Origin of the sequence: uncultured Paraglaciecola sp., from assembly GCF_937123705.1 — a bacterium.
In the GTDB taxonomy this organism is placed as follows: Bacteria; Pseudomonadota; Gammaproteobacteria; order Enterobacterales; family Alteromonadaceae; genus Paraglaciecola.
In genome coordinates this window covers 1-57,671 of the sequence record NZ_CAKZKO010000118.1, presented here as the reverse complement: position 1 = coordinate 57,671, position 57,671 = coordinate 1, and the positions used below count along the sequence as shown (strand labels likewise).

The window sequence follows — 57,671 nt, the reverse complement described above, 5'->3', positions numbered from 1 at the left end:
ACCTATCCTTGATCCTGCCTATCAGTCTTTTGTGGGTATGCATCCTATTCCCGTGTTGCACGGTATGACGGTGGCCGAGCTTGCTCGTATGATTAAAGGTGAAAGCTGGTTTAAAAATGCTGATTCACTTGACCTTATCACTATTGCAAACACTCACTACAATCGTAATATGAGCTATGTGCTACCCGTGGCCCCTAGCCCCAATTTACCTAATCACCAAGCAGTACAGTTGTACCCATCGCTGTGCTTTTTTGAAGCTACTCCTGTCAGTGTTGGCCGCGGCACAGACTTCCCGTTTCAGGTCATTGGCCACAACCAAGTACCTTTAGGTGATTTTGCCTTTACCCCAGAGTCGCGGACTGGAGCGGCCTTGCATCCAAAATTACAAGATAAGGCACTATTAGGGATAGATCTGCGCACAAGTTCCCAACAAGGGCTGGATTTACAACTATTGATTAGCACCTACCAGCAATTTAAGGCGGCTAACCTGAACTTCTTTGAACGTGCAGATTTTATGGATAAATTGGCAGGTACTAAGGAATTACGCTTAGCTATTGAACAGGGTAAAAGTGCAAAGCAGATAAAACAAAGTTGGCAATCTGAACTTCAAGCCTTTAAACAGCAACGTCAACCTTACTTGCTTTATTAACCCGAATTCGGGTTATATTAAGCTAAAAAAAGCCCAATAGCCGCTAATGATGGCGCCTGAAATCACTCACCACGGCATTGGTTTTTTCCAATATTTGCCGGCCTTGTCGAGAAGATTGAGTAATAGCGATAAATAAAATATCGATAATAAATTCTTGCGCGGTTCTCGCCAAAATTGATGACAACCTAGCCGATTCGTCATCTGCTACCGAATAGAGTTTCACATCGGCCATCTCAGAGATAGGTGTACTTCCAAAGCGTGTCAAAGATATGATTTTGGCTTGATTACTTTTAGCCTCAGACACGACATTGATAATTTCGTTAGTATTGCCCGACTCACTAATAGCAAACACTAAATCATTGTCGGCTAAGGTTGCGGCAAAAGCTAACTGGGCATGGGTGTCGGCTTCTTCTACTGCCAACATACCTAGCTTTTGCAACTTATAAGAGAAATCTTTACCCACTAGTGCAGAGCCACCCAAGCCACAAATTAAAATCCGCTTAGAAGATTTAAGTAACTCCACAGCCGCCACAAAGGCTTTTTCATCATTCAATTTTTGAGTTTCGTTTAACACCGAGACCTTACTGCTTAGCAACTTATCTGACATTCGGGCGAAACTATCATTAATACCAATTTTGCCGTGCAAATTACTGTTTACACTGGAGATGTTTAAAGCGTCTATGATCCCCATCTTAAATGCAGGATAGCCTTTATAACCCAACTTCTGTGAAAACTTCACCACACTTGACTGACTAACTCCCACTACATTAGCCAGCTCTTGGGACGATAACTCTCGAATAGCGTTAGAAGACTCTAAGGCAAACTTCGCCAACTTCTTTTCACTTGCTGATAAGGAGTCTTTTACCGCTTTGATTTTTGTAAATGTTGACATGGACGCTCACAAATATTTTATTTGCAGATTAAGAATAATTATACCCCATAGATCTGCATTTAATTCAGTTATATTGCAAAAAAAAGTAAAGTTATACAGATAGTTAAGGCAAAAAATGGGCCGATTATTACTAATTGATATTTTATTCTCACAATGATGTTAACCCTAGATTATTTTGGCGGCGCATCGGTAGTACTCATTCACTACAGATTGACTACACCTTCCAAAAAATTTGTCTACGGTACATCGCGAACATCACTAAATATGACAACACCAAAAAGCTAAGGGCATAAGCCAAAGAGCCATTTAGATTGCCAAAAACAGGTTGATATAGATGTTGGAATAACCAGGCTTTCATACTCATGTCGCCGACATAAAACATGATCACTAAACGCCCTACGACACCGGCAAACATAAAAAATGCAATGCTGTTGGCACCAAACACCAAAAATGGGGCACTCCACAGGCGCAATTTATAAATATCCAATATATAGATCAAAGCGGCCAAGGTTAAAGACGCCCACCCCGAACTAAGCAGCACATAACTTGGGGTCCACAACGCTTTATTGATGGGCAGCCATTGACTCCAAGTCAAACCTAACAACAACAGCCCCCCTCCAAAAAGGGCTAAAAACTTGGCCTTATATTCCATAGAATATTTTTCAATGCACAACCACTGCCCGACCAAAACACCGCTCAAGCCACTGACGATTGCTGGCAAGGTACTCAACACTCCTTCAGGATCAAATGCGAAGGGTTGTGCGGAAGAATAATAGAGGTGTGTCTTTGCAAACAACTGACTATCTAACCAAGCACTAAGATTGTTACCGTAATCCAACAACCCAATATACTGGTTGCCTAAATTATCTTGATAGGGAATAGCAGCCATGGCCACCCAATATCCCAGTAAAATAAACAAACCCACTACCAGCAATGGTAATCGTGGCAAAAAGAGCCATAACAACACACAGGCAAAATACACCAATGCAATACGTTGTAACACGCCCATAAAACGGATCTGTAACAGGCGTTCGTTAAACCAGTTGTAATCAACAGCCTTAAAATTGTAATAAAACAGTGCCAAAAAGCAGCCCAGAAAAAACAGTTTAAGCATTCGCACTAAGGCATGTTGCACAATATCCCCGCGGGATTTTCCCTGTTCAAGCTGACGTTGCCCAGAAAGAGTAATAGACACTCCGACAATGAAAATAAAAAACGGAAAGATTAAATCGGTCAATGTCCAACCATGCCATTTAGCATGAAGCAAAGGCCCATAAACATGTTGCCAACTACCTGGATTATTCACCAAAATCATGGCAGTGATGGTCATGCCTCGAAACACATCTAATGCCAGTAATCGATTATCTGGCAAAGCACCGAAGATTGACTGGCAATGAGCTTTAATTGCAAACATATGTTTCCCTCTAATGGATGGTCACAGGTAAATGGCCTGTAGGCTGAATATCGCCGCTTAGCACCTGTGCTAATGCTTTAAAAATAGGCCCTTGGTATTGAGTTATTAAGCGGCCGTAGTCATCCATATACTCCCATCTAGTTAACCGATACGAAAAACTGGCCAATATAGCGTCAGAAAAAGGTGCAACAACATGGCTATTGTAAGGCGTCCGTAAACTGATAAATACCGTGTGCTTACCCAAGTCTTTTGCCGTGCTTAGCAGATTCAGCAGTTGGATATTTTGCTGTTGTTTAGTGCTGCGTTCACTACTGCCTTGAATATCGTCCATGCCCCCTAATTCTGCCAAGCTTTGATCTGGAGTAATATCGGCCGCGATAATAAGATCGACCCCCTGCAAAGCCTGAAGTTCGAGTCTATCGCTGTGACTAGCTAAACCCTGACATTGGATATTTAAGCGCGATAATTGGCGCTTTAATGCAAGATGTAATCCCATACACTTAGTGGTATCTGGCATCACCAACAACACATTTCTCACACTTTCATTAATAGGGAATACTCCGTTATTTTTAATCTTAACGATAGAGTGGTTGGCAAGTTGTTGCTCTAACTGTTTATGCTCTAAGGCCCCTAAAACAGTCTGGGCATTGGCCACAGATTTTTCTATGGGCACAGCCAGTTGCTGGGACAGTCTATAAGTGCTTTTTAGGTTCGCAATCCGCTGAGCCGATGCCTGCATTTCTATGGCGTTTAATTGGCCTGTTTGTACCGCATTAGCCACATTGCTGATCAGTTGTTTTAACTTAGGAATGTCCGATGGACGTCTTATAGATAAAGGCATCAAAGCAATATCGGTACCAGCACTAAATGTCTGAATAACTGCCTCAGTTTGCTTATAATAGTGGGCAATTCCCGCCATGTTTAACGCATCGCTAACAATAATGCCTTTAAAGCCCATTTTGCCTCTAAGAATATTGGTCAAGATTTGACGTGACATTGTGGCCGGCAAAATTACTTTACTACCATCTTTCGCGGTAAATTTGCTGTTATCTAATTGAGGATATTGAATATGCGCCGTCATTATCATGCCAGGATCTGCATTATCGATAACATGTTGAAATGGTTTTAGGTCAACCCTTTCGATTTGTGCTAAGTCGTGCTCAACTCTTGGTAAACCCGTATGGCTATCCACACTGGTATCACCGTGCCCAGGAAAATGTTTTAGTGTCGCAATCATGCCTTGAGCTTGCATCGCAACCAATTGCGCCGTGCCAAGTTGTGCCACTATATTGGGATCTTCGCCAAAAGAGCGCACATTGATCACTGGATTTTGCGGATTAACATTTACATCCACAGTAGGGGCAAAATTAAGGTTAAAGCCTAGTGACAGCAGCTCTTTCGCCATAATGTTGCCCGTTATGCGGGCATATTTATCGCCATGTTGTGCAAAAGTGGCACCAATAGCCATATTACCGGCAAACGAAGTGCCAAGGTTTTGCGGTAAACGCACCACTCGCCCACCTTCTTGGTCAATGGCGATAAACACGGGTCCATGCCCCCCTTTTATAGCCGCCCGTTGAATACTTTGATTTAATGTCAAAATTTGTGCGGTATCTTGCAAATTTTCAGCAAACAAAATAACCCCTCCAATACCCGTATCGGCAATCATATTTATCAATGATTGGGGCAAAGTGGTAACAGGCGTGCGGCAAGGCTTTTGTACCTGATTATCGGCGCAAAAATAACGTAAATCTAGCATCAGTTTTTGTGCAATTATGGCGTTAGTAGCGGGATCCTCAGGCGTTTTAACCGCACAAGAAACACTCATCAGTAAACCTAAAAAGATGAAAACTCTACACAAAGCATGGGGTGTTCTTATTAACATGTTTTACTACTTATTAAATTGAGTATTCATTAATATAAAAAATCCCCGCTATATAGCGAGGATTTTGGATGTTATCGAATCAATAACTACATGCTCAGTTTTAATAAGCCAAACTCACCGACAATTGCACTCTACGTGGATTGATGAGATCGCGTGCTTCACCAAATGTATCGTTACTTACATATGGGTCATAGTTATAACCAGTTTGATTATCAAATAGGTTATATATTTCAGCATCTAAACTTAGCTCTAAATCATCCGTTAACTGGAAGTTTTGTGTATAGGTTAAGTCAAGCTGCCAATGGCTAGCTTCTCGGCGGCTACCCGCAGGCTCAGCATATCGAATGGTTGAACTAGAATAACCATAAAGTGAACCATCCCATGCTTCCCATACATCACCCGATTGATACACAAAGTTGAAACCAATATCGGCATTCCAATCTGTGGTGTAATAACCTAAGGCTTTTAATACATGAGGCTTATCACCATTTAAGTTACCGTACTTACCATCCCAAAGTTGACGACCTTTACCATCACCTAAATTAGACGAACCAATAAACAAGTTACCGTCTGACGAGCCACTGGTAATATCTTGGTCATAATTACCGTAGTAGTGACTCCATACATAAGACACATTTAAGTAAGTATTGTCACCCTTATATTCACCTTCGATACTCCACTCATAATAGGTATTTTTTGAACCATCTAATTCGGCGATAACATAAGACGAACCACCTACTTCGTCGCGGTAAGACTGCAGCTCTTCAATATACAAACCTTTAGCCGCTATATCATCTGGAACAGGACCAAAGGGGCTTTCATAATCGCCGTATAAACGTGCGTTATTCGGTACATCTTCCCAAGGGTGTAAAGCTTTACGCTTACGCACATGGGTGCGGATTAATAATTCATTCGACACAGCTTTTGTCATACCTATAGTAATTTCATCGGTACGGCGTGGCTTTAAGTTTTCTTGAAAGAATTTACCTGATGATCCACTAGCAGGTTGGTCAGCTATATAATCACCAGCCTGATCAAAAAACACCTTCATTTCTTTTTGGCTATTACGGGCCCAAGAAGCGGCGCGCGCTAAAGAAGACGCCTCAGGGTTATAACTTGCAAAGTTAGCGAATAAAGTGGTGTCTGCTGAAAAGTCCCAAGAAATACCTAATCGAGGCTGGATCATATCGGCAAAACCCACATTATACATTTCGTATTTGTGACCTGCTGCCACTTCATACCCAGACACATTGCTGGAGTTTTCTTTCAAGCCTTGACCATATAACACATCATTGCTGAACAAAATCCCGACATTATAGGTAAAATCACCGTGAACAATCTCATCATTCAATTCCAAGTTGAAATTTTCAGAAGAAGAGTTAATCGCCGGAACCACATTGCCAGAGTCGGTTTGTAAACTCATTTGTTGAACGCGTGCTTGATAATAAACCGGTATATCGCCTTCGTAATCGTCAGGTCTCTCGCCGCCTAAAAAGCTAATACTGCCCCAACCATTTGACAATCTAGAGAGAATTTCTACGTTTTCTTTCCATTGGAAACCAATATGCATCTTGTGGCTGCTATCACCGATTTCCATATCGTGATCTAAGCTAATTTCAAAGCTAGTACGCTTGAAGTCTTGATTATCAATCGTTGAGCCGACCCCCACCGAGCCACCAGCAATTAAGTCGCCGTTTGCATCTATGTATCCATATTGATTAATAAGAGGCAATGCCGCCGCGCTGTCGTAGTCTGGATTTTCCAAATCCAATTTAGGAACGTTAAACAAACCTAATGAATCAAGCCTAGACAGATCCAACGAATCGCCAATTCGAGGTGAAACACTTGGGATCAAGTTATCAGGCCCGCCAGCGGTTTCTAGTTTAAATGAGTTATATTGAAAGGTTAAAACCGTGTCGTCACTGATTAAGTAAGAGCCATCAAAAGTAAAAATGTCCTGATCGGCTCTACCACCAACAGAAGTAGAATCCGCGTCATAGGCGCCGACAGATTTGCCTTTTTCTATCCTTTCTGAAGTCCGGTAACTGGTGTTTAATAATAGATCATCGGTCGGTGCCCAAGTTAACTTCCCAAAATATTCGTCTCGAATATTACTGTAATCTTTCACAGGGCCTCGTCCGTTTTCCTTATTCGGTTTTTCATCTTCAGGGCGAAAATAAGACGCATAGAAAAACAATTGATCTTCAATAAGTGGGCCACTGACACTAGTCGTAATCCAGGTTTTGTTCAGATCATATGTTTCGCCATCGGTATCGTCTCTATCTGCTACCAAACTTTGAGGTTGGGTTTGGTATTTTATGTCGGCATGAAATTCGTTGGTACCCGATTTAGACAAGGTATTTATCGACAAACCACCCGCACGATTAAAGCCCACAGCTTTGGCACCACCTCTGTCTACTGTGACACTACCAATATCGTGACTTGAAGGTTCGGAAGCCAAATTACCAAACATAGGTAAAGAGATATCCACCCCATCAAAACCATACTTATTATCACGACCAGAACCACCCGCCGATGGACCCAATGTCGTATATTCTGAATATTGCACCCCAGGCACTATGGCCAAGATATCTCGATAGTTCTGACCAGTAGGTATTTTTTCAATCACGTCTTTACCTAAAGAATTGGTTAAAGACGAATTACCTTCGCGGATAATTTTTGATGCCGTGACATAAATAACTTCTGTGTTGTCGGCGTTTACTTGTTGCAGCGCAATGCTAACGTTAGATGTTTGATCTAAAAACACCTCAGCAGCTGTTTCGCGAACCGTGCCATCAGCCGAAGTAAAGGTAATTTTGTACTTGCCGGGTAATAAAGCGGGCAATGTATAGCTACCGTTTTCTCTAGTAACAGTAGTACGCGCCTTAGGCATAACACTGCTAGTTGCAGTCACTGTTACGCCTGCAACAGACGCGCCAGCCACTTCACTACTCACAGTACCCTTTATACTACCGGCTTGTTGTGCCATAACAGGTGAACTCATTAATGCACCTGTTAGCATAAGGGCCGAAATAGATGTAGCCGGTGCCCTTAATGTATGACGAATAACCTGATGCAGGCGTCGTTTCATAAAATGATTATGTTGTGTTGACATGTGTTTCACCTGTTATTTTTATAAAAATTAAAAATAAGTGATATCGCTATCACAAATTTGGGTATTAAACACTCTTGTTACCACTTAAAACTTCGGACAGAGTAACTTTATTTAACAAATAATAACCAATCACGTCAAGAATAATATTTTCCAATGCTGGCAATATATAGTAATAATTTATATTTAGTTGAGTTACATCAATCTGCAAATGAATGATTCATAAGTGTTTGGGTTCACTTAAAATGGCTATGTCTTCTAGGCATTTTCTATTTTACAATTTGTAGATAGAATCCCTTATTATTGAGCGATAAATATGTGTAGAATAATTATTCCTTATTATTTACATGTTAATAATTATTTATTCTAAAGGTGAAATTGTGATGCTGCACGTGGCTAATTATCCACCAAGATGGAAAAGAACGCGCTTGTCAGGGCGAATGGGCATTATCTATGGGCTACTCATGTTTATCTGTAGCTGCAGCTCTCTACCGCTATCTCATATGCAATCTAAAAACTATAGCCATAGAATTAAGTTTTTAGTGATGCATTATACCGCTATTGATTATCAAAAATCTGTGAAGGCCCTTGTGGACGAAGGAGGCTTGAGTTCACATTACCTGATCCCAGAACGCAACGATCCTAGTTATCAAGACGACAAACTAAAGGTGATCCAACTGGTGGATGAGGCTGGACGGGCTTGGCATGCTGGCCGCAGCGAATGGCAAGGAAGACGGGATTTAAATGATCAATCTATTGGTATAGAAATAGTCAATGTACCTGAATGTATGCGCAGTCACACCAAGGTTGATATACAAAAACACGAGCACGATCCCTCTAGACTGTGTATTTTTCCTGATTACGATCCTAAACAAATAGAACTATTGATCACTTTATCAAAGGATATTCTCGCTCGTAATCCTGATATTTCACCCACAGCTGTCATTGGTCACTCCGACATCGCTCCAACTCGTAAGAATGACCCCGGCCCGCGTTTTCCTTGGTATCAACTGTACCAACAAGGCATTGGCGCATGGTACGACAATAACACTCTCAAAAAATACTGGGAAATGTTTAACGACTACCCACCCACTATTGGCTTAATACAACAGGCATTAGGCGTATATGGGTATGGTATTGTGGAAACAGGCGTTGCCGATAGCCACACCTTAGATACCCTCTCAGCTTTTCAAATGCATTTTTTACCTTGGTCGGTCAATGGCAAACTCGACAGTAAAACCGCTGGCGCGTTGTTTGCCTTAATTGACAAGTATTTTCCCCAGCGAGTAGCGGGTCTTCTAGAACGTTATACTAAAGAACAACAACCCAGTGTGCAGTCCATTGACTTAGGTTACTACCAAGTCAACGACGTGTTTCCTAATACCCAGCGCAGTACGCGGGAATGGGTCAACGACCGCGATACCTTCAAAGGCTACGCCAATGAAGGGCAAATTATAATCGATAATACCGATGCCCACAGTGCCGACATTTACGTAAACGGAGAAAAGCTCAACATAGACTCGCCACTACAACCCTATCATCGCTTTCAATATTCCTTATCACGGCGCACAAAAGACGGTGAAAACACCTTAAGGGTAGAGAATGTTGTACCCGAAGGTAGCAGTATTAGGGTGATGATCCCCTACCCTAGCATTCAACCGCAAAAAACGGGCAATTCAAGCAAGTTTGCTAAAGTTGACGCGCTAATCAACAGTGACATAGAAGCGGGCTTTCCTGGTGCAGTACTTTTGGTTTTAAAAGATCGCAAGATTATCAAGCGCAGTGCCTACGGCTTCGCCCGAAAATATGCCGATGGCGGCCAAGCACTGGCACAGCCTATCGCCATGGAAAGTACTCAATTATTTGATTTAGCGTCCAATACCAAAATGTTTGCCACTAATTTTGCGTTAATGAAACTGGTTTCAGAGGGTAAGCTAGATGTCACACGGCCCATTACTGATTATTTACCCGAATACCAAGGACAAGGCCGCGAAAGTCGGCTAGTGCGGGACTTATTAACTCACACGGCAGGCTACGCTCCACAAGTGCGTTTTTTCACCAAAGACAATAAACTGGGTCCACAGTTTTTTTCTCAAAACAAGCAAAAAACCGAACATCTACTGCTCACAAAAGTCCCCTTTGAAATGGGCCGACAAACCAAAGCCATATACAGTGACACCGACTACATGTTGCTCAGTTTGATAGTGGAACGCATCACCCACAAGCCACTGGATATGTATGTTGAACAAAATATCTATCACGCCCTTGGCCTAAATAACACGCTGTTTAATCCTCTACAAAAAGGGTTTACTAAAAGTCAGTTTGCTGCCACTGAAATTATGGGTAACACCCGAGGTGGAACCGTTGATTTTGATAATGTACGAGCTTACGTATTACAAGGCGAAGTACACGACGAAAAAGCGTTTCATTCACTTGGCGGGGTTGCGGGCCACGCAGGATTATTTTCAACTGTTGATGACTTGGCGGTATTAAGCCAAACCTTATTAAATGGCGGAGGCTACGGTAAAACCAAAATTTTTGATCAGCAAATCTTAGATGAATTTATAAAACCGGAAGAAGGTAATAGTACCTTTGGTTTAGGCTGGCGCCGCGCAGGAAGAGGTCAACGTAAATGGCACTTTGGTCCTTATGCCAGTCCTTATGCCTTTGGTCATACAGGCTGGACAGGCACGGTAACCGTTATCGATCCTAAGTATGACTTAGCGATCATACTACTCACCAATGCCCGTCACAGTGAAATTATTGAGCAAGAAAATGGTAAAGGCCGACAATTTAACGGCAAACTGTTTGAAACAGGCAAATATGGCAGTATTGTGAGTTTGGTTTATGAAGCTGTTTTAGACAATTAGCCAATAGGAAGCGCCTAAATGCCCAGACTATCTGCAACCATTTTACCATTAGCTTACTGCTTATTGATCAGCAGCTTAAGTTTAATCAGCCATGCAAAATCCCCTTCCTTAGATCACAAAAAGATTCAACAAATAATGCACAAGCTGCAGATCCCAGGTGCGGCTATTGGCATAATTAAAAATGGCCAGGTGCATGCTGCCCAAGGGTATGGCGTAAAAACCATAGGGAAAAATTCTGCAGTCGACAGCAATAGCATCTTCAAAATCGCCTCAAACTCGAAGGCTTTTACGGCGGCGGCCTTGGCTATTTTGGTGGACCAAGGCAAGATCAGTTGGCATGGCAAAGTTCAAGATTATTTAACCGATTTTACCTTACACGACCCTTGGGTAAGCAAAGAATTTAACCTAATAGACCTGCTGACTCATAGGAGTGGTTTAGGCTTAGGCGCGGGCGACTTAATGTTGTGGCCAGAGCCTTCCAGCTTTAGCCGACAAGAGGTTTTGCACAACTTACGTTACCTCAAACCCACAGGCGAGTTTCGTAGTGATTATGCCTACGACAATTTATTGTATATCGTTGCCGGTGAGGTGATCCCGGCAGTAACAGGAATTAGTTGGGAGGCTTTTGTAGAGAGGCGTATCATGCAACCTTTAGGCATGAAACACTGTTTTGCCGGTAAGGTAAGTCCTCAAAAGCAAGCTAATGTTGCCACCCCACATGGTATTGTTGATGGCAAACTACAGACCATTATTCGCCCTATTGATGTAAATAAACCCAGTGTCTCTGCTCCAGCAGGTGGCATACAGTGTAGCCTTAACGACATGCTAACTTGGGTAAAGGTTCAGCTTAATCAAGGGCAAACATCTGAAGGTCAACCACTTTTTTCTAAAGCTCAACACAAGATGATGTGGACACCCCATACCATTATGCCCGTGTCGTCACGCAGCAAGCGATTAGACAATACTCATCTAAGTGCCTACGGGTTGGGTTGGCGCATAAATGATATGGACGGTTATTTACAAGTGCACCACACCGGCAGCTTAGCTGGCATGTATTCTTTCGTTAGCTTGTTTCCTGAATTAGACCTAGGCTTTGTGGTACTGACCAACCAACAATCGAGTGCCGCACGCAGCGCTCTGATGTATACCGCAATGAAACCTTTCTTAGGTGACACCACTAGTGATTGGCTAACAACATTTAGCCCGTTGAAAAAACCTTCAGGTGCCACTAGCCGCTCAAATAAGCCAACCAACAAGTTTGTTTTAGCCAATAAAGATAACACCGACTTTGATGCTTTTATTGGCACCTACCAAGATCCATGGTTGGGTAAGTTTTTCATTGAGCAAGTTAAAAATAGCAGCACTGATAAACATGTAATGGCGCTGAAAATCAGCTCGCAGCGGGTCAAAAAATTCGTCGGCACCTTGTATCAACAAGATAATAAAGACAGCTTATTAATCCGCTGGCACGACCGCAGTCTAGAGGCAGATGCCATTATTTATTTAGATCGCGACCACAAGGCTAACGTCAAGGGCATGCACCTAAGACCTGCATCCAAAGACATTGATTTTAGCTACGACTTTCAAGATCTAAACTTTACCAAACTCAGCGCTACAGCACTGAGTGGCCCTTAGCAAAAGGCCTAAAGTGAAATAACATTTATTCACTATAAGATCGCCTTGTTGAAATAATTATTCCCGTGGTAACCTTACTTAAGGAATATAATATTAACTGAGAAACCTTGATGATTGACAACACAACTTTGTATATTGGCATTGATGGCGGTGGCACTAAATGTAGTGCCCACCTTTTCAACGCTGAATTACAGGTACTAGGCCGTGGCATAAGCGGGCCTGCCAATGCATCAAGAGATATAAAACAAACCTTTGTTTCCATGCTTGAATCTGTCCAGCTGGCATTAATCGATGCCAAGCTAAGCCCAGCCACTATCGGACAACTTCATGTAGCAGCCGGATTAGCCGGGGCATTTGTTCCTAGCGCAAAAGCCCAACTCACAGCTTGGCAACATCCCTTTGCCAGTTTTACTGCAAGCACAGATCTAACAGCGGCCGGTTATGGTGCCCACGGCGCCAAAGATGGGGCCTTGCTAATAATTGGCACCGGATCTTCTGCCGCGTGTATTCAAGCAGGTGTCGTCACACAATTCGGTGGACATGGATTTCTGTTAGGTGACAAAGGTGGAGGTGCATGGTTAGGGCGCAGCGCTGTTATCTCAACTCTTGAAGCCATGGACAATGTGATTACTACCACCGAATTACATCATAAGGTGTTACAGCAACTGTCGTTAACCACAACCGATTCCCTAGTACAAAAAATGCTGAATGCCACATCGAGTGAATTTGCCGCATTGGCACCTGTGGTGATTGAATTGGCCAAACAAAATGATGCCAATGCTGTGGATTTAATTACACAGGCTAGCGATTATCTCGAAAAATTATCATTTAGAGCCTTACGCAATAGCACTTTCGATCTCGTCTTAACGGGCGGACTCGCCGCCTATTTTGAAAATAAATTTAGCCCTGCCCTGAGATCTAGGATAAAGCAGGCTAAAAACACCCCAGAGCGCGGCGCATTGCACATGCTGCCTGCTAAGCTACAACCCCGTTATTTACTCGATGAGTCTTTGCCATGTTGAATTTATCTCGCGTTTCCAACAATTGCTTTCAAAAGTTCCAGCGTTTTTATGTTTTTGCGCTGTTTTTGGTTTTATACACAACGAGTAGCCTCGGGCAAAGTAGTAGCAATGTGCCGGATATTACCCAGCAGCAATTAAACCCAAAGTACTGGCAAACCAAGCTCGGTAATAACAAGGGGATATCGATGAAAAGTCAGGAAATTAATAAATTCAATCAACAGCTCGTTGCCACTAATCCCCACATGGTTGACCCATTGGCGACCCCAACAACACTGAGTAAAAAGGGGCTACTAAAGAAGATAAATAGTATTAGCTCAGTGCCTAAAAGTGCGCGTTTTTATGCTGATGGCACTCAGGTCAGCGCAGAAAAGTTTAAGGAGTACACCAAGGCTTTAAATCTAAATGGCGTAAAACAGCAAAATACTGTGGCCTATGGATTAGTAACAGCTAGGTCATCTCTTAGAACCTTCCCTACTTTAGACAGAGTCTTTAATAGAGCAATGGACTTGGATTTAGACCGCTTTCAAGAAACCGCCGTTTTTCCGGGAGAAGCAGTGGCTATTTTGCATAGCAGCAGTGATGGTAAATGGTTGTTGGTACAAAACTATCATTATGTAGCTTGGATGCTAGAAGAAGATCTAGCCTTTGGCAGCAAACAACAAATTCAAAGCTATATCCAGCAGCAAGATTTTTTACTGATAAGCGGCGCTAAAGTGCAAACCAGCTTTGTACCAAATCAAGATGATATTTCTCAAGTCCAACTAGACATGGGGATCACACTCCCCCTCTTACGTCGTGATGAAGAACAAGGGGAGCTCTATGGTCAAAGTACTGCCGGCAGTTACCAGGTCAAATTACCCACCCGCGACAGTGATGGACGCTTACACATTAAAACCGCACTAATTGGGCGTACCCAAGATGTGCATATAGGCTACCTTGAATACACCGCAGAAAACCTCATTGCCCAAGGTTTTAAATTTTTAGGAGAACGCTACGGTTGGGGCCATGACTATAACGGCCGAGATTGCACTGGCTTTGTGGGCGAAATCTATAAGTCTTTTGGTATTTTGATGCCACGTAATTCAGGCCAACAAGGTAAAGGCGAATACGGGACTAATTTTCGTTTTGACAAAAATACTGAGCTTGCCACTAAATTGGCTGTCATTGACAACTTACAAATTGGCGACCTGATTTATATTCCCGGTCACGTGATGATGTATTTAGGTGAAGAAAACGGCCAACCTAGAGTGATCCATGATGTGAAAGGATTAGCCTACTGGACCCCAGACGGAGAGTTTTATAAAGGTGTTTTGAATGCGGTATCGGTTACCCCGCTAATCAAATTGCAATTAAACAAAACCACAAGCTACCTAGATAAAATCTACAATATAAAACGCATCACATTAGATAGTATTCAACAACAATAACAGCTCAAAGAAGCGGAGTTTATATGTTCAATTCAACAGCCATTATTACCCTAACCTTAGCGCTATGTGTCACTCTTTTCAGCGCTTGTAGCTCGAGAAATGCAGCAAATCTTACTCTACTTCAAAGTCTAAACACGCAACAATTAGTCATAGTTGTGTCGAATGATTGGGACGCAACCACAGCCACTTTGCAAAAATTTGAACTAAGCCAAGGAAAGTGGCAAAAGATAGACTCAGCATTCCCAGTGAATTTAGGCCGAACTGGCTTGGCTTGGGGCTTAGGACTTCACCCTCAACAGTCAGGTTATTACAAAAATGAAGGGGATGGCAAAGCAACGGCTGGAATATTTAATCTACACACCACTTTTGGCTATCTTCCAAAAGTTAAAACCCAGATGCCTTACTACGCAATGAGCGCCAACCACTATTGTATGGATGTAAATGGTTCGCCGCTTTACAATCAAATTGTTGATGAAAACCTTGTTGGTACAGAGGCAGTACAAGGCTCTACCGAGCCCATGCGCCGTGATATTCACAATAATAATCAGAGCATTTATAAGAAAGGCATAGTGATCAACCACAATATGGATAACATTAGTGGCAAAGGTAGCTGTATTTTTATGCACTTATGGTTTGGACCAGAGGTGCCAACTGCGGGTTGTACTTCAATGGACGAGTCCAAAATGGATAAACTCTTAGCTTGGCTTAGACCACAGAAAAACCCACTCTATATTGCCTTACCCAAAGCAGAATATATGAAGCAGCTGCAAAGCTGGGGTTTACCCCCACTCTAGCCATTCAAAGTGCTGTGGTAACAAAACTAATATTTTGCCCAATTTGCTGGTTTTGGGCATAAACGTCTAAATTTAAACCCAATATGGGTTATCAGCCTTTACCTCTATTGCGCTTTATCGCTATAGTCAGGGCTCTTCTACTTTGATAAACCCAATAGGACACCATGACCACCCTGTACGGCATTAAAAACTGCGATACCATCAAAAAAGCGCGCGCTTGGTTAGCAACAAATGATATCGAATTTAATTTTCATGATTACCGAAAAGATGGCCTAGCTTCAAATTGGCTCGAACAAACAGAGCAAGCCTTGGGTTGGGAAGTAATGCTGAATAAAAGAGGCACGACTTTTCGCCAACTTTCTGAAGAGCAAAAGCAAGGATTAGATAAAACCAGCGCTTTAGCCCTTTTGCTTGAATACCCAGCCATGATCAAGCGCCCCATTTTAATTCACAACAATCAGTATTATATAGGTTTTAAAGCCGCACAATACGTCGAGATATTCTCATGAGTCGCACCATAGCGCTCACCAAAGGGTTGATCAACAGAAAGTCTGTAACCCCTGAAGACGCGGGGTGTCAGGAGATGATGGCGGCTATCCTTGCGCCATTAGGCTTTGAAATTGAAGACCTCACCTTTGCCGATACCAAAAACATTTGGGCACGAAAAGGCAAAGAGGGACCGTTATTTTGTTTTGCAGGGCACACCGATGTTGTGCCTACAGGCCCAGAAGAAAACTGGAAAACACCGCCTTTTGAGGCCACTGAACAAAACGGCTTTATTCATGGGCGCGGTGCGGCAGATATGAAAGGCAGTTTAGCGGCCATGTTAGTTGCCACCGAAAACTTTGTAAAAGCCAATCCCGACCACAAAGGCTCCATTGCGTTTTTAATTACCAGTGATGAAGAAGGGCCTTTTATCAACGGCACGACTAAGGTGATTGACACCCTAGAAGCCCGTAATGAAAAAATTACTTGGTGTTTGGTAGGCGAACCTTCGAGCACAGCTGAAGTGGGTGATATTGTTAAAAATGGCCGTAGAGGCTCTTTAACAGGCGACTTAGTGGTTAAAGGCACTCAAGGACATGTAGCCTACCCTCACTTGGCGAGAAACCCCATTCACGAGTCAACGCTAGCATTGGCTGAATTGGCCAATACCCGTTGGGATAGCGGCAATGACTCCTTTCCTCCAACCAGTTTTCAAATTTCCAATATCAATGGTGGTACAGGAGCGGGCAATGTGATTCCTGGTGAATTACACATTTGTTTTAATTTTAGATTTTCAACCGAAGTTACCGACCAACACTTGATCACCAGAGTCACCCAAGTATTAGATGCCCATAAACTCAATTACCACATAGATTGGACCTTTAACGGGCAACCATTCTTAACCGATTCAGGCGACTTAGTAGATGCCACGCAACAAGCCATTAAACACTGCACCGGTCGTGAAACACAATTATCTACAGCAGGTGGCACCTCTGATGGGCGTTTTATTGCCCCAACAGGCGCACAGGTGATTGAACTTGGCCCAGTGAATGCCACTATTCATAAAATTGACGAATGCGTGAAAATGGCTGATCTCGATACCCTTGCCGATATTTATCAAGATATTTTACAAAGGCTATTGGGGTGATCACCCAAGCGCAGGTTTTAGGCAAAGACTCAAGTCAACTAGTCGAATGCCAACAGGGCTTTCGGCTTTTGCCCGAAGTGTGTAGCGCCTTTACCAAAATGCAAAAGGCGGCGGCAAAGGATAATGTGGATTTACAAATTGTCAGCAGTTATCGCAGCTTCGAACGACAACGGCTGATTTGGCAAAATAAGTGGTCTGGCAAATCAACTCTATTAGATGCAAATGAACGAACTTTAGACGCTACAACTCTTACTGATGAAAAAAAGCTCCATGCCATATTAACTTGGTCGGCGCTGCCAGGCGCCAGTCGGCATCACTGGGGTAGCGATTTAGATGTGTACGACAAAAAATCGGTCGAACAAAGTCAACACAACTTTCAATTGGTATGTAGCGAATACGATCAAGGGCCATGTTCTAAGCTCAACCTTTGGCTAAATGAGCACGCCAATAAATTTGGTTTTGAACGTCCTTATGCAAAATATCAAGGTGGCATCGCCCGTGAACCTTGGCATCTTAGTTTTCAAGCCAGCGCCGACAAAATGTTGCATCACTTAGACGAACACATGCTGTTAGAAAACCTTAAACACTCCAATATTAAAGGGTTTGAATGCATAGAGGCCAATATGCCAAAGATTTATCAGCAATATATATTAAACCGAGGTGTGTAATGGATATTTGGATAGTAGTTGTGATTATTGGACTGGTTTTGGGGCTGATAATTGGCAACATACTATTATTAAAACAAAGTGCTAATCAAAAACTACCTAAGGTTAATAAAGACAATAATGCTTCTTACGATCGTTTTGAAGACAAAGACGATTAACAGTAAAGATCACCACCCTCTAGGCATTTAATGAAAATATTAGTTCTAGCAAACCGAGATATTGCCAGTAATGTGGCATTGAATGAGTTGTTTCAAAGCTGTTTAGACAAATACCAATTTCAAGTTTTATTATCTTCAAGTGTGGGTAAGAAAAGTCAAAACAAACCTCAAAGCCTAAAAGACTTAGCCTTTTTTGAGCAAGACTTATTTAATCAGATACTGTTTCCTGCATTAGAAAACCCAAAAAACACTGCCCCCAAAAAACTCAGAAGTTTTGGTGGGTTTCGAGAGTTAGGGATTAAGGTAACAGATGTCCACTCCATAAACTGTCAGGCAGGGATTGCTACTGTCCAAAACTTTGCTCCCGATCTTATTGTATCAATACGTTTTGGTTTGATTTTGCAATCCGCGGTGATTGCTATTCCAAAGTTTGGAGTCATCAATTTACACTCAGGTGAATTACCTACTTATCGCGGGGTAATGGCGACTTTCAGAGCCATGCAAAGTCAAGACACGCATTGCGGCACTACGCTGCATTATATTAACGATAGTGGCATTGATAGCGGTGAAATAATAAAAATCAGCAAACAAACTGTGGATTATCAGCGTTCTTATTTATTCAATACACTAGCGGTCTATAAGCAAGGGATCAAAGACGTAATTGAGGCTATAAATACCATAGAGCAAACAGGAAAGTGTGAAACGCTTGCAGCGAAGCTCACAGGCAATCTTGAAGCAAGCTACTATTCATTTCCCTCAGAACAAGAACTTGCAACCTTCCATGCAGAAGGTCATAAACTCTATGAATATCAAGATGTTATTGCTATCTCCAAGGGATTCACTAAGGGCGATTAAATAACCTGAACTCTGGATAAGGAATGTCGAAGAACATAAATTTATAACTATATTTCAATTGGTTATACATTAACTGATTGAATGTAATCACTAAAATTAGGGTAAGTGGTGCTATTTTTGTTCATATCGAGGCGTTCATTATGTTGTTTAGTCACTCTAAACTCATGATGAATAACGAAGATAGGGGCAAAAATAGCATGACATACAGTCGTTGCTTATCCAGAATTCAGGTTAAATTGCCTGTTATTTATCGACATACCTAATGGCAGTACCACTAATGCTTACCATTAACATGCTGCCACCCTTGCCTACTACTTCATAATCAATATCCACGCCTATCACCGCATTGGCACCAATAGAACGAGCTTCTTGTTCAAGCTCTTGAAAACCTATTTTGCGGGCTTTAGTGAGTTCATCTTCATAGGCTCCAGAGCGGCCACCCACAATATCGCGAATTTGCGCGAAAATATCTTTAAACAAGTTGGCGCCCATCACGGCTTCGCCCACTACTATGCCTAAATAAGATTCGATTTTTTTACCTTCTAATTGATTGGTTGTGGTGATAATCATGGGTTTTTCCTTAATTCAATTTCGGTTCTTATACGATTGATCAAAGTGATCTTGTCTGCATCAATATACGCCTTAGCAGGCACTTGCCCCCATATAGGTTTGGGCCAGCTGATATCATGTTTAAAACGGACAATATGATGCAAATGCAACTGAGGTACCATATTCCCAAGGGCAGCAATATTCAACTTATCAGCTGTAAACAAATGTTTAAGTGCGCGGCTAACCAATGCGGACTCTTGCCAAAGCGTTTGTTGTTGAACTTCGCTTAAATCAATCACATCTTGGATATCAGCCACCTTAGGTACCAAAATTAACCAAGGGTAATGGGCATCATTGATAAGACGCACTTCACATAGAGTGAGTTCGATCACTAGCTCACTGTCTTGTTGCAATTGTGGATGTAAAACAAAGTGACTCATATAACACCTTAAATGTGTGTAGGAATAACAGTTAACAATGCACGTTGCCCTATTTCAACATCGGCATTTGGGAAAACTATAGCTTCGCCTGCAAATTCCGCTCGATATTCACCGCCGGTTTCAGACGCTAGAAGATGGCCTTTTGGGAAGTCGCTAAAGTTTGGTGCATCAGCTGCAAAATTAAGAGTAAAGTCGTCCTGAGCCTTATTGATCACTTGGTTTACCTCATAAATCAAAAAATCATCAGCGGAGAATGGTTTAAGATTCAATGGTTTATCACAAATTAAATGGGTTAATGTGGTTTTAACCGCACTAAAATTATCCATATCATTTTGCCCAAATGGTTTCACCTTTCCCAGTTCAACAGTAAAGGCTTGGGCATTAAATTGCTTGACTGAAAAATAACTAAAAGTAGTGGTTGGGCTACCGGACAATAAAATGGTATTTACTCCGCAAGCTAACAAGATCTGCAATTGATACTTGTCCCACTGTTTTCCATTTTGAAATGGATACACCGCAAACTTATCATTTTTTGAGGCGCGAATAGCGGTATGGAGATCATAGTGCAGGCGCTCTCTGCCGGCGTCTTGTTCAACAGATAAGTAAAAGCGTTCAACGGCTTGTTCTAATTGTTTGGCCCTGCGTCTTTCATGGTTCATTTTCTGGCCGGCAGCTAGGTTTTGATGCTCGCCGCTAAACAAGCGATTCATGTTTTCTTCCACAAATCGCTCTGCAATATCCATAGCTGGCAAGTTGCCAAATAAAAACAATACTCTTTGCTTAACAACAATATCGCCAGTCAAAATGCGCTTTACTATGTCATCACAGATTTCAATAGGTGCAGTTTCGTTACCATGTACCCCACAAGACAGCACTATATCTTTATCGCCCTGCAAAACTGGCTCAAAACTGATAATGCCTTCGGCCATAACATTAACCCGTGTATGCTCATCAATGGAAAAATGAAAAGCGGAGCTAAAAAGCGAAGCTTGAGCGCGAGACAAGTCCAGAAAATTGCCTTGGTGTTTTAAGCTATGAATAGTGTTTTGTATAGAAGTATCTGAAAGTGTGGTCATGTGTAATTCGGCGTCTTAACCAATAAATGTGCAATGCAGTTATAATACGCTAAGTACCATCTTATCTCTCTTTTATCTCCAGCACTTTTTATACCAATTCATCCTAACAATTAGTCACTCAGAGAACATCAGCGACTTTCAATAGAGGCGTAGTCCTGCAGGAATGGCGGCCCCCTTTCAAAGGGCTAGAACGAAGAGTGAAAGTCGCTGCTGTTCTCCCTTTGGGCGAGGTTTAAAAGCGACGAAGCCCGTTGCCAGGGTAAAACATTTGGCTACTAAAACAAAAAACTCGACATTAAGCCGAGTTTTTAAAAAGCGATAACGTTATTTTGTTAGCTATTAAGAGCTTTTTCTCTTAACCGTTAGTAGTGCCAACATAGCGGTCGCGAATAACAAAAACATGTTTGGCGTAGGAACAGTAACAACAACTTCACCATCTTTTGGCGCAAACTTCAGTCCACCACCATCAATTAGCAAGTTACGCCCTGAGTTATCTTTTGAAGCCGGTCCATGTTCATAGGCAAAGGTGACTTCTGATAAATTTTGGTATGTAACAAACAAAGCCACATCAGCTTGTTGTTGCGTAATAAAGGCACCTAAACCATCTTGGCCTTTCACATCGCCCTTAGCGTTTACACCACTAAAGCTAATCTGATTTGACTGACTATTATCAACAACTAGCGCTGTAGTTGAGGTAACAGAATATTGATTGATATCAAACAAAGTCACAACATCAAACGAGTTACTAGCACCATCAATATCATAAAACCCTAAGGTCCAATCAAAATCTTCACTGGCTGTAAATAATGTATCAAAGCCGTTACCCTTAGATGCATCCCAAAGACTCAGCGTAAATACGTTAGCATCACCTCTATCCATGTTAATACGAATGTCGTTTGCTACTGAGCCATTTTTAGTCCCGTTTTTTGAGTCAAACACACTTGTTGCTGTAATAGATGCGTTAATCACCACGTCATTGTATGAACTAACGTTGCTGTAGTTCATGACTAAGTTAGTGGCAGAGGCCCCAAAGTTATTATTTACTGTATCGCCAAAATTAAGCTCAATGCTGGTAGCTTGAGCTGAAAGTGGTAAACAAATAATCATAGCCATAATGATTTTTTTAAACATAAAAAATACGTCCTGTTGAAATAAGTAGAGTAATCTTGAAACAATTTCGTGTTTGCTTGAGCGCCATTAAGCAAATTGCAGGCCACAATAACTTTATCACTGTATATCAATCACTTAATATCATTTTAGATTCTAATAGCAAGATAGTTAAGATGGCGTTGTAAAAATTACTGACAACTTTCTAAACTAAAAACATTTCATCACGCTAAGAACGCAGAGATCGCAAAGGAAAAATCGATCTTTATAGTCTTTTCCTCTGCGTGGCGATGCACTTGGCGGGCTTTCCGTGAGATTGCTTTTTTGAGATGAATGCCATTTACATTATTCTTAACATTGTCTAACGACTAGTTACACATTGGCTGTTTTAAACACTTGTGCAACTAGTGCTTGAGCTTCTTTTACTAATAGTGCGAGATGTTCATCGCCTTTAAAGCTCTCAGCATAGATTTTGTAAATCTCTTCAGTACCAGACGGGCGCGCAGCAAACCAGCCATTTTTGGTACTGACTTTGACGCCACCTATAGCCGCGTTGTTGCCTGGTGCATGGGTTTGGATAGTGGTAATTGCTTCACCCGCCAGCACAGTGGATTGGATCACACTTTTATCCATCTTACTTAACACTTGCTTCTGGGCGTGATTAGCGGCCACATCAATACGCGTATAAACAGGAGATGAAAACTGCTCGGTTAATGCTTGATAATGTTCGCTTGGGTCTTTGCCAGTCACAGCCATGATTTCAGCGGCTAACAAACACAAAATAAACCCATCTTTATCTGTTGCCCAAGGCTTACCATTACGACGTAAGAAAATGCCTCCGGCACTTTCTTCACCGGCAAAACCAATGTCGCTATGCAATAGTCCTTGCACAAACCATTTAAAGCCAACCGGCATTTCGGCTAACTCGCGGCCTAGGGAGGTTACGACTCTGTCTATCATGCTGCTCGAAACTAGCGTTTTTCCGACTTTACAACTTTGTGGCCATTGTGGCCGGTGTTGGTACAAATAGTGGATTGCAACGGCTAAATAATGATTGGGGTTCATCAACCCTTGTGTGGGGGTCACAATACCGTGGCGGTCAAAATCGGGATCGTTGCCAAAAGCTAAATCGAATTTGTCTTTTAAATCAATTAACCCCGCCATGGCATAAGGCGAGGAACAATCCATACGGATTTTTCCGTCTTTGTCACGGCGCATAAAGCCAAACTGTTGATCGACATTTCGATTCACTACTTCAATATTCAGCCCGTATCGCTTGGCTATTTTGTCCCAATATTCTAAACCTGCCCCCCCTAGTGGATCGGTGCCAATTTTTAAACCAGCTTTTGCAATGGCTTGCATATCAATCACTTGGTCAAGTTGGGCAATATAGTCCTCAGAGAAGTCTATTTCAGTCACGTATTCAGACTCATAGGCTGCGGCTAAATCCATACGTTTTACTGCCAACATATCTAAGCTAATAATTTCATTGGCACGTAATTCAATTGCCTTAGTGACATCACTATCTGCGGGGCCTCCATGGGGAGGGTTATACTTAAAACCACCGTCTTCTGGCGGATTGTGGGACGGCGTAATCACCACACCATCGGCTCTGGCATTTGCAGGGTCTATATTGTGCTGCAAAATTGCATGAGAGATAACAGGTGTTGGGGTATAACCGCGATCCTGCTGTACCACTAAAGCCACACCATTTGCGGCTAGCACTTCCACTGCGGTTGAAAATGCCGCCTCGGATAAAGCATGGGTGTCCATCCCCATAAACAATGGACCTGTGATATTTTGGCTTTGTCTAAACTCAACCAAGGCCTGACAAATTGCGGCTATATGCCTGTCGTTAAAGGTATGTAACAAGGCACTACCTCTATGCCCAGAAGTCCCAAAAGACACGGTCTGGGTACTATCCCCCTTTCTGGGATGATGACTGTAATAGGCGCTGGTTAACTTTGCCACATTAACCAATTGGGCTTGACTGGCGGGGTTTCCTGCTTGAGGGTGAAGAGCCATACTATTCCTTAGTTTTTCTCTATCAATTCAGGTACAAAAACCTTAACTAAGGCCTCGATTTCATTAGCACTAAAACCCACTTGTTCGGCCACTTGCTTCAACATATTGATTTTTTTGACTGTATTGTTATTGGTGATCACCCAATAACTGGAATGTGGTACATTTTTAGGATTTGTACTGCCCCCTGTGGCGTACAGCGAATCTTTGTCGGTGGCAAAATAGGTACGGTTGCGACCGCTCATGCCCAACACTTTGCTAAATGGCTGCGGATGATGTTTATGGATAATGGACAACACCAGTAACCACCTGTCGACCACTTTAGGAATATCTTGCAAATGCAATTCGGCGAGCTCACTTAGTACAGCTGAAGCATGGCAAGTATTATCCTGACTTTGCAAAATACCTGCATCATTATCTATGGTATTAACGGCTTTGGTTTCAGCCACTTGGGGTGTTTTATTGAGATGAGATAACGATTCGGGCATGACTAATCGGCGCAGAATATCCGAGGCGCTTTCGCCAATATCTTGAGTCTGCGAGGCAATAAAGTGGTAAAGGTCGTCTTCTATTTGAATATTTTTCATGAAAATCTAATGTTAGGCGGTTTACATGACTAATATTATACGGATTGAATCCATCAATTCATCGATTAATTCCATTTCATACACAAGTATTAGCTAAACCAACAAAAATGCCGAAAATTTACGCTAAAATATTGATTCGCCCTATATTTTTAAATTCTGCGGATAACATTACACTATGCTGCATCACAAATTGGATCAGGTCATCGAACAGTCCAGCCAGGTATTAATTGGCAAACAAGAGCAAGTTAAATTGGCCCTAACCTGTTTATTGGCCAATGGTCATTTACTAATTGAAGACTTACCCGGTATGGGGAAAACCACTTTATCTCATACTTTGGCCAAAGTACTAGGCCTAGATTATTCTCGTATTCAATTTACCTCGGACTTATTGCCGGCAGATATGCTAGGAATCAATATTTTCGACAACAACGAACAGACCTTTCGTTTTCACCCCGGTCCTATATTCAACCAACTAGTGTTAGCCGATGAAATTAACCGCGCCAGTCCCAAAACCCAAAGCGCATTACTTGAGGCCATGGAAGAGCGACAAGTGAGTTTAGACGGTGAAACCAGGCCATTGCCCTCACCATTTTTTGTGATCGGCACCCAAAACCCGCAACATCAGTCGGGTACCTACCCTTTGCCAGAGTCGCAACTAGACCGATTTTTAATGCGTATTCAATTAGGCTACCCTTCAAAAGAAGCCGAAAAAAGCATGTTAAAAACCCAAGTTGGCCATGTCCCCCAAGAACTTAAGCGAGTCTTAGATATCGCCGAATTTATTGAGTTGCAAATAGCTGCCAGCCAAGTGCATGCCTCAGATGATATTCTTAATTATATTCTTAAGCTGGTCACTTTTAGCCGCGAAGACGCCCGCTTTGCCAACCCCTTATCGCCTCGGGCATCCAAGGCCCTGTTGAGTTCGGCCAAAGCTTGGGCTTTTATTAACAATAGAGACTTTTTAATTCCAGAAGATGTACAAGCAATATTACCAGCCGTTGCCGAACATCGCCTACGCAGTGCATCAAGCGACTTTAGCGCCCAAGGTAGTTTAAGCAAAACCTTGCTCGAAGCTATCGATCCTATTGCGGCCTAAGCTAGATTATCACTGTGCTACAAAGTTACTGGAATAAGTGGTTAAACAAACGCATCCCTGCGGCCACCCAACATCAGTTAGATCATCATAATATATTTATCTTTCCGGCTAAATTTGGCTTGCTGTTTTTAGCCTTATGTATTTTGCTATTTTTACTGGGAACTAACTACCAAAACAACTTAATGTTGTTGCTGTGCTATTTTCTATTAGCCTTATTTTTAGTCAACCTCTTAGCAAGCTATATCAACTTTGCCCGGGTTAACTTGCAAATTGGCAAATGCCCAGAAGTATTTGTTGGCGACAACTTACATATTCCCCTGTGGTTAAATGCCAACAATAGCGGCAGTGCTTCAGTAAACGGACTGATGCACTTTACGCTTCAAGACAAAAGCGTTAAATCCAACAAAAAGTCCCCACCTCCATCAACCGAGGTGGATGCTAACGCGTTAACCAACCCTATTACCATTAGCCACACTTGCCAACAAAGAGGAAAACTACAGTTATCACGGGTCACAGTTGAGAGCTTTTATCCTTTAGGCCTTTATCGCTGCTGGACCCATTTGGCTTTTACTCATCAAATATGCGTATTCCCCAAGCCTATACCTTGCGACATTCAGCTGTATGTGAGTGAGCACAACAGCACTAAAAAAAGTGGCGAAATGGCCACCTCTCAATCTGGACACGATGATTTTTCCCATCTCAAAGCTTACCAAGTAGGTGAGCCTTTAAATCATGTGGCATGGAAACACTTAGCCAAGGGCCGCGGCATGGTCAGTAAACAGTTTTCATCTGAAGGTAATCATATTGGTTGGTTAAAACTATCCCCTGAGTATCGCCATAAAACATCCCAGCAATTAGTCTTGGCCGAATATTTGGAAAAAGAACTAGGCCAATTGTGTTATCAGGTGATTGAATTAAGTCGTACTCAGCGCACCTTTGGCTTAGATTTAGGTGAACATTGCATTGCCCCAAATAGTGGCGCAGGACATCGACAGGCATGTTTACAGGCGTTAGCTTACTTTCCTGATGGGCCGCGCTAACTATGTTTAATTCATTGATAAAAAAAGCAACGAACCTAAACACCAAACAACCGGCTCGCAACTTTGCTTTGTTATTTTTAGCGGCGACCTTACTTTGTACCAGCGTGAGCTTATTTTCGTCGGTATTGGGTTGGATACTATTACTGGTGCTATGTGGTGTTATCATAAGACTTGCAATTTACTTTAACTATTACAAGCACTTACCCTCAATTCGCACCTTAAACCTGCTAGCACTACTGAGTATATTAGGCTTGGTGTTTTCTGCCTTGAGTGCAGGGTTACTTTTTGGCATGGTTAACTTGTTGATCCTTGCTTGTGCGTTAAAACTCATGCAAATGCGCAGTCAAAGAGACGTTTATCAGCTGGTGATTAGTTTATTTTTCTTAATTGGTTGTGGTTTTATATTTAATCAGTCCATTGCTTTTAGTGGATTTTATGCACTGATGTGTTTAGCGCTATTATTGAGTTTGGCTGGGTATCACGCGCCGTCCATAACAATACAAAAACACCTTAAAACCATTACCACACTCAGCCTGCAAGCCCTACCCATAGCCTTGCTAATGTTTCTAATCCTTCCGCAATTACCGCCCCTTTGGCACACGCCCAAAGCCGAAGGTGCCGAATCAGGACTCTCTACCCAGATGACGCCTGGTGATATCGCACAATTATCGCAATCCAGTGAACTGGCGTTTCGTGCCACCTTTGACAATACACCGCCAGTCCCAAGGCAGCGATATTGGCGCGCCATAGTGATGGAAGACTTTGATGGAAAAACCTGGAAAGTGCACCCCTACCGCCAAAAAGTTCGAGCCTATCAGTTAGAAACAAAGCAGCAGTTCGAGGCAAAATTAAGCGGCCCCTCGTTTAATTATGAGGTGATTGCAGAGCCCACCTTTCAACCTTGGTTATTTGCTTTAGATTTAGGCATACCCGCAGACGGACCAAGTAAACTCGACATTATACAAAGTGCCGATTTTACTTTATCTAGTCGGCAACCCATAGTAAGCAAATACCAATATGCCCTAAGCTCATATCCAAACGCCTTACCAAATCAATCACTTAGTCGCGCCGACCAAAGACTTAATTTGGCACTTCCCGACAATGGCAATAATCGTACTCAGGAATGGGTAGCTGATTTGCGGGCGCAATTTCCAGACAATCAAGACTTTACTACCGCGCTACTCAATTATTTTGTCACCCAATCTTTTGTTTATACCTTACGGCCTGATGTAATGTTGGTTGATCCTATTGATCGTTTCTTATTCGACAACCAGGCGGGTTTTTGCAGCCATTACGCCAGTGCACTGGCCTATGCCCTTCGTTTAGGGGGTATTCCTACTCGTGTTGTCACAGGCTACCAAGGTGGCGAGTTAGTGGAAAACGACGGCGGGTCGCCTTATATGAGTATCTACCAATACGATGCTCATGCATGGGTTGAAACTTGGAACGATAATAACGGTTGGCAACGCATCGATCCTACTGCCTTAATATCGCCAGATCGAATAGATTATGGACTTCGTTACGCCATGGAAGAAGAAGGCAGTTTTTTAGCAGAATCGCCCTTTGCCTTGGCCAGATTAACGGATATAGCCTGGCTTAATAATATCAGGCTACTATTGGCTGATATTGACTACAACTGGAGTCGCTGGGTATTAGGTTTTAACAGTGAGAAACAGCGGGATCTCTTTAAATCAATCATAGGAAAACTCACCCCTGAACGCTTAGCCATTCTCGGCCTTGCCATAATATTGGTGATTGCCCTATTACTGGCGTTGTTTTTTTTACCCCATTGGTTACAAAACCGTGTGGGCACAACACAAAGTTTATATTTAAAAGCACTGACCGTCTTTGAAAAAGCGGGAACACAACGGCTCTCTTGGCAAGGGCCCAGTGCATTTAATCAATTAATTAATGAACAATATTCCAGTGAAATTAGTCGCCCCTTTTCTCACATCACCCAACTTTATCTACGTCTATGCTACCAGAATAATCAAGTTAATCCTGACTCAGTGTTAAGCACCAAACAATGTCATCGCATGATGCGTCGTCATTTAGCCCAATTAAAATCTGAACTACAAAAAAGCGCTGTTTAAATATACAAAAGAACCATTACTTGTTTCGCGATAAGGTGATTTTTGTGGCATAATCCGCGCCGAATTTTTGCCATCGCCCTAGTTCAACACAAAAGCTAGCGGTGACTAGGCTATGCTGAATACTAATATTGGGGAACCGACCTTGCTAACAACTGCAAATATAACCATTCAATTTGGCGAAAAGCCGTTATTTGAAAATGTCTCAGCCAAATTTGGTAATGGCAATAAATATGGCCTAATTGGCGCAAATGGTTGTGGTAAGTCAACCTTTATGAAAATCATTGGCGGCGACTTAGAGCCGTCTGGTGGTAATGTATCTATAGATACTGGTGAACGCATTGGTAAACTAAAACAAGATCAGTTTGCTTACGAACAATACAGCGTGATTGACACTGTTGTTATGGGTCATAATGAGCTATGGGCTGTGAAAGAAGAGCGTGATGCTATTTATTCTAACCCAGAGATGACCGAAGAAGACGGCATAAGAGTCGCAGATTTAGAGTCTGAATTTGCCGAAATGGATGGTTACACTGCCGAATCCAGAGCGGGTGAATTGCTGATTGGTGTGGGCATACCCGTAGAGCAACATTTTGGCCCCATGAGCGAAATCGCACCGGGATGGAAACTCAGAGTATTACTGGCCCAAGTATTGTTTTCTGACCCCGATATTATGCTACTCGATGAGCCAACCAACAACTTGGATATCAACACTATCCGCTGGTTAGAAACAGTGCTTAACGAGCGCAACTGCACCATGATCATTATTTCCCATGACAGGCACTTCTTAAATTCTGTATGTACCCACATGGCCGATATCGATTACGGCGAAATTCGTTTGTTCCCAGGTAATTACGACGAATACATGACAGCCTCAACCCAAGCCCGTGAACGTTTGTTATCAGACAACGCTAAGAAAAAAGCGCAAATATCTGAGTTAAAAGCCTTTGTGAGTCGCTTCTCAGCCAATGCTTCTAAGTCAAAACAAGCCACTTCACGTGCTAGGCAAATCGATAAAATTCAATTAGATGAAGTGAAACCTTCTAGCCGTCAAAATCCTTTTATTCGTTTTGAAGAGAGTAAAAAATTACATCGCCTAGCGGTAGAAGTGGAAGGGTTAGCCAAGTCCTATGATGAAGAACTCTACAAAAACCTAGACTTGATGATCGAGGTAGGTGAAAGAGTGGCGATTATTGGTCCTAACGGCGTGGGTAAAACCACTTTACTAAAATGTTTAGTGGGTGATACAGATTTAACCGCCGGCAGTATTAAATGGTCAGATAATGCAAATATTGGCTACTACGCACAAGATCATGCCGCTGACTTTGAAGCAGACAAAACCCTAATGGATTGGATGTACCAGTGGGCCCAAGAAGGCGATGACGAACAAGTCATGCGCGGCACATTGGGACGCTTGTTATTTTCTCAAACCGACATTAAAAAGTCAGTAAAAGTAATTTCTGGTGGCGAACAAGGTCGTATGTTGTTTGGTAAACTCATGCTACAAAAGCCCAATATTTTGGTGATGGATGAGCCCACCAACCACTTGGATATGGAATCAATAGAATCACTAAACTTAGCCCTAGAAAACTACAAAGGCACCTTAATATTTGTTAGTCACGATAGAGAATTTGTGTCCTCACTCGCTACCCGTATTATCGACATCCAACCCACTGGCATAGTTGATTTTAAAGGTGACTATGAGAGTTATCTCGCTAGTCAAGGGGTGTAGAGGCGAGCTTCAAGCTTTACATAAATTAGAATTAGAACGGCATCAAACCTTTGATTTGATGCCGTTTTTTTTATCGTTAGCTTCATTTATGTGAAACCTGCCACGAAGAGCTGCGCCTGTTAATGCATAAAGGCATGCGCTGACGCTTACAGGCATCCGTGCCTGATTTTGACTCGATTCCCTTCGAGTCAGTTACTTTTTTTCAACAGCAAAAAATAAGTAACCAAAAAATGCCGTCGCTACTAAAGTTTTTAACCGCACAAAAAGACTTATTTTAGGGTCGCTACAAATGTGTCCCTCCAACTTCCGCTCAAATGACGTCCTGTCATTTGCCCCTAAAATAAGTCTTTTTGTGCTGAAACTTTACAGGCGAGAAAGCAGTGGCGGAGCCACCAAAGAAAACAAAGCTTTGTCGGCTGCGCCGACTAAGAATTTTAATTGGATTCGCCAATTATTGGATGAATAACTAGGCGGGAGTGAGTTTACAAAGTGCAGAACTAAAAAAACCGGATTACTCCGGTTTTTTCATCTATTAGCTACTCACTTGTCGCTTCTTGGTTACTTAATGTTAAGTAACCAAGATACAAATTGTTTTGCTTCTGTGGTGTTGGCAAAGGTGCCAATTTGTTGGCCACACTTGTCGGCAAACGCCACTTTCGATTTGTTCACAGAGATATTGTGCACTGGGCACTTTACCGAAATCTGTGTTCCGTTATATGTATAAGACATAATAAAACTCACTATAAAAAATGCTTCATGCATGATTAAAAATAAGCTCATTATAGTTTTGACGATACTGCTAAAACTTTATGTTTCTATATGTTGAGACATCTACAAATATTTCTTGCTAGGATGCTTAATACTCATTAATTCGTCGTACGATAATTCAGCTTGTTATTGTAATTCGAAAGAGCTTATCTCTAACGATTACGTTTTTAATGTTGGCTGACTGGATCAAAGAAAGACATAACATCGGAGGTTTGTATTGAGAGAGGGTCAACAAACCGATGGGCAATATACCTACCTTTACTGGACAAAGCAACAGTTGTTTCGACTGTTTGGTCAACTATTTGTATGAAACTGCCGAAAACAAGGTGTTATCATAGGCCAATACCCACTAAAGAGTCAGTAGTTTGCAAAAAATCGCTCTATTTGTTGATGTGCAAAATATCTATTACACCACCCGCCAGAGCTATGCTCGGCAGTTTAATTACCGCCGTTTCTGGCAACGAATTCAACATCAAGGTGACATAGTTATGGCCAATGCCTATGCCATTGATAAAGGCGATCAACAGCAACAAAAGTTTCAAAGTGCTCTTAAACATATTGGTTTCGAGGTAAAACTCAAACCCTATATTCAACGCAGTGATGGCTCTGCCAAAGGTGATTGGGATGTAGGCATTGCCATTGATGTATTAGAAGCAGCTGAGAATGCGGATACCATTATTTTATTATCGGGGGATGGTGACTTTGACTTATTGCTGCAAAAAGTCAGCGCAAAATATGGTTGTAAAACCCAAGTTTATGGTGTGCCACAGCTCACGGCTACATCCTTAGTGAATGCCGCCGATGAGTTTTTCAAAATTGAAACGGATTTATTACTGTGAGTCTTTCTAAATAACCCGAATTCAGGTTAAATAAAATTGGCAGCAAGCAATGCGATAAAATAGGCCACAAGTCCGTAACTCACAAATAGGCCCCAGGCTATTTTACTACTGCCAGTTTCACCTTTTATGGTAGCGACAGTGGCCACACATTGTAGTGCTATCACATAAAATAACATCAGGCCTATGCCCGTCCCTAAGGCCAAACCATCCTGCTGAATATTGGCCGCCAATCCAGCTATGTTTTCATCTGCACCTTGAATACCAAACAGCGTACCTAATGCGCCTACAAATACTTCACGGGCTAAAAACGACACTAATATGGCCACCCCATAACGCCAATCCAAACCTAGAGGTGCAAATATGGGTTCAATCCACTGCCCTAATGCTGCTAAATATGACGACTGCAAATCGCCATTTTGTGGGAAATATCCTAAGCCCCAGATCACCACAGATACCATAAAAATTATCGGCGCGGCACGTTTTATAAACTGTTTGGCGCTACTTAACACTCTGTGGGTTAAGGGTTTCCAGTGAGGTAAACGATAGGTGGGTAATTCTAATATAAAGGGCATTTCTGCTTTGTCTTTATCAAAATCAGTGAGTTTACTGAGAAGAGTACTGACCAATAACGCACTGACGATCCCAATAAAATACAAGATAAAAAAGGTGATCCCTTGCAAGTTAACTAGCCCACCTAAATATTGAGTGTCTGGAATAAGAACCGCGATTAACAGCGCATATACAGGCAACCGTGCCGAGCATGACATCAACGGGATGGTCATCATAGTAATTAACCGTTTACGGGGGGATTCAATGGTGCGCGCAGCCATAATGGCGGGAATAGCACAGGCATGGCCCGACAAAAACGGAATAAAACTTCTACCCGACAAGCCAAAATAACTCAATGGCTTATGGCAAATCAAGGCGGCTCTTGCCAAATAGCCACTGTCTTCAAGCAAACCAATAATAAGCGTGAGTACCATAATTTGTGGGACAAAGACTAAAAACGACCCTAGCCCACCAAATAGCGCATCGCTAACAAAATCGTTTATCACACCAGTGGGAAGAACTTGGCTACAAAGCAGTGCGAGTTCTGTCACAATAGATTCAACGCCGTCCATTAATGGACTAGCCCATGTAAATATACTTTGAAATAATAAAAACATGATGGTTAGAAACATTAAACCACCGAATACACTATTTAATAAAAAACTGTCTATTTTGTTTTGTTGCTTCAACACAACATCGGCTTTAATACCATAACGAGCAGACAATTCACGGCTGATCTCCAGCACAGGTACTTGCGTATCCTTAGTTTTAACTGGTACAAAATCTTGAGGATGAGTAGCCGCGTCCTCTAAAGCCAACTTAAATTCATGTAAACCTATGAGAGTTTTCGCTGATAGAGCAAACACCGCGCAGCCTAAATCACTGGCTAATTTATCAGTATCGATTTCATGGCCAAAGCGTTGTACTTCATCAATCATATTTAGCGCAAAGATCACGCCCTTATTATGCTCAAAAGCGAGATCCCTAACCTGCAAACCAAATACTAAACTGCGCTCTAAACGAGTGGCATCTAAATTACAGACTATTAGCGAGGTATCATCACTGTGCATAGCTTCATGAAGCTTTTCTATGGCTAAAGCCTCGTCTTTTGACAAGCTCTTTAAGGAATAAGTACCGGGAAAGTCTATTAAATTATGCTGGGCAAACTTGCCACTTTTAAGTTCAACCGTTACACCTGGGAAATTGGCTACTTTCTGGCGCATACCTGTTAGCTGGTTAAACAACAGGCTTTTGCCTGAATTTGGTTTACCAACCAAGATAATATTATTCATGACTTACCTTGTTGAAATAGAAAATGTGGGACTTCGGCTGGCTATGATATAGATACCAACACAGCATAATAAAACCATAGCCAGCGCCAGTTGGGTTTAAGCCACACTGATATTAATACGATTGGCAATACTTTGTTCTAAGGAGTAAACGCAATCTCCTACCTGCAACACCAGTGGGCCTTGCATAGGGCTGCGTCGTAAACATTGAATGACCTGACCTGCGGCAAAGCCCATTTCACTTAAACGCTCGAATACTGCTGGCACAAGACTAGGATCGAGACTATCGATTAATGCAGACTGTTTTTTGCGAATTTCCCAAAGGGTCATGGGTATTACCTGAATAAATGATACAAATACAAACGATTATCATTTATAGCATTTTTGATAGCCACTTTGCAATCTGTCAGAGAACAAAGTGGCTAAGTTTTACAGGGTTTAGGCGCTACGTAAATGGTCTGCAACCAAAAATGCCATTTCGAGTACTTGATCGGCATTTAAGCGTGGATCGCACTGCGTTTTATAGGCTTGAGCTAAATCATCATCACTGATTTTGTAGGCACCACCGGTACATTCAGTCACGTGTTGCCCAGTCATCTCTAAATGAATACCACCAGCATGGGTGCCTTCGGATTCATGGGCCGCAAAAAACTGTTTGATTTCCCGTAAAATAGCATCGAAATCTCGGGTTTTATAGCCACTGGTCGCTTTAAAGGTATTGCCATGCATAGGATCAGAGCTCCACACTACTTTACGACCTTCTTGTTTTACGCGGCGTAGCAATTTAGGTAAGTGTTGCTCAATGTTGTCTGCTCCCATGCGGGTGATCAACGTCAATCGACCTGCATCGTTATCAGGATTAAGGGCGTCAATCAATTGAATTAATTCATCTTCTTGCATGCTTGGCCCGACTTTCACACCAATTGGATTGTGAATGCCACGGAAAAACTCCAAATGTGCATGATCGAGCTGCCGAGTACGCTCGCCAATCCACAACATATGGGCTGAACAGTTATACCAATTGCCCGTAAGTGTATCGACGCGGGTTAAGGCTTGCTCGTAATTCAGTAATAATGCCTCGTGAGAAGTGTATAAACTGGTTTCATGTAACGTAAGAGTATTGGCTGAATTAATGCCCATCACTTTCATAAACTCTAGTGAGTCTTCAATACGTTTTGCTAGGTCGTGATAACGCTCTTTTAATGGGTTGTTCTCTACAAACGCCATATTCCAGCGATTCACTTCATGTAAATCGGCCAAACCACCCTGAGCAAAAGCCCGTAGCAAGTTAAGAGTAGAAGCGCCGCGATGATAGGCTTCGATCATGCGCTGGGGATCCGGCCTACGAGCAGCTTCGGTAAACTCAAAGCTATTAATAATATCGCCACGATAACTGGGTAAAGACAGCCCATCAATGGTTTCAAAATCACCAGATCTAGGCTTAGCGTACTGTCCTGCCATACGCGCCACTTTAGTAACAGGACAACGGCCAGCGTACGTTAGCACTATGGCCATTTGCAAAATTACCTTAAAGGTATCGCGAATTTTTGGGGCGTTAAATTCATCAAAAGATTCGGCGCAATCCCCCCCTTGCAATAAAAAGCCTTTACCCTCTGCTACATCGCCTAATTGTTTACGCAATGCACGAGTTTCGGCGGCAAATACCAATGGAGGGTAACTGCTAAGGGTCTCTTCAACCTGCTTAAGCTGTTGTTTATCTTCATAGGTAGGTTGTTGTAAAATGGGCTTTGAACGCCAACTATCTGGTTGCCATTGACTCACGATTGTTCCTTGTTAAATATATAGGGGGAGTCGATTAAAAACTGAACCGACAAGCAGGAAAGTGAATTTAGAGGGAATAACTCGAAAATTCAATCACAAAAGTATTTATTCTTGACATAGCTAATAATGTTTAGTTTTAAGGTGCTCAATAAAGCCATCAGCTCCTTGTTCAATAAGATCTAAAACATATTCGAACCCAGCTTTACCACCGTAATATGGATCCGGCACCTCTTGATCATCAGATGCAGTAAAACTTAATAGCAGTGCCACTTTATGTTGAAATTTTGCTGGGCAGACCGCTAGTAAGTTTTCAATATTTTCGTTATCCATCCCCAAAATATAATCAAACTCTTCAAAGTCTTGTTCAATTACTTTTCGACACTTCAAGCCAGCAAAACTATATCCTCGGTTTTCTCCCACAGCCTGAGAACGTTGGTCAGGTGCTGTGCCTTTGTGATACCCAGCTGTTCCAGCGGAGTCAATCATGATTTTCAAACCGTTATCATTTGCCTTTTTCTTAAACACAGCTTCGGCACTAGGCGAACGGCAAATATTGCCTAAACAAACGAACAAAACGGATACTTTATTATCAGTCATTTACATTAGCCCCTTGATAGGTAAACACCCTATTGTTTGAGAGTGTTTACCTTAGATTGTCAAACATATTGCAATAAATTAAATTTTATCTTGTAACGCATTTATCGCTTTGGCCTTGTTGGCCTCTTTTTCTCGTTTAATACGTTCTTTTTCAATATTCAACTGCATTTTTTGCTTCTGAAGCTCTGAAATATCTTGCGGGATGGGTTTACGGGGCATGCGCTCATCAGCCATAGATGCTTGGTAAATAAAGCCAGCCATAATCACCGACGCTTGGATTAAATCAGCTTCCACAACGTGATCAATTGAGTCGATATGAGTGTGATGTAAGCGTGATCCATAATCCAGTTTATCTTGAATAAATTGAAACCCCGGTAAACCCACATTATCGAAGGCTTCGTGATCTGTGCCTCCTGTGCTTTTATTTGTGATGGTACCCGTACTTAAATCTGCATAAGGCGTAAACCATTTGCTAAAAATGGGTTTTACTGCAACATTGCCTTCGGTGTAAATGCCTCTAAAACGGCCACTACCGTTGTCCATGTTAAAATATACGGAAAGTTTTTCGTAGGCAGGTTTAGTCTTTATGGGCCAACCTTGACTCTTCCAAAGATAGCTAGGAAGGCTTCTTTCATCTTTATTCTTTGGTTTTGGACGAGTCGCAAAATGTTTATCCACATAAGCCCTAGAGCCAAATAGCCCCTGCTCTTCTCCAGACCATAGCGCAATTCTAATGGTGCGCTTAGGTTTAAAATCTAAGGTCGATAAAATACGTACCGCTTCCATCGCTACCGCAACCCCTGCGCCATTATCAACCGCACCATCACTGGCATGCCAAGAATCTAAATGACCACCTACCATAACAATTTCAGGATCATCATCAGACCCAGATATTTCTGCGATTGTATTATAGGCATTACGATCATCATCATGAAATCGTGCTTTAATATCTAATCTGATTTTTGGGGTTTTACCATTATCAATCATACGTGACAGCGAGTTGTAGTGTTCTGCTTCAAGCACTAAAGCTGGAACAGGAAAGGTATTACCAACACGGTGGTCACGACCAAAAATGTTAATTAGGCCACCTTGGCGCCAACTACGGTACAACACAGCGGCGACTTTTTCTTTGGCTAAAAATTCGCTTAATTTTTTACCAAAATTATATCGTTGTAAGGCACTATCACGATTTGAGTCATTAACCCATGGAGCATGGCTAGGCTTACTTTTAACATCAAACTCCTTTAACTTGGTCAGTTCACCGGCGTCGTAACGTTTAAAAACCGAATTTTTGGGTGCTTCAATGTTTTTACCCACACCCATCATAATAATTTTACCGCTCAACTTACCTTTATATTTAGCTAAATCTGCAACTGAAGATGCTTCAAAAATCACCACATCACCTGAAACATCGCCATTCGTACCTGGTGTCCATGCGACAGGAATACCATGTAAGGTGACTTCTCTGGGGCTGACTAAATGGATGGACGCGGCATCATGTGACCAACCACGACCAAACTCAAAGGGGTCGAGGTAAGCGTTTTTTAATCCCCATGATTTAAGTTTGTTTAATGTCCAATCGTTGGCTTGTTTCATTTGTGGAGAGCCAGATAAACGAGGTCCAATTTCATCTGTTAATTGCTCTAATGTATGCATGACTTCAGAATTATAAAATCCTTCTGATCTGATCTTGTTTGCCATGTCTAGATCACTATTCGCCCATGCCATGCTGGTTGAGATACAAAGTATCATTAATACAGTTTTTTTCATTTTTCGTCCCGAGTTATAATTTTAGTTCCGCTAAAGAATTAACAAACCTTAGCAAAAGTTCGTTAATAAAAGAGTAGATAATACCGCTCTATGCAAAGTATTCTATCTGTCTATAATCCCCCGTCTAGAGATAAAACGGATTAATTTACAATGAATGCACCCAAACGAGTATTAATGTTGAGCAGTTCCAGAGCGGGTAACGAAGATTATCTGCAACATGCTCTTCCAATGATTAATCAACATTTAGCCAATATACAAGATATTCTATTTATTCCCTTTGCTGGCGTGACTGTCAGTTGGGATGACTACACAGCCAAAGTGCAACAGGCACTGCCCGATTACAAGGTCAAAGGCATTCACCAATTCCCTGATGTTCTGCAAGCGTTAGAAAACGCCCAAGCCATTTTAGTGGGGGGCGGCAATACCTTTAACTTACTCAATGAATTGTATAAACAAGACTTACTGGCGCCGATACAGCGCCAAGTAAATCAAGGCACTCCTTATGTGGGTTGGAGCGCTGGCTCAAATATATGCGGTAACAGTATTCGCACTACCAACGATATGCCCATAGTACAACCACCTAGTTTTGACGCTCTGAACTTTGTGCCTTTTCAACTGAACCCCCACTATAGTGACTACCAAGCGCCCGGTCACAACGGCGAAACACGCGCCCAGCGCATTGCAGAGTTTTGTACTTTAAACCCCACTATGCCGGTGATTGGCATTCGCGAAGGCACGGCTTTGTTGTTGCAAGAAGACGCCTTGAGTTTAATGGGTGAATTGCATGGAGTGGTGTTTGAAGGTACTAAACAAAGTGTAATTAAAATAGGGCAGGATTTAAGTGACTATATGCAGCGGTAACCTATAACCATAAGTTGAGTGGGTCGATTTATCAAAAAATCTAAAAATAATTAACAACCAATTGAACTTATACTGAAACTAGCCCTCTTAATATATAGTTTTTATGTGTGTTCTCTTTTAAGCCTGATTTTTATCAGGCTTTTTTTTGTCTGTATTTTGGCACAGCTTTCGTATTTATAAGTTATTTATTCACAAAAACCTTGCCGTCTTTCATAACAAAATCAACATCTAGTAGCTGCTCAATGTCATCTAAAGGAGAACCGTCGGTGGCAATAATATCGGCTTGTTTACCCACTGCCAAAGTACCAATTTTGTCACTCATGCCGAGTAAATCGGCCCCATTGACCGTAGCCGATTTAATCACGTCCATATTACTGATACCGGCTTTTGCCATCAATACAGCTTCATAAGCGTTAGTGCCATGCTTCGAGACACCACTATCGGTTCCATAAGCAATATTTACCCCAGCTTTATAGGCTCGGCCTAAATTACCTTGCATTTCTTTACCCACTTTTCGGGCTTTATCTTTAATGGCGTCACTCATAAAATCAGAGTTTTCAGCCATTTCTAGCACTGTGTGCCCTGCTAACAAAGTAGGTACTAAATACGCGCCGGTTTTCTTGAATAATTTAATGGCGGCCTTTCCGGTATAACTGCCGTGTTCAATGCTGTCTACGCCTGCTTCAAGTGCGGCGATAATGCCGTCTTCCTGATGAGCGTGACTGGCGACTTTGCGACCCATACGTTTTGCTGCAAGCACCACTTCTTTGAGTTCGTCCATTTCCATTTGTTGACCGGTACCTGTGGCGCGATCAGTTAATACCCCACCAGTAGACGTAATTTTAATTAAATCAGCACCGTACTTAATGGCATCACGTGTTGCTCGGCGGCAGTCATAAGGGCCATCACAAATACTTGAGTCAGTATACAGTTCCATTAAATCAGGTTTAACACCACTCACATCGGCATGCCCCCCAGTTATCCCTACTCCGCCTGCTGCAACAATACGTGGGCCATCGACCCATCCCATATTAATAGCATCACGAACGGCATACATTTCCTGAGCAGAAGAGCCTACATCTCTAACAGTGGTAAAGCCTGCTTTCAAGGTGCGCATGGCATACATAAGCGAACGCATTGCCACAAGTTGGTCAGACATTTTTAAGGATTCGCTGTCATTCTTTGGCCCCAACTCAAATTGTAAATGCACATGCATATCCATTAATCCCGGCATAACAAAGCGATTTTTTAGATCTATCAACTTTGCATCGTCACCGTACAAAGCAGGACTTTGATAGCCATCAACAATATGCGTAATCACATCATCTTTTAACACTAATGTTTGTTTGCTTTTCGCAGCCTTACCTGGCTCGGCAAGCAGACTACCTATATGTAGCACTTTAGTATTGGCTAAAAGGGAGTGGCTTGTAAGTACCGCTATTAACAATACAGCAGGCTTAATACAGCTTGATTTAGAAAGTATTTTCATTGTATGTCTCTGATTTAATGTTAGATATATTAGCTCGTTGAAACAGCTAAACTATAAACACTTTACAGCTTGATAAGAGTAAGTCTAATTTTTGTTCAAAGTCTGACTATAATTCCACTCATATCGTTTTATACCAATGAATGCTCATAGCGTGAAAACGCTTTTGATTCGCCATTAGAACCAATATTAAACACCAATATTCGAATAAAATTTGCACTAGCCACCCATTACTTGTACCATTACAACACACGGAACAACTGGGGCATATAATAGCGATGCAAATTACCATAGATATTGATGATCCAATGCCTATCTTTTCTCAGCTAGTGGCTCAAATTAAACAAGCTATCGCCGCTGAAAAAATAGTGCCTGGCGATCCTTTGCCTTCAATAAGACAGTTGGCAAATGATTTAGATGTAAACAGTAAAACCGTTTCTAAAGCCTACAAGTTATTAGAAAGAGACGCCGTTATTCAAAGTCGTGGCTATCGTGGCACTTTTGTACACCCCGAGGCCAAAGACAATTGTCAAATTGATCTTAAATCTTGGATGACAAACCAATTTGAAGAATTTATAGCAAAGATGAAAGCAGCAGGGGTGACAGACTCTGAAATGCGCATCACATTCAGCAAAGTATTAAATGGCAAGTAATCTTGTTTTAAACAGCTTACTTCAACAACCTAATTTATCCAAAAAAAGGACACCAACATGTGGATTGAACTGCTCTTTTATACGGCTTTCTTAAGCCAGATTTTACTTATTACTTACCATTATCCTAAACGTATTTTGAGCCGAATGGATTACATTTTTGAGCATTACCCGGCAGATAAATACGCAAAGTTATACCCCAAGGGGTATCAAAAAACCTTAGAAGGAAAAATCCTATATAAATTGCTAAACAATATTATATTGCTCTTTGGGTTCGCTATTTTTGTTGGTTTTGTTATTGCTAACCAGCAGGGGCATATTGAATTAAAGAATGTAAACTTTTTACCTTTTGTTTATGGATTTTTGCAAGCAGTGCCTTTTTTAATTTTAGAAGTGTCGGCTCATCAACAATTTAAGTTAATGCGTAGTCTTAATGCTCAAACCAAGCGCCAAGCCGATTTAAGCCCAAGAAATCTCTTCAACTACCTATCTCCGATTAGGTTATTTAGCACTGTCAGCTTGTTTTTTATTTGTACTTTGGTGATGTTAGCTTTAAATGATTTTAAAATGTCGGCTTCAGTGGCCACTTTATTGGGTTCGCTGGTGCTGTGTAACGGACTTTTTGTCTTCTTAGGTTACCTATTACTGCAAGGTAAAAAGCAAGATCCTCATCAATCACCTGAAGATAGACATACCATGACAACTACGGCGTTTCGCTCGTATACCTCCATCAGCATGTTGGCCAGTGTATTTTTTATTATCAACAGATGTGTATTCCACTTTTCGTTAGAGACTTGGGAGCCTTTGCTCAACAGTCTCTATTGGCAAAGTGTGGTGTTATTGAGTACCGGAACCATGCTTAGATTTACCAAGTTAACCCAAGTTAATTATGAGGTGTATAAAACAACGACCCACGGTGCATGATTTCAGCCACAAGTATCTTAAATACCTAGCACCGCTAAATCTAGATACTGCGTGGCCTCTAAAGTATTATTTAGTCTGGGAATAGTTCCTATAAATGGCGCATCTAGTAAGGTTTTTAGACTCTCGATATTGTCGTCCAATAGCGGCATATCGGGATCTATCTGATTGGCCACCCAACCGGCTATTTTTAAGCCATCATTGCGGATAGATTCAGCGGTTAATACCCCATGGTTTAAACACCCCAAACGCATGCCTACTACTAAGATAACCGAGAGATTGGTTTCAATCACAAATTCAGACAAATACCTTGGCTGCCCTTCAACATCGACACCTAAGGGTAAACGCCACCCACCCGCCCCCTCAACAATCAACACGTCAGGCTTTTTTTGAGTCAAACTGTTAAATCCTTGGCGAATAATATCCTTTGAGATAGGCTGCATGACCTTGGCTGCGGCTAAATGGGGTGCAATTGCCGCCTCAAAAGCAATGGGGTTCACTTCGTCATAACCAAGCTCAATACTTGAGTGCTGTTGCAAGGCCAACGCATCTTCGTTGCGCAGCCCATGTTCGGTCACGTCACAACCCGCTGCAATCGGTTTGTATCCCGCTGTTAGCAAACCTTTTTTGTTTAAAGCATTAAGTAACGCTGCACAGACAAAAGTCTTACCTACTTCGGTATCGGTACCTGTTACAAAAAAAGCGCGACCTTTTGGCGATAATTGGCTCATAAACGTCCTACTAGGGTTAAATTTGACTTAATTGTCGGCTAGCGCAAGTTGCAAAGCGTCGACTAAGGCGTGAATATCACGCTCTTCATGGCCAGCAGTTAAGGTGATACGTAGCCTGTCGGTACCTTTAGGCACAGTAGGATAACGAATGGCGGTGACCCACAAACCTAACGATTTTAGCTTTTCGCTTACGTCTAAGGCTTGTTGTGCATCGCCTATTACCAAAGGTTGAATGGCGGTTTCTGAGGGCATTAAGGTTAGCCCTGCTTTGCTGGCTAATGACTTAAACAGGGCGATCCGATCTGCAAGAAGAACACGCCTTTCAGCATTTTGTTTGGCTTGTAAGCTGGCTAAAGTTGCATAGGCTTGGGCCGCTGGCATGGCCGTGCTGTAAATATAATGGCGCGCAAAATTAATCAGATAATCGATAAAATCCTGACTCCCGGCAATAAACGCCCCCGCTGTGCCAATGGCCTTACCAAAGGTTGCCATGACTATAGGCACTTGTTGTTGCGACAAACTATTTGCTTCTATTACGCCTCGGCCGTTTTTACCTAAGGTGCCAAATCCATGGGCATCATCCACCATCAACCAAGCATTCGCACTTTGGCTAATAGTCACCATTTTATCTAAATGGGCCTGATCGCCATCCATACTAAAAACCCCTTCGGTGGCCACTAAAGTGCTTTGACTCTTGTGCCCATCACTAGAATGTAACAAGCTTTGCAGATGCTCAAAACTGTTGTGTTTATAGCGCATAAAAGTGGCCTTACAAGCTTGTGCCCCTTCGTTAAAAGAAGCGTGCATTAGCTCATCGGCTAAGATCACATCTGTGCTATTGGCATATTTATGATTATACAAGGCTTGGCAAATAGCTTGATTAGCGGCAAAACCAGAATTAAACAGCAACACTTTGTCCCGCTTAAGCTCTGACGCTAGGTATTCTTCTAATGCCTGATGGGCATTGCTATAACCCGTAACTAACGGAGAAGCCCCGCTGCCACCCCCATATTCGCTAATGCCATCCACCCATGCTTGTGCCACTACTGTTGAGCGGCGCATAGCTAAATAATCGTTACTGGAAAAATTGATGTAGTGCTGACCAGCAATTTCAATCAGCGGCCCCGATGCAGAATCGATAGCTTTACGCGTTCTAAACAGTCCTTCATTGCGGCGCTTGTCTAATGCCGGAGCAATAAAATCAAATGCCATTAGCTGCTAACAGGTTCGGCTTGTTTGGTGGCTGCATCGTAAAATAAGTTTTCGTTGGCTTTATCATCAATTTCTTCTAATAATGCCGCTTCATGGGCTTCGTCAGAATACGCTTTGGTCTGCGCTGAGTTGATCCCTAGTTTTTTAAATAACATTACGTCTTCATGGGTTTCAGGATTTGATGTGGTTAACAACTTACAGCCATAAAAGATTGAATTAGCCCCGGCTAAGAAACACATAGCCTGCATTTGTTCGTTCATGGCCTCGCGACCGGCTGATAAACGCACATAAGACTTGGGCATCATGATCCTAGCAATGGCAATGGTCCGAATAAATTCGAAATAATCCAAGTCGTCGACATTTTCCATAGGCGTGCCTTTTACTTTTACCAGCATATTAATTGGCACACTTTCTGGTTGGTGTTCAAGGTTGGCCAGTTGCATCAATAAACTAGAGCGATCCGAGGTGGTTTCGCCCATTCCCACTATGCCGCCAGAGCACACATTCATGCCTGAATTTCTAACGTTATCTAAGGTATCTAATCTGTCTTGGTAGGTACGAGTGGTAATTATATCGCCGTAAAATTCAGGCGAAGTATCCAAATTATGGTTGTAATAGTCGAGCCCCGCTTGTTTCAAGGCAACGGCTTGGTCACGACTTAACATGCCTAAAGTCATGCAGGTTTCTAAGCCTAATTTTTTGACTTCCTTGACCATTTCAGTCACATAAGGCATATCCCTGTCACGAGGGTTTCGCCACGCAGCCCCCATACAAAAACGCGTAGAGCCAGCTTGTTTGGCTTCTTTAGCCCGCTGAATCACTTTTTCCACTTCCATCAAGCGTTCTTTTTCAAGGCCGGTATCATAACGCGCACTTTGTGGGCAATATTTGCAATCTTCTGGACATGCACCCGTTTTAATCGACAGCAAAGTACTGACTTGTACTTGGTTTGGATCAAAATTTTGCCTATGTATTGATTGCGCCTGAAACATTAAATCATTAAATGGCTGCTCAAAAAGGGCATTGACCTCTGCAATTGTCCAGTCATGACGAATATTGGCTTGATTGGGTGCGCTAGAAGCGCTTAACGACGAAGAATTTGAAGACATAACACAACCTTGGGCTTTCGGACTTTACTAAATGATTCTAGGCGCTTAGTCTATGGCTCGCGGCAACATTGTCAACCTAAATCAAAACCAAAACTTTACAAGTGAACATATTTTGAGCAAGCAAGATTTACTCTTTGATCAACAACATATCTGGCACCCTTATACCTCGGCGGTTAACCCTCTTCCCTGCTATGAAGTCACCAAGGCAGAAGGTGTCTATATTCACCTCGCATCAGGTGAAAAACTAGTAGACGGCGTGTCGTCTTGGTGGACCGCTATTCACGGTTATAACCATCCTGAACTTAATCAAGCCTTGAACAATCAAATAGATGATTTTGCCCATGTGATGTTTGGTGGACTGACCCATAAACCTGCCATTGATTTATGCCGTACGTTAGTGGATATCACCCCTCAAGGATTAGACAGGGTATTTTTGGCAGACTCAGGCTCGGTGTCTGTCGAAGTGGCTATGAAGATGGCGTTGCAATACTGGGCGTGCCAAGGCAATCACCACAAACACCGATTTATTACACCTCGTAATGGTTATCATGGCGATACCTTTGCCGCTATGTCGGTATGCGATCCGATAAATGGCATGCACAGTTTATTTAGCGATGCACTCACCCAACAAATTTTTGCCCCTGCCCCGCAAACCCGCTTCGACAAGCAGTGGAACGAAGACGATATCAAACCACTAGAACAGCTAATTCAAACCCATCACAATGAATTGGCCGCACTTATCATCGAGCCCATAGTGCAAAATGCCGGTGGTATGCGTATTTACCACCCCGAATATTTAAAACGCTGTCGGCAACTATGCGACGACTACAACATATTGTTAATTTGTGACGAAATAGCCACCGGATTTGGCCGCACCGGTAAATTATTTGCCTGTGAACATGCCGATATCAGCCCAGATATCATGTGCCTGGGTAAAGCACTCACTGGTGGCTACATGACCTTAGCGGCGACTATTTGCACCGAAGATGTGGCACTAGGGGTATGCCAAGGCGAGCCTGGAGTATTTATGCATGGCCCTACTTTTATGGGCAATGCACTGGCTTGCGCGGTAGCCAATGCCAGTTTACAGATCATCCAACAAAATCACTGGCAAACCCAAGTGGCACAGATTGAAAGGCAACTACAAGCAGAATTAACACCCTGTTTAGCATTAGACGCGGTTTTAGACGTGCGCGTCATAGGCGCTATTGGCGTAGTAGAATGCAAATCCCCCGTAAATGTAGCGAAAATTCAAAAGGCCTTTGTTGCACAAGGGGTTTGGATCAGACCATTCGGTAAACTTGTGTATATTATGCCGCCCTACATTATTGATGAGCAGCAGTTGCGACAATTAACCCGAGCAATTTTTGACGTGCTTAAATGATAAGTACTATTTCAAAGTCATTTTATTGAGCGACATGATCAAAGAAACAGTAAAAATCAAATGCTCTGACCCCATTGATTTTCTCTGACCCCATTGATTTTAGTGAAATACGGCTGAGGCTTGTTCGCTGAGTTGTTGTAGTTGGGCTTGCAGCAATTGTGTAGCCGGGTCTTTGGGGCACTTGCGAATGAAATATTGATAATCAGCGATGGCGACTTGGGTACAATCTAATTGGTGTAATAAAAAGCCCCTGTCTCTTCTTTCATAGGGATCATTTGGACATAGATTAACTAATAGTTCTACTGCGATTAATGCTTCTGAGTAGCACTTTTCATTGATATATGAAGCTTTAAGGTTATGCAATAACCTTACGATAGTTTCTGCACAACTGGCTTCATGCAAGGCTTCCTCTGGCATTTTTTCATCTTCCATTTCTTTTAAAATGGCAAAGTACATGGACTCTAAGTCTTGGCGACTGAGAAGTTTGCCATTTAGGGGATCGACATAAATATCAGGATGATTTTGAAAACGGCATTTTAATAAGAAATGGCCCGGAAAATTCACTCCGCACACATCGAATCCTAACCTTTTGCCTATTGATTGGAACACTATGGCCAAACTAACAGGGATCCCTGTACGGTAATCAAGAACATGGTCAAGCAAACTATACTGGCAGGAAAAGTAGTTTTTTTCGTCGCCACTGAAGGCTAATTCGACATAGAAAAACTGAATAAAGCGATTGAAACTTCGGGCTGTGTACTCAGTTGAGCCAACAAACTTTCTGGCTCGTTCGACCCACAATTCAACTATGTGTTGGTAGTTATCAGGCTGACATGTATCAGGTTGAAATACCTTTGCTAACTGCAAACTGGCCATCAGATGATCTTGTTTTTCGATAGCCTGTTTTAACTCTTTCACTTACTCTACCCCACTAAAATACTCACTCCTTTTTATCGGAATAAGTGGGGGAACCTTTACCAGATTTAACGGTAAAGTGATAAAAACTTAAAATAACATAGGTTGTTTACTCACAGCCACCATACCCGCGTAAACAATCCAACTAAGCGCTCCTATAAAACCAATACCACGCATAGAGCCGTTGCGCCCAAGTTTTAAGGCTAAGGTCACCATAACGACGTATAAAATCAAGGCCATTAATTTTTCAGTTACCCAGGCATCTACAAATGGATACTGCTTGAGCATGACGCACAGCGTAGCTGCGCTAACAAGTAGTACGGTATCTACTATGTGGGGGACAATCTTCAACCACTTTTTTTGCAACATGGGTGATTGTTTAGTGTTAAGTACAAAACGAAATAAAAATAATATGACACTTAAAGCTATGGCTGTTAGATGGAGATGTTTAACAATTTCGTACATTTTTAACCAACCTTAATCTTTATGAAGCAAAACATTATCGAATGCAATTTGCACGTTTTGCGAAAATATCTCAATTAACTCTTTGTCGACCTTTGTTAATTTTCTAGGTAATCCCGAAATGTATAACAATGATCCTTTTTTATGCTTACTTTCACAATAAGCGACTAAATAATCATTTTCAAAAACCATACTTTTATTCGCATAGGCTTGTTGGCAAGAAGCTAATTCTTGGCCACTAATGACTTCTTCAATCCGAAAACCCTCGCGATTTTTATACTCGCCTTTTCCTGTCAGCACATACAACTCTGAAGAACGATAGTCGTCTATTGGTTTAGGACCCACTACAGCGGAAGTTAAATAGGCCGTATCTTTACTTCCTCCTAATAAAGACGCTAACTGCTGCACCAGTCCTTCAATAAATCTTTCTAAGGATTGGATACAAAAGAGATTCGCCGATGCAGCAATAACTTTTTCTAACCCCCGTCTGTTTTCTTCGATAACCATAATATCGCTATAAGAACGCAAAGCGGCGATCACTACAGTGAATAGTTTTTGGGCGGTTAGCTCTGTTTTAGATTTATAATCATTAATATCATAGTTAATAATGACGTCTCTCTCGGGCGCCTGACCAGGTTGGCCGGTACGTAGAATAATACGCGTAAAGTGGTTACTAGCCTCATTTCTGATAAAATCCGCCACTCGTAAACCTGCATCATCCGTTTCCATAACAACATCAAGCAGCACTACTGCTATATCATCATGTTCAGAAAAGACTTTTTTTGCTTCTTCCCCATCAAATGCACTAATAAACTCAAGGTCTTTATCTTGAAATATAAAATCCCCAAGAGCCAGCTTAGTTACTGCGTGCACTTCTGGCTCGTCATCAACAATCAAGACTTTCCATTTGCCATGGGACTTAAATTCTTCTTCGTTATCTTCGGCAAACAAAATTTCGTCAGACATAACACTTCACTAGAAAACAAAAACTAGACAATGAATTTTAAAATTTTTCTACAAGAAAAAAGCAGCGGCTAAGTTATAACGTATCGGTACAAACAACAATACAAATGCTGAATAATTTTTTATTTGGGCAGGATGCTTCCTAAAGTTACACGGGGTAAATCATTTAGATCATATTCAATTCGAATATCTTCGAAACCATTGTCCCTAAATATGTCTGCCACTTGGGCACTTTGCTGGTAACCATGTTCTATGACTAAATAGCCTTTATTTGCTAAGTATTTTTTGCTTTGAGCAATAATCAGGCGAATATCATCGAGTCCATCTGCTCCCGATGTTAATGCACTACTTGGCTCAAATCGCACATCGCCTTGTTGCAAGTAATGATTATTATCTTCAATATAAGGAGGGTTTGTCACGATAAGATCAAAAGCACATTGCTCTACACCAGAAAACCAATCACTTTGAATAAAATTGACCCGCTCAAGCTGATGTTGAACTCCGTTCTCTTTTGCTAAACTAACGGCAGCACTACTTTTATCAATTCCGGTCACTGACCAGTAGAGGCATTCACTTGCCAATGCCAAAGCAATAGCGCCAGTGCCTGTGCCTAAATCCAGCACTTTTGCATCTTTAGTGATAGGTAGATTTAAGGCTATTTCTACTAGAAGCTCAGTTTCTGGCCGAGGTATTAATGTTGCCGCTGAAACCTTTAAACGCAATGACCAAAAATCACGATAGCCAATAATGTGTGCAACAGGATGCCCTGCTGATCTTTGACAAATATAATTCTCAAATGCACACATTTGTTGCTCATCGAGATGTTTTTCGGGCCAAGTATGTAAATACACCTGTTCCTGTTGTAAGCAGGCGGCTAACAGTATCTTGCTGTCGATAGCGGCAGAATCAAACAGGCCATCATCACTTACACCTTGTGCACTCAGTTGTTCCTTTGCCCAAGCTAATGCTTGAGCAATCGTCAGTTCCGGCCTATCCAAGAGATGTCTATTCGTCAGACAATGACGAGAGTAGATCGGCCTGATGTTCTTGCCTAATAGGCTCTAAAACAGCGTTTAAATCACCGGCAATTACATCGTCTAAGCAGTATAAGGTTAAATTAATGCGGTGGTCAGACACCCGCCCTTGCGGGAAGTTATAAGTACGAATTCGCTCTGATCTATCACCACTTGCCACTAAGTTGCGGCGAGTTGAGGTTTCTTCTGCTTGGCGAGTTTCTTCTTCCAACTGGTTTAAGCGAGATTGTAATATAGCCATGGCTTTCGCCCGGTTTTTGTGTTGTGAACGCTCGTCCTGACACTCAACTACTATGCCACTTGGGTTATGAGTAATACGTATTGCCGAATCCGTTTTGTTAACGTGCTGACCACCTGCTCCTGACGCCCTAAAGGTATCGATTTTTAAATCGGCCTTATTGATTTCAATGGCTTCAGATTCAGGAATTTCGGGCATCACTACAACAGTACAAGCTGAAGTATGCACCCGCCCTTGAGATTCGGTATCCGGTACCCGTTGTACTCTGTGTCCACCGGACTCAAATTTCATAATGCCGTAGGAGCCATCGCCGATAATATTGGCAATCACTACTTTATAACCACCATGATCCCCTTCATTAGCCGTCACTAACTCAACTTTCCAGCCTTGCTTTTCGGCATAACGACTGTACATTCTAAACAAATCACCAGCAAAAATAGCGGCTTCATCGCCCCCAGCTCCTGCGCGTATTTCTACAAAACAATTGCTTTCATCGTTGGGATCTTTTGGCAGTAATAAAACTTGTAATTCTAAAGTAAAATCTTCGATACTTTGTTTGGCTACTTTGTATTCTTCTTGGCCCATTTCACGCATTTCAGGGTCGTCTTCTTGCATCATTTCTTGCGCCGACTCAAAATCTTGCTGGGCACCTTGATAATCTTTAAAACACTTCACAACATCTTCTAGTTGCGAGTATTCTTTGGTTAAGCCTCTGTATCTGTCTTGATCTGCAATCACGTCCGGCTCACCTAATAAGGCTTGTATCTCTTCGAAGCGTTCAATCAAAGTTTCTAATTTTCGTTGCACCGATTGTTTCATTATATTCCTGTACGCGGACTAGGTTTGCCGCTAATTATCTGATTTTTTTAAGGCTAATGCATCTATTAGTAATGCTAACTGCTGTGAATTTTGTTCACTTGCTGCATTCTTTAAGGCTTTAGTGGGTGCATGAATAAGGCTATTGGTGAGTTTATTAGCCAATTCAATAACGACTTGTTCTGCTTCCTTTCCGTCTGCTAACTGATTTAACGCTTTACTCACTAAGATATCGCGCTGTAATTCACTTTGGTCGCGAAACCCCTTTAAGACATCGATTGATCCTTGGCTTTGTTGCCAACGCATAAAATGTTGCACTTGCTGCTCAACCATTTCATCTGCCAGCACGGCGGCATCTTGGCGATTAGCTAAATTCGTTTCGACAATTTGCTGTAAGTCATCCACTGTGTATAAATAGGCATCATCTAATTCGCCTACTTCCACTTCCACATCACGAGGCACGGCTAAATCCACGATAAACATAGGCTTATGCTTACGCTCTTTCAACGCACTTTGCACTAGCCCTTTACCTAAAATAGGCAATTGGCTGGCGGTTGAACTAATAACAATATCGGCATCTTTTAAATGCTGTGGAATTTGCGCCAAAGTGAGCACAGATGCACCTAAAGGTTCTGCTATGGCTTGAGCTCGTGCCAAAGTACGGTTAGCAACAGTTAACGATTTAACATTTTGCTCGTGCAGATGCTTGGCTACCAGTTCGATGGTTTCACCTGCGCCAATTAGTAACACCCTGCTTTTTTCTAGCGAGGAAAAAATATGTTTAGCTAATTGCACCGATGCATAGGCAACAGACACAGCATTTGCACCAATATCTGTTTCGCTGCGCACTCTTTTGGCCACCGAAAAAGTATGTTGAAACAGTCTTTCAAAGTCTCTCTTAATCACGCCGGAGTTTTTCGCATCGGTAAAAGCTTGTTTCACCTGCCCTAGAATTTGTGGTTCACCTAACATCATGGAGTCGAGACCACAAGCCACACGCATAATGTGACTGGCAGCTTGCTGCTGAGTATACAGGTAACTGTTATTGTGTAGCTCATTTGGTTGTACACCATGAAAATTGGCGAGCCAAGTCACAATATTAGCTGTTTGTTGCTCATCTAACTGAGCGTACACTTCGGTTCTGTTGCAGGTAGACACAATCACAGATTCAGTCGCCCCAGTTTGCTGTCGCAAGGAGGCGAGTGCTTGCACTATTGCATCAGGCGAAAAAGCTATTTTTTCGCGCAATTCAATGGGTGCGGTTTTGTGATTAATGCCAAAAGCGATTAGGGTCATGAAATGATTATGTAAATTACAACAAAGTTAGATAAATTTAGTGGCGGCATTGTACGCAAAAGGTAAAACTATTGAAAGCTATGTCAGTTCTATGTTCCTATTGTCCTAATGAATTTATTTATTGAACGAGCGTTATTTAAACAGTGTTATCCAACCGATTGTGCCTAAAACTAAGATTAACTGCTATTTTCCTTATTTTTTTTCTAGCAAGTTGCACCACTCCTCCTAAGCCTCCCATGAGCTTACACTCAGCGACACATCAAAAAACCTTAGCACAGCTAGATAGTTGGGTCATAAAAGGCAAGTTCGGATTTAAAAGCCCTGATAAAAAGCAAAGTGCAAATTTTAGATGGCAGCAAATACAACAACACTATCGCCTCAATTTGACCTCTATTATCGGTACGTCCTTACTAAGTTTGCAGAGCAATGAGGAAGATGTCACTTTAGTTGTTGATGATAAAACCTATCAAGACACTAACCCTAGCCAGTTAATTTGGCGTGTTACAGGATGGCAAATTCCTGTAGAAAAGTTGCAACTTTGGATTAAAGGGCAATATCAGAACAAGGATCAAGTGGTAACCAGCGAGCATGGCTGGATCACTCAACTGCAACCCAGTTGTCGCCTTTGCGATAACTGGCTAGTAAATTATGACAACTATAAATTGGTAGAAAAAATGTGGTTGCCCCATAAAGTAGTTTTACACAATAGTGCTAACAACAGCCAGTTACTTATTCGCATCAGTCATTGGGAGTTTCATGAATAATCCCGGCGTAATCTGGTGGCCAAGCCCAGCTAAACTCAATTTATTTTTGCATATCAATGGACGCTACCCTAACGGTTACCACCAATTACAGAGTTTATTTCAAATTTTGGATTTTGGTGATGAATTAGCCTTCGATATAAACAACTCTGGCAACGTGGTCTTAGAAGACCCCGTTGCTGGCGTCGCAAATGAAGATAATCTCATTATTAAAGCGGCGCTATTATTACAGCGAACGTTACCTAACAACCCATCAAAAAACTTGGGGTGTACTATATATCTTCGAAAACGTTTACCTATGGGTGGCGGGATTGGAGGAGGCTCTTCAAATGCCGCCACTACTTTAGTGGTGTTAAATCAATTGTGGGGAGCCGGACTATCTGAAAGCGAATTGGCAAAGCTGGGGTTAACCCTAGGTGCTGATGTGCCTATTTTTATTCAGGGAAAAACGGCCTTTGCCGAAGGGGTAGGAGAAAAACTGCAACCAACAGAGCTTGATACTAAAACTTATTTAGTACTATTTCCCGATTGCCACATTTCTACCGCAGATGTCTTCTCTTTACCTAAGCTGCCTAGAGATTCAGCAAAAATTAACTTTAGCGATTATCGTTTTAGTGACACTCGAAATGATTGCCAAAAATTAGTATGCGAACGCTATCCGAATGTTGCAAAAGCATTGGACTGGTTGTTAGAATACGCGCCGTCGAGGATGACCGGCACAGGCGCATGTGTTTTTGCAGTTTTTGAAAGTCGACAGGAAGCGTTAAATGTACAAGCTTTATTGCCCCAAGGTAGTAATAGTTTTGTCGCAAATGGGGTAAATACATCCCCATTACATCGCCAGATCCAAACACAAGTAAACTAGTTTTATTGGGGTATAGCCAAGTGGTAAGGCAACGGGTTTTGATCCCGTCATTCGTTGGTTCGAGTCCAGCTACCCCAGCCACTTAAAAGAATATTGGCTTTTGAGATAGAAGGTTTTGATCCGCAACTATGTCGTTGATTCAAGTCCAGCTACCCCAGCCATATTTAATGGAATTGAGAGTTGAGATAATTGGTTCTGGTCCGTGACTATGTCGTTGATTCAAGTCCAGCTACCCCAGCCATTTGCAAAAAAGATTTGGTTTAAGTGATAGAAGGTTTTGATCCGCAACTATGTCGTTGGTTCGAGTCCAGCTACCCCAGCCATATTTAATGATATTGAGAGTTGAGATAATTGGTTTTGATCCGTGACTATGTCGTTGGTTTGAGTCCAGCTACCCCAGCCACTTAAAAGAATATTGGCTTTTGAGATAGAAGGTTTTGATCCGCAACTATAGTCGTTGATTTAAATCCAGCTACTCCAGCCATTTTTTAGTAGAAGCAAACATATTGATAAACACCGAGGATATGACCGTGCCGGATATGAAGATTTTCTCTGGAAATGCAGTACCTGAATTGGCCCAGAAAGTGGCAGATAGGCTTTATACTAAGTTAGGACAAGCGAGCGTTGGACGTTTTAGCGATGGTGAAATCAGTGTAGAAATTCACGAAAATGTACGTGGATCAGATGTATTTATCATTCAATCTACTTGTGCCCCTACCAACGACAACTTGATGGAACTGATTGTAATGATCGATGCATTTCGCCGTGCATCTGCAGGTCGTATTACAGCTGTTATTCCTTATTTTGGATATGCACGCCAAGACAGACGAGTACGTTCAGCAAGAGTCCCAATCACGGCGAAAGTTGTGGCTGACTTTTTATCTAATGTGGGCGTAGATAGAGTATTAACTATCGACTTACACGCTGAACAAATTCAAGGGTTCTTTGATGTACCTGTTGACAATGCTTTTGGTACACCTATTTTGCTAGATGATATGCGGCAGCGTGATTTCCACAACCCTGTTGTGGTATCGCCAGATATTGGCGGCGTAGTTCGTGCCCGTGCCTTAGCTAAGTTGATGAACGATACCGACCTTGCCATTATCGACAAACGTCGTCCGAAAGCCAATGTTGCTCAAGTAATGCATATTATTGGGGATGTTCAAGATCGTGATTGCATTATAGTAGATGACATGATTGATACGGGCGGTACATTAGGCAAAGCGGCCGAAGCGTTAAAAGCCCATGGAGCAAGAAACGTATTTGCCTACGCAACACACGCCATTTTTTCTGGTAATGCCGCTAAAAATCTAAGAGATTCAGTAATAGATGAAATCATCATCACTGACAGTATTCCTCTAAGTGCCGAGATAAAAGCCATTCCTAAAGTCAAACAGCTTACACTCTCCAATATGTTAGCCGAAGCTATTCGCCGCGTCAGTAATGAAGAGTCGATATCAGCGATGTTTGAATATTAATTCTATCAATTTTATTTAGTATAAAGCGGCTTTTATAAGCCGCTTTTTTATTGCTACTTATAGATTGTTTCCGAGTCACTCTGGTGTTAATATTCGCCGCCCTTTTTTAGGGATGCGACAATTTTTCTGTCTACTGCTAGAAAAAATCGCCATAAACGTAAATTTTGGTCGCAAAAATTTACACACACTTACTATTATTTTGGAGTTACCTCAATGTCTGATGGAATTTTCACACTAGATGCAGAAATCCGCACTGATTTAGGGAAAGGTGCGAGCCGCCGCCTACGTCACGCTGGAAAAGTACCTGCTGTCTTATACGGAGCGGATAAAGAAGCCGTATCTTTAACCCTTACTCATAACAAAGTTTTCCAAGCGCAAGCTTTCGAAGCTTTTTACTCGCACGTTCTTACCTTAAACATCGGTAAAGAAAAAGTAGAAGTATTGGTTAAAGACATGCAACGCCATGCGTTTAAACCAGTTGTTATGCACCTTGATTTTCTTCGTGTTGATGCGAAAAAAGCGGTACATACTCATGTACCTTTGCACTTCATCAATGAAGAAACAGCCGATTCAATCAAGTTGAACGGCGGTCACGCTGAACATCACATGGTTGATGTTGAAATCAGTTGTTTACCTGCTGATTTACCTGAGTTTATCGAAGTTGATCTTCAAAACGTTGAACTAGGTCAAACATTACATTTAACTGACTTAGTATTGCCTAAAGGCGTATCTTTACTAGAACTTAACAAAGGCGAAAATCACGATTTAGCCGTGGTTACAGTTAAACTAGCTAAAGGTCCAAAAGCTGACGACGCTGAAGAAGGCGATGCAGCTGAAGAAGAAGCACCTGCGGAATAAGTTGCTTGACTGATAAACAATTAGCGCGCACTAGCCTAATTGTGGGCCTGGGTAATCCAGGCCCTGAATACCAGCATACCCGCCATAATGCTGGTGCATGGTTCGTCGAATCACTGGCAAAGATGTACAACTGCACCTTAAAACTTGAAAACAAGTTTTATGGTTACACTGGTCGCATCACGATTGGTGGACAAGATATTAGACTTCTCATTCCCACTACTTTTATGAATAAAAGCGGTCAAGCTGTAGCAGCCATGGCAAACTTTTATCGTGTGCCAGTATCAGGGCTTTTAATTGCATTTGATGAGTTAGATTTACCCCCAGGAGTGGCCAAATTTAAAATAGGTGGCAGTTCCAGCCAAAACGGGGTGCGCGATACTGTCAGTCGCATGGCAAACCAAAAAGATTTTCTACGGTTACGTATTGGCATTGGCCATCCCGGAGATAAAAACCGCGTCACGGGCCATGTGTTAGGCAAAGCACCACAAAAAGAACAACAACAAATCGAAGACGCGATTGATGAAGCCACCCGTTGTCTTGAAATATTAGTCAAAGATGACTTAAAAAAAGCCATGAACCGCCTGCATTCATTTAAAGCGGAATAACGGCACAACAACATTATTTAACATGACGAATGTCGTCAATGTATTGATACAAAATTAAGAGGAACAACAAAATGGGTTTTAAATGCGGCATAGTTGGTTTACCAAACGTCGGCAAATCAACACTTTTCAACGCTTTAACTAAAGCCGGTATCGAAGCGGCAAACTTCCCATTTTGTACCATAGAGCCCAATACTGGTGTGGTACCAGTACCCGATTTACGCTTAGATAAACTAGCCGAAATAGTTAATCCTAAGCGTACTATTCCCACCACTATGGAATTTGTAGACATAGCAGGCTTAGTAGAAGGGGCATCTAAAGGTGAAGGTTTAGGCAATAAATTTTTAGCTAATATTCGCGAAACCGATGCAATTGGCCATGTGGTACGCTGTTTCGATAACGAAAATATCGTCCACGTCGCGGGAAAAATCAACCCCCAAGACGATATTGAAATCATCAATACAGAGCTGGCGTTATCTGACCTTGATACCACAGAAAAAGCCCTACACAGAGTCGCTAAACGCGCCAAAGGCGGTGATGCCGACGCCAAAGCCGAGCTAAAAGTATTAGAAAAAATTAAACCTCACTTAGATGAAGGCGAGTTATTACGTTCAGTTGAACTTGATAAAGATGAAATAAAACTTATCAGCTACATGAACTTCTTAACTCTTAAGCCCACTATGTA

At 42.0% G+C, this 57,671-nt stretch carries 51 protein-coding genes, 1 tRNA gene and 1 pseudogene (1 of these 53 running past the window's edge); 27 read left to right on the top strand and 26 right to left on the bottom strand.

All coding sequences use genetic code 11. The annotated features are described in order from the left end of the window. Window positions 1–649: the 3' portion of a DUF1343 domain-containing protein gene (locus Q0688_RS14710; protein ID WP_299078223.1), read on the top strand. Its footprint begins 539 nt before the window's first position; 649 of the gene's 1,188 nt are visible here — the last part of the coding sequence; its start codon lies off the left edge, out of view; its stop codon occupies window positions 647–649. A gap of 43 nt (window positions 650–692) precedes the next feature. On the opposite strand, the gene Q0688_RS14705 is transcribed toward Q0688_RS14710, so the two are convergent. From Q0688_RS14705 to Q0688_RS14690, 4 genes are all read right to left on the bottom strand, one after another. Beyond that, on the bottom strand, window positions 693–1,541 hold the full coding sequence (locus tag Q0688_RS14705) for a MurR/RpiR family transcriptional regulator (protein WP_299078220.1): 849 nt from the start codon (window positions 1,539–1,541) through the stop codon (window positions 693–695). A gap of 214 nt (window positions 1,542–1,755) precedes the next feature. Beyond that, on the bottom strand, window positions 1,756–2,955 hold the full coding sequence (locus tag Q0688_RS14700; RefSeq protein WP_299078217.1) for a DUF5009 domain-containing protein: 1,200 nt from the start codon (window positions 2,953–2,955) through the stop codon (window positions 1,756–1,758). Between the two features lie 10 nt (window positions 2,956–2,965). Next, entirely contained in the window at window positions 2,966–4,783 is a 1,818-nt protein-coding gene (gene nagZ / locus Q0688_RS14695) for a beta-N-acetylhexosaminidase (protein ID WP_299078214.1), read from the bottom strand. Window positions 4,784–4,940: 157 nt separating this feature from the next. Further along, on the bottom strand, window positions 4,941–7,955 hold the full coding sequence (locus Q0688_RS14690) for a TonB-dependent receptor (RefSeq protein WP_299078211.1): 3,015 nt from the start codon (window positions 7,953–7,955) through the stop codon (window positions 4,941–4,943). A 437-nt stretch (window positions 7,956–8,392) separates the two neighbouring features. On the opposite strand from Q0688_RS14690, the gene pbp4b reads away from it, so the two are divergent. The 10 genes from pbp4b to Q0688_RS14640 all read left to right on the top strand — a co-directional run bounded on the left by pbp4b (window position 8,393) and on the right by Q0688_RS14640 (window position 19,011). Further along, the gene (gene pbp4b / locus Q0688_RS14685; protein ID WP_299078350.1) at window positions 8,393–10,822 is read left to right on the top strand and encodes a penicillin binding protein PBP4B; all 2,430 of its coding nucleotides are present in this window, start codon (window positions 8,393–8,395) and stop codon (window positions 10,820–10,822) included. A gap of 18 nt (window positions 10,823–10,840) precedes the next feature. Further along, window positions 10,841–12,457: a serine hydrolase gene (locus Q0688_RS14680; RefSeq protein WP_299078208.1), complete on the top strand. Its 1,617-nt coding sequence runs from the start codon at window positions 10,841–10,843 to the stop codon at window positions 12,455–12,457. 110 nt (window positions 12,458–12,567) lie between these two features. Beyond that, window positions 12,568–13,479 carry a BadF/BadG/BcrA/BcrD ATPase family protein gene (locus Q0688_RS14675; protein ID WP_299078206.1) on the top strand — a complete coding sequence of 304 codons (912 nt, stop codon included), beginning with the start codon at window positions 12,568–12,570 and terminating at the stop codon, window positions 13,477–13,479. Next, window positions 13,473–14,906 carry a C40 family peptidase gene (locus Q0688_RS14670; RefSeq protein ID WP_299078203.1) on the top strand — a complete coding sequence of 478 codons (1,434 nt, stop codon included), beginning with the start codon at window positions 13,473–13,475 and terminating at the stop codon, window positions 14,904–14,906. The genes Q0688_RS14675 and Q0688_RS14670 overlap by 7 nt, the downstream gene beginning before the upstream one ends. A gap of 23 nt (window positions 14,907–14,929) precedes the next feature. Further along, a complete protein-coding gene (locus Q0688_RS14665) occupies window positions 14,930–15,700 on the top strand; it encodes a hypothetical protein (RefSeq protein WP_299078200.1) in 771 nt (256 codons plus the stop codon). A 164-nt stretch (window positions 15,701–15,864) separates the two neighbouring features. After that, window positions 15,865–16,209, top strand: coding sequence for an ArsC family reductase (locus Q0688_RS14660; RefSeq protein WP_299078197.1), 345 nt, complete (start codon window positions 15,865–15,867; stop codon window positions 16,207–16,209). Next, entirely contained in the window at window positions 16,206–17,333 is a 1,128-nt protein-coding gene (gene dapE, locus Q0688_RS14655) for a succinyl-diaminopimelate desuccinylase (RefSeq protein WP_299078195.1), read from the top strand. The genes Q0688_RS14660 and dapE overlap by 4 nt, the downstream gene beginning before the upstream one ends. After that, window positions 17,330–18,001 (top strand): M15 family metallopeptidase, encoded by a 672-nt coding sequence (locus Q0688_RS14650; protein ID WP_299078192.1) that lies wholly within the window; start codon window positions 17,330–17,332, stop codon window positions 17,999–18,001. The genes dapE and Q0688_RS14650 overlap by 4 nt, the downstream gene beginning before the upstream one ends. Next, window positions 18,001–18,156, top strand: coding sequence for a DUF2897 family protein (locus Q0688_RS14645; protein WP_299078190.1), 156 nt, complete (start codon window positions 18,001–18,003; stop codon window positions 18,154–18,156). Before Q0688_RS14650 ends, Q0688_RS14645 begins: the two co-directional genes overlap by 1 nt. 30 nt (window positions 18,157–18,186) lie before the next feature. Further along, complete coding sequence (locus Q0688_RS14640) at window positions 18,187–19,011, top strand: formyl transferase (RefSeq protein ID WP_299078188.1); 825 nt, start codon at window positions 18,187–18,189, stop codon at window positions 19,009–19,011. 243 nt (window positions 19,012–19,254) lie between these two features. On the opposite strand, the gene Q0688_RS14635 is transcribed toward Q0688_RS14640, so the two are convergent. The 6 genes from Q0688_RS14635 to Q0688_RS14610 all read right to left on the bottom strand — a co-directional run bounded on the left by Q0688_RS14635 (window position 19,255) and on the right by Q0688_RS14610 (window position 24,792). Beyond that, a complete protein-coding gene (locus tag Q0688_RS14635) occupies window positions 19,255–19,581 on the bottom strand; it encodes a heavy metal-binding domain-containing protein (protein ID WP_299078185.1) in 327 nt (108 codons plus the stop codon). Then, entirely contained in the window at window positions 19,578–20,000 is a 423-nt protein-coding gene (locus tag Q0688_RS14630) for an HIT domain-containing protein (protein WP_299078182.1), read from the bottom strand. Before Q0688_RS14630 ends, Q0688_RS14635 begins: the two co-directional genes overlap by 4 nt. Before the next feature lie 8 nt (window positions 20,001–20,008). Next, a complete protein-coding gene (gene astE / locus Q0688_RS14625) occupies window positions 20,009–21,076 on the bottom strand; it encodes a succinylglutamate desuccinylase (RefSeq protein WP_299078179.1) in 1,068 nt (355 codons plus the stop codon). A 339-nt stretch (window positions 21,077–21,415) separates the two neighbouring features. Then, window positions 21,416–22,207: a hypothetical protein gene (locus Q0688_RS14620; RefSeq protein WP_299078176.1), complete on the bottom strand. Its 792-nt coding sequence runs from the start codon at window positions 22,205–22,207 to the stop codon at window positions 21,416–21,418. Between the two features lie 348 nt (window positions 22,208–22,555). Next, window positions 22,556–24,208, bottom strand: coding sequence for a phosphoglucomutase (alpha-D-glucose-1,6-bisphosphate-dependent) (gene pgm / locus Q0688_RS14615; protein WP_299078173.1), 1,653 nt, complete (start codon window positions 24,206–24,208; stop codon window positions 22,556–22,558). Between the two features lie 8 nt (window positions 24,209–24,216). Beyond that, window positions 24,217–24,792 (bottom strand): Negative modulator of initiation of replication, encoded by a 576-nt coding sequence (locus tag Q0688_RS14610; protein ID WP_299078170.1) that lies wholly within the window; start codon window positions 24,790–24,792, stop codon window positions 24,217–24,219. Window positions 24,793–24,967: 175 nt separating this feature from the next. On the opposite strand from Q0688_RS14610, the gene Q0688_RS14605 reads away from it, so the two are divergent. From Q0688_RS14605 to Q0688_RS14590, 4 genes are all read left to right on the top strand, one after another. Continuing rightward, window positions 24,968–25,888 (top strand): MoxR family ATPase, encoded by a 921-nt coding sequence (locus Q0688_RS14605; RefSeq protein WP_299078167.1) that lies wholly within the window; start codon window positions 24,968–24,970, stop codon window positions 25,886–25,888. A gap of 14 nt (window positions 25,889–25,902) precedes the next feature. Then, window positions 25,903–26,928 carry a DUF58 domain-containing protein gene (locus Q0688_RS14600; RefSeq protein WP_299078164.1) on the top strand — a complete coding sequence of 342 codons (1,026 nt, stop codon included), beginning with the start codon at window positions 25,903–25,905 and terminating at the stop codon, window positions 26,926–26,928. Window positions 26,929–26,930: 2 nt separating this feature from the next. Next, window positions 26,931–29,021: a DUF3488 and transglutaminase-like domain-containing protein gene (locus tag Q0688_RS14595; RefSeq protein ID WP_299078162.1), complete on the top strand. Its 2,091-nt coding sequence runs from the start codon at window positions 26,931–26,933 to the stop codon at window positions 29,019–29,021. A gap of 142 nt (window positions 29,022–29,163) precedes the next feature. Then, window positions 29,164–30,750: an ABC-F family ATPase gene (locus Q0688_RS14590; RefSeq protein ID WP_299078159.1), complete on the top strand. Its 1,587-nt coding sequence runs from the start codon at window positions 29,164–29,166 to the stop codon at window positions 30,748–30,750. Between the two features lie 558 nt (window positions 30,751–31,308). Here the strand turns inward: Q0688_RS14590 and Q0688_RS14585 are convergent. Further along, complete coding sequence (locus tag Q0688_RS14585) at window positions 31,309–31,479, bottom strand: hypothetical protein (RefSeq protein WP_299078156.1); 171 nt, start codon at window positions 31,477–31,479, stop codon at window positions 31,309–31,311. Window positions 31,480–31,883: 404 nt separating this feature from the next. Between Q0688_RS14585 and Q0688_RS14580 the strand changes: the two genes are divergently transcribed. Beyond that, window positions 31,884–32,357 (top strand): NYN domain-containing protein, encoded by a 474-nt coding sequence (locus Q0688_RS14580; protein ID WP_299078153.1) that lies wholly within the window; start codon window positions 31,884–31,886, stop codon window positions 32,355–32,357. Between the two features lie 26 nt (window positions 32,358–32,383). Here the strand turns inward: Q0688_RS14580 and Q0688_RS14575 are convergent, their stop codons facing one another. The 5 genes from Q0688_RS14575 to Q0688_RS14555 all read right to left on the bottom strand — a co-directional run bounded on the left by Q0688_RS14575 (window position 32,384) and on the right by Q0688_RS14555 (window position 38,344). Continuing rightward, entirely contained in the window at window positions 32,384–34,198 is a 1,815-nt protein-coding gene (locus tag Q0688_RS14575) for a ferrous iron transporter B (protein ID WP_299078151.1), read from the bottom strand. A 96-nt stretch (window positions 34,199–34,294) separates the two neighbouring features. Further along, window positions 34,295–34,525, bottom strand: coding sequence for a FeoA family protein (locus Q0688_RS14570; protein WP_299078148.1), 231 nt, complete (start codon window positions 34,523–34,525; stop codon window positions 34,295–34,297). A gap of 108 nt (window positions 34,526–34,633) precedes the next feature. Beyond that, the gene (locus Q0688_RS14565) at window positions 34,634–35,977 is read right to left on the bottom strand and encodes a class II 3-deoxy-7-phosphoheptulonate synthase (RefSeq protein ID WP_299078145.1); all 1,344 of its coding nucleotides are present in this window, start codon (window positions 35,975–35,977) and stop codon (window positions 34,634–34,636) included. Between the two features lie 120 nt (window positions 35,978–36,097). Beyond that, window positions 36,098–36,574 (bottom strand): low molecular weight protein-tyrosine-phosphatase, encoded by a 477-nt coding sequence (locus Q0688_RS14560; protein WP_299078142.1) that lies wholly within the window; start codon window positions 36,572–36,574, stop codon window positions 36,098–36,100. Between the two features lie 78 nt (window positions 36,575–36,652). After that, window positions 36,653–38,344, bottom strand: coding sequence for a M20/M25/M40 family metallo-hydrolase (locus tag Q0688_RS14555; RefSeq protein WP_299078139.1), 1,692 nt, complete (start codon window positions 38,342–38,344; stop codon window positions 36,653–36,655). A gap of 150 nt (window positions 38,345–38,494) precedes the next feature. Here Q0688_RS14555 and pepE point away from each other — a divergent pair, with 150 nt between their 5' ends. Next, on the top strand, window positions 38,495–39,205 hold the full coding sequence (pepE, locus tag Q0688_RS14550; RefSeq protein WP_299078136.1) for a dipeptidase PepE: 711 nt from the start codon (window positions 38,495–38,497) through the stop codon (window positions 39,203–39,205). Between the two features lie 181 nt (window positions 39,206–39,386). Here pepE and Q0688_RS14545 read toward each other — a convergent pair whose 3' ends face one another. Continuing rightward, window positions 39,387–40,694, bottom strand: a complete 1,308-nt coding sequence (locus Q0688_RS14545) for an amidohydrolase family protein (protein WP_299078132.1) — start codon at window positions 40,692–40,694, stop codon at window positions 39,387–39,389. A gap of 275 nt (window positions 40,695–40,969) precedes the next feature. On the opposite strand from Q0688_RS14545, the gene Q0688_RS14540 reads away from it, so the two are divergent. Next, the gene (locus tag Q0688_RS14540; protein ID WP_299078128.1) at window positions 40,970–41,344 is read left to right on the top strand and encodes a GntR family transcriptional regulator; all 375 of its coding nucleotides are present in this window, start codon (window positions 40,970–40,972) and stop codon (window positions 41,342–41,344) included. 57 nt (window positions 41,345–41,401) lie between these two features. Next, window positions 41,402–42,265, top strand: coding sequence for a hypothetical protein (locus Q0688_RS14535; protein ID WP_299078125.1), 864 nt, complete (start codon window positions 41,402–41,404; stop codon window positions 42,263–42,265). Between the two features lie 17 nt (window positions 42,266–42,282). Here Q0688_RS14535 and bioD read toward each other — a convergent pair whose 3' ends face one another. The 3 genes from bioD to bioB are packed head-to-tail and all read right to left on the bottom strand — an operon-like array spanning window position 42,283 to window position 45,314. Beyond that, the gene (bioD, locus tag Q0688_RS14530) at window positions 42,283–42,993 is read right to left on the bottom strand and encodes a dethiobiotin synthase (protein ID WP_299078122.1); all 711 of its coding nucleotides are present in this window, start codon (window positions 42,991–42,993) and stop codon (window positions 42,283–42,285) included. Window positions 42,994–43,020: 27 nt separating this feature from the next. Then, window positions 43,021–44,205: an 8-amino-7-oxononanoate synthase gene (locus tag Q0688_RS14525; protein ID WP_299078117.1), complete on the bottom strand. Its 1,185-nt coding sequence runs from the start codon at window positions 44,203–44,205 to the stop codon at window positions 43,021–43,023. Further along, window positions 44,205–45,314 carry a biotin synthase BioB gene (gene bioB, locus Q0688_RS14520; protein WP_299078115.1) on the bottom strand — a complete coding sequence of 370 codons (1,110 nt, stop codon included), beginning with the start codon at window positions 45,312–45,314 and terminating at the stop codon, window positions 44,205–44,207. The genes Q0688_RS14525 and bioB overlap by 1 nt, the downstream gene beginning before the upstream one ends. Window positions 45,315–45,366: 52 nt before the next feature. On the opposite strand from bioB, the gene bioA reads away from it, so the two are divergent. Then, window positions 45,367–46,698, top strand: a complete 1,332-nt coding sequence (gene bioA / locus Q0688_RS14515; RefSeq protein ID WP_299078112.1) for an adenosylmethionine--8-amino-7-oxononanoate transaminase — start codon at window positions 45,367–45,369, stop codon at window positions 46,696–46,698. Window positions 46,699–46,797: 99 nt separating this feature from the next. Here bioA and Q0688_RS14510 read toward each other — a convergent pair whose 3' ends face one another. The 6 genes and pseudogenes from Q0688_RS14510 to hemA all read right to left on the bottom strand — a co-directional run bounded on the left by Q0688_RS14510 (window position 46,798) and on the right by hemA (window position 52,422). After that, complete coding sequence (locus Q0688_RS14510; protein ID WP_299078109.1) at window positions 46,798–47,616, bottom strand: tetratricopeptide repeat protein; 819 nt, start codon at window positions 47,614–47,616, stop codon at window positions 46,798–46,800. 87 nt (window positions 47,617–47,703) lie between these two features. After that, entirely contained in the window at window positions 47,704–48,078 is a 375-nt protein-coding gene (locus Q0688_RS14505) for a SirB2 family protein (protein ID WP_299078106.1), read from the bottom strand. Window positions 48,079–48,093: 15 nt separating this feature from the next. Then, window positions 48,094–49,041: pseudogene (locus Q0688_RS14500) on the bottom strand (DUF3369 domain-containing protein); the annotation flags it as partial. Window positions 49,042–49,160: 119 nt separating this feature from the next. Next, on the bottom strand, window positions 49,161–50,036 hold the full coding sequence (gene prmC, locus Q0688_RS14495) for a peptide chain release factor N(5)-glutamine methyltransferase (RefSeq protein ID WP_299078102.1): 876 nt from the start codon (window positions 50,034–50,036) through the stop codon (window positions 49,161–49,163). Window positions 50,037–50,043: 7 nt separating this feature from the next. Beyond that, the gene (prfA, locus tag Q0688_RS14490; protein ID WP_299078099.1) at window positions 50,044–51,129 is read right to left on the bottom strand and encodes a peptide chain release factor 1; all 1,086 of its coding nucleotides are present in this window, start codon (window positions 51,127–51,129) and stop codon (window positions 50,044–50,046) included. A 30-nt stretch (window positions 51,130–51,159) separates the two neighbouring features. Next, window positions 51,160–52,422, bottom strand: a complete 1,263-nt coding sequence (gene hemA, locus Q0688_RS14485; RefSeq protein WP_299078096.1) for a glutamyl-tRNA reductase — start codon at window positions 52,420–52,422, stop codon at window positions 51,160–51,162. Window positions 52,423–52,565: 143 nt separating this feature from the next. On the opposite strand from hemA, the gene lolB reads away from it, so the two are divergent. The 7 genes from lolB to ychF form a co-directional block, all read left to right on the top strand. After that, window positions 52,566–53,186 carry a lipoprotein insertase outer membrane protein LolB gene (gene lolB, locus Q0688_RS14480; RefSeq protein WP_299078093.1) on the top strand — a complete coding sequence of 207 codons (621 nt, stop codon included), beginning with the start codon at window positions 52,566–52,568 and terminating at the stop codon, window positions 53,184–53,186. Beyond that, a complete protein-coding gene (gene ispE / locus Q0688_RS14475; protein ID WP_299078090.1) occupies window positions 53,179–54,048 on the top strand; it encodes a 4-(cytidine 5'-diphospho)-2-C-methyl-D-erythritol kinase in 870 nt (289 codons plus the stop codon). Before lolB ends, ispE begins: the two co-directional genes overlap by 8 nt. Before the next feature lie 6 nt (window positions 54,049–54,054). Next, window positions 54,055–54,129: transfer RNA gene (locus Q0688_RS14470), tRNA-Gln, on the top strand. 449 nt (window positions 54,130–54,578) lie between these two features. Next, on the top strand, window positions 54,579–55,526 hold the full coding sequence (locus Q0688_RS14465) for a ribose-phosphate pyrophosphokinase (protein WP_299078347.1): 948 nt from the start codon (window positions 54,579–54,581) through the stop codon (window positions 55,524–55,526). Between the two features lie 213 nt (window positions 55,527–55,739). After that, complete coding sequence (locus Q0688_RS14460; RefSeq protein WP_299078087.1) at window positions 55,740–56,384, top strand: 50S ribosomal protein L25/general stress protein Ctc; 645 nt, start codon at window positions 55,740–55,742, stop codon at window positions 56,382–56,384. A 5-nt stretch (window positions 56,385–56,389) separates the two neighbouring features. Then, window positions 56,390–56,989: an aminoacyl-tRNA hydrolase gene (pth, locus tag Q0688_RS14455; RefSeq protein WP_299078084.1), complete on the top strand. Its 600-nt coding sequence runs from the start codon at window positions 56,390–56,392 to the stop codon at window positions 56,987–56,989. Between the two features lie 71 nt (window positions 56,990–57,060). Then, window positions 57,061–57,671 (top strand): redox-regulated ATPase YchF (gene ychF / locus Q0688_RS14450; protein ID WP_299078081.1); only part of this gene is annotated, 611 nt, incomplete at its 3' end.

Bases quoted from the DNA above. Each gene is read 5' to 3' on its own strand.
- Q0688_RS14645 (WP_299078190.1), top strand. From the start codon at position 18,001: ATGGATATTTGGATAGTAGTTGTGATTATTGGACTGGTTTTGGGGCTG.
- Q0688_RS14665 (WP_299078200.1), top strand. From the start codon at position 14,930: ATGTTCAATTCAACAGCCATTATTACCCTAACCTTAGCGCTATGTGTC.
- Q0688_RS14675 (WP_299078206.1), top strand. From the start codon at position 12,568: ATGATTGACAACACAACTTTGTATATTGGCATTGATGGCGGTGGCACT.
- bioD (WP_299078122.1), bottom strand. From the start codon at position 42,993: ATGAGCCAATTATCGCCAAAAGGTCGCGCTTTTTTTGTAACAGGTACC.
- pbp4b (WP_299078350.1), top strand. From the start codon at position 8,393: ATGGGCATTATCTATGGGCTACTCATGTTTATCTGTAGCTGCAGCTCT.
- Q0688_RS14680 (WP_299078208.1), top strand. From the start codon at position 10,841: ATGCCCAGACTATCTGCAACCATTTTACCATTAGCTTACTGCTTATTG.
- Q0688_RS14660 (WP_299078197.1), top strand. From the start codon at position 15,865: ATGACCACCCTGTACGGCATTAAAAACTGCGATACCATCAAAAAAGCG.
- bioB (WP_299078115.1), bottom strand. From the start codon at position 45,314: ATGTCTTCAAATTCTTCGTCGTTAAGCGCTTCTAGCGCACCCAATCAA.
- Q0688_RS14545 (WP_299078132.1), bottom strand. From the start codon at position 40,694: ATGAAAATACTTTCTAAATCAAGCTGTATTAAGCCTGCTGTATTGTTA.
- prfA (WP_299078099.1), bottom strand. From the start codon at position 51,129: ATGAAACAATCGGTGCAACGAAAATTAGAAACTTTGATTGAACGCTTC.
- Q0688_RS14630 (WP_299078182.1), bottom strand. From the start codon at position 20,000: ATGAGTCACTTTGTTTTACATCCACAATTGCAACAAGACAGTGAGCTA.
- bioA (WP_299078112.1), top strand. From the start codon at position 45,367: ATGGCTCGCGGCAACATTGTCAACCTAAATCAAAACCAAAACTTTACA.
- Q0688_RS14535 (WP_299078125.1), top strand. From the start codon at position 41,402: ATGTGGATTGAACTGCTCTTTTATACGGCTTTCTTAAGCCAGATTTTA.
- Q0688_RS14635 (WP_299078185.1), bottom strand. From the start codon at position 19,581: ATGATTATCACCACAACCAATCAATTAGAAGGTAAAAAAATCGAATCT.
- Q0688_RS14525 (WP_299078117.1), bottom strand. From the start codon at position 44,205: ATGGCATTTGATTTTATTGCTCCGGCATTAGACAAGCGCCGCAATGAA.
- Q0688_RS14705 (WP_299078220.1), bottom strand. From the start codon at position 1,541: ATGTCAACATTTACAAAAATCAAAGCGGTAAAAGACTCCTTATCAGCA.
- Q0688_RS14585 (WP_299078156.1), bottom strand. From the start codon at position 31,479: ATGTCTTATACATATAACGGAACACAGATTTCGGTAAAGTGCCCAGTG.
- astE (WP_299078179.1), bottom strand. From the start codon at position 21,076: ATGACCACACTTTCAGATACTTCTATACAAAACACTATTCATAGCTTA.
- Q0688_RS14640 (WP_299078188.1), top strand. From the start codon at position 18,187: ATGAAAATATTAGTTCTAGCAAACCGAGATATTGCCAGTAATGTGGCA.
- Q0688_RS14460 (WP_299078087.1), top strand. From the start codon at position 55,740: ATGTCTGATGGAATTTTCACACTAGATGCAGAAATCCGCACTGATTTA.
- Q0688_RS14540 (WP_299078128.1), top strand. From the start codon at position 40,970: ATGCAAATTACCATAGATATTGATGATCCAATGCCTATCTTTTCTCAG.
- Q0688_RS14620 (WP_299078176.1), bottom strand. From the start codon at position 22,207: ATGTTTAAAAAAATCATTATGGCTATGATTATTTGTTTACCACTTTCA.
- nagZ (WP_299078214.1), bottom strand. From the start codon at position 4,783: ATGAGTGTTTCTTGTGCGGTTAAAACGCCTGAGGATCCCGCTACTAAC.
- Q0688_RS14605 (WP_299078167.1), top strand. From the start codon at position 24,968: ATGCTGCATCACAAATTGGATCAGGTCATCGAACAGTCCAGCCAGGTA.
- Q0688_RS14555 (WP_299078139.1), bottom strand. From the start codon at position 38,344: ATGAAAAAAACTGTATTAATGATACTTTGTATCTCAACCAGCATGGCA.
- Q0688_RS14670 (WP_299078203.1), top strand. From the start codon at position 13,473: ATGTTGAATTTATCTCGCGTTTCCAACAATTGCTTTCAAAAGTTCCAG.
- Q0688_RS14560 (WP_299078142.1), bottom strand. From the start codon at position 36,574: ATGACTGATAATAAAGTATCCGTTTTGTTCGTTTGTTTAGGCAATATT.
- Q0688_RS14505 (WP_299078106.1), bottom strand. From the start codon at position 48,078: ATGTACGAAATTGTTAAACATCTCCATCTAACAGCCATAGCTTTAAGT.
- Q0688_RS14690 (WP_299078211.1), bottom strand. From the start codon at position 7,955: ATGTCAACACAACATAATCATTTTATGAAACGACGCCTGCATCAGGTT.
- dapE (WP_299078195.1), top strand. From the start codon at position 16,206: ATGAGTCGCACCATAGCGCTCACCAAAGGGTTGATCAACAGAAAGTCT.
- Q0688_RS14575 (WP_299078151.1), bottom strand. From the start codon at position 34,198: ATGAATAATATTATCTTGGTTGGTAAACCAAATTCAGGCAAAAGCCTG.
- Q0688_RS14570 (WP_299078148.1), bottom strand. From the start codon at position 34,525: ATGACCCTTTGGGAAATTCGCAAAAAACAGTCTGCATTAATCGATAGT.
- Q0688_RS14700 (WP_299078217.1), bottom strand. From the start codon at position 2,955: ATGTTTGCAATTAAAGCTCATTGCCAGTCAATCTTCGGTGCTTTGCCA.
- Q0688_RS14610 (WP_299078170.1), bottom strand. From the start codon at position 24,792: ATGAAAAATATTCAAATAGAAGACGACCTTTACCACTTTATTGCCTCG.
- pgm (WP_299078173.1), bottom strand. From the start codon at position 24,208: ATGGCTCTTCACCCTCAAGCAGGAAACCCCGCCAGTCAAGCCCAATTG.
- Q0688_RS14595 (WP_299078162.1), top strand. From the start codon at position 26,931: ATGTTTAATTCATTGATAAAAAAAGCAACGAACCTAAACACCAAACAA.
- ispE (WP_299078090.1), top strand. From the start codon at position 53,179: ATGAATAATCCCGGCGTAATCTGGTGGCCAAGCCCAGCTAAACTCAAT.
- pepE (WP_299078136.1), top strand. From the start codon at position 38,495: ATGAATGCACCCAAACGAGTATTAATGTTGAGCAGTTCCAGAGCGGGT.
- hemA (WP_299078096.1), bottom strand. From the start codon at position 52,422: ATGACCCTAATCGCTTTTGGCATTAATCACAAAACCGCACCCATTGAA.